The sequence below is a fragment of the Rhodovibrio sodomensis genome (assembly GCF_016583645.1).
In the GTDB taxonomy this organism is placed as follows: Bacteria; Pseudomonadota; Alphaproteobacteria; order Kiloniellales; family Rhodovibrionaceae; genus Rhodovibrio; species Rhodovibrio sodomensis.
The window spans coordinates 1-55,353 of record NZ_NRRL01000015.1; the positions used below are offsets into that span (position 1 = coordinate 1).

Below are 55,353 nucleotides of genomic sequence, written 5' to 3' on the forward strand. Positions count from 1 at the left end.
CGGAGTACGCGACCCGGGTCGTCGTCCAGCTCCCGTCCGCCTATCCGGACCAGGCGATCGCACGACTGCTTGGCGCGAAAATCCCGCAGCTCATCGCGCCGCCGTAGCGGCCCGGGCGATGTGCCCGCCCGCCGCCGACTGACCGTCCACCCCCAGCGCCGCCGTCATCGAGAGTCTCGAAAAATCGCCGATTCCGGCGGCGCTTTCACGTGCCGATACGCCAGCTGGTTGAAAACGCCATCTGCAGCGGGAAATTGAGCGCCCGTTCATGAATAGATCGGGCTAGGTAGGACACCTGCGCGCCGCCCGCGACGACCTGCGCCAGCGCGGCGGCGTCGTAGACCCTGGCGGACAGGTAATCCTCGCCATATACGGCACGGAACCCGTCGGGCAGTTCGCCGGCCTCCCCGGCCGTCATCCGGCGGACAGTATAGCCGCCGACATCGAACCAGAGATCGTCCACATAACGCGAAACCGATAAAGTCGACATCACACACCTCACGAGTTGGTTGAGGGTGTGAGTGTCGCTTTCCTGCCGCCGCGAATCTAATGAAAGTACCTACAACGTAGTAGAACCGCGGTATTTGTCCGCAGTTTTAATTTAATAAATCAAGAGGTGGCGCATATCATTGTGTGCTTTTGTCGCTGGCAGAAGGTATGCGCAAGCCGGGTCCATCAAGTCGCGTATGTTGATGCAGATGCTTGAGGCAAAAGCGTTCCGGTCTCGGCGCGGCCGATCCGGCCTGCTCGGCCGGCGCGGCTCCGGCACACCTACGATCGCGTGCCAACGCCTTTAACTGCACGCCAGGCGACTTTTTGATCGGGATTCATCGCGCAGGGCGTTGGCTCAGACGGATTTGCCCGGCGGCAACCCCAGGGACGGCCTCGGTGGCGGCAGTGGCGGCAGCAGCGGAAGCAGCGGCGCCGACCGGCAGCAGGCTCGAGGTCAGCTGTCCATCTTGAATTCGGCGAACCCCATGATCCGCTGCACCTTGCCGGAATCGCCGAACGGCAGAAGGATCCGGCGGAAGGCGAGTTCGGCGCCCTGGCCGCGCCAGGTCACGGTGCCGTCGTGGTAGGCCGGCCGGCCCTCGCGCAGGCAGGCTTGATATTCGGCGTAGATGTCCGGACGGTCGGCGAACGGGATCAGATCGGCCAGATACTCGCCGGTGACTTCCCGGTTATACAGTTCCCGGTAGAACGTGCCGGCAAGGCGGACCCGCAGCGTCTCCACGGTTTCGCCGTCCAGTAAGAAGATGGTCGGGAGCGCCTTGGGAAAAACCGTCGGGTCGATCGCCGTGATCGGCGGCAAACGCCGGCGGGCGCGCGCACGCTGCCACCAGCGCTCGAAGTATTCGAGCCCGTCCACCTTCAGGTCAGGGATCGTCCGCACGGCATGGACCTCGGCACGTAACACGGTATGACAACCACCCGTGGGCGGCCCTCTTCGGCTCTTATGGGTTAACCGTCCATTGCACAAGATAGTATGTGCTGTTTGAACGTTTAAGTCCGCGAGCCTTCGAAACGGTTAATCAGTGGCGCTCAGGGGTTCAGCCTATCGCGCGAGCGTTGCATGCGGAAGTATGGCGGGCCCTCAGCGATGCCTACAGAAGCTAAGAGCCGGCGCAGTCAAACGCGATTCATTTTCCGGTCACACGCGCATCGCGTGAGACTAGCCCTGCCTATACCTTCGGATAGGAGCCGTCCGAACCGGCCCCGCCGGTCGTGACACAGCGGCCAGCAGCCAACGCTGCCTGGGACAGGATTCTCCCAGGTAGAACCAGCTTTCAGCATCCTGGGCCTAGAGCAAGATGCTGCAAGGTGAAGCCAGCTTTCAGCTGAATCTTGCTCTCTCTTCCAGCAGTTAGAGCAAAATTCACGCTGAAGATCGACGCGACCTTCAGCGATTTTGCTCTAGATCACGATGCCGCGATCGCGGGCGTAGCCGCGCAAGCGTTCGCGCACGCTGTGGTCGTGCGCCTCGGCCAACTGCTGAACCAACCGGGCGAGCGGCGGCAGGTCCAAGCTGCGCACCGTGGCCCGCACCGCCGGAACCGCACGCGGCGCCATCGACAGGTTGCGCAGGCCGCAGCCGACCAGCGCGAGGGCATCGATCGGCTGACCGGCCATTTCGCCGCAGACCGACAGGTCGACGCCGGCGTCGCGCGCCGCCTGCGACAGCTCGAGCAAGAGCCGCAGACCGGGCGGCGACAGCGGGTCGTACCGCCGCGCCAGGCGCGGGTTGCCGCGGTCGCTTGCGAACACGTACTGGAACAGGTCGTTGCTGCCGACCGCGACGAAGTCCGCCGTCTGGAACAGCTGCGGCAGCTGCCACAGCAGGCCGGGCACCTCCATCATCGCGCCCACACGGATCGCGCTCGGCAGGTCCTCGCCGCGTTTCCGGGCCCGGCCGCGCTCCAGTTCGACCAGCGTGCGCGCCCGCGCCAGCTCGGCGACCTCGGTCACCATCGGGAACATGATCCGCAGTTCCCGCCCGGCCGCCGCGCGCAGCAGCGCGCGCAGCTGATGGCGCAGGATGACCGGCCGGTCCAGCCCGATCCGGAGCGCCCGCCAGCCCATGGCGGGGTTCTCTTCCTCGCTGCCGCGCCAGTACGGCAGCGCCTTGTCGCCGCCGACGTCGAGGGTCCGGAACACCACCGGCTTATCCCCGGTCTGCTCCAGCACGCGCCGGTACAGACGGGTCTGCGCGGCGACGTCGGGGAACTCCCGGCGGACCATGAACGGCACCTCGGTCCGGTACAGCCCGATCCCGTCGGCGCCCGACTCGTCGAGCTGTGGCAGGTCGACCAGCAGGCCCGCGTTCATGAACAGGTTGATCCGTGTGCCGTCGCGGGTGACCGGCGGCTGGTCCCGGGTCTCGGCGTAGAGCGCGCTGCGCCGTGCCCGCGCGGCCATGCTTTCGGCGAAGCTGTCGCGCACGCTTTCCGCCGGGCGCAGCAGGAACTGCCCGGTGTCCCCGTCGACCAGCGCCTCGTCGCCGGCGCGCGCTTCCGCGAGCGCGCCGCGGCACCGGCCCAGCACCGGAATGTCGAGCGCGCGCGCCACCACCGCGACGTGGGCGGTCGGCGACCCCTCCTCCAGCACCACCGCACGCAGCCGCTCCCGGTCGTAGTCCAGCAGCTCGGCCGGCCCGAGGGTTCGCGCCAGCAGCACGATGTCGTCCGGCAGCTGGTCGCTGGCGGAGCCGCCGTCGCCGCCGGTCAGATGATGCAGCAGGCGGTTCACCAGGTCGTCCAGATCGCTCAGCCGCTCGCGGATGTAGGGGTCGCGGACTTCCGCCATCCGCGCGCGGGTATCGTTCTGCACCTTCTGCACCGCCGCCTCGGCGGTCAGGCCGCCGTTGACGGCTTCCCGGATCCGGTTCAGCCAGCCCCGGTCCTCGGCGAACATGCGGTAGCTGGCGAGCACCTCCTCGTGCTCCCCGCCGGTCGCGGCGAGGTTCGCCTGGCGCATCAGTTCATCGAGCGCGCTGTGCATTTCCGCGACCGCCGCGCGCAGGCGGTCGTGCTCGGCCTCGGGATCCTCGGCGACCGTCTGGCGGATCACGATGCCGCGCTCGTGGAGGACCACCCGGCCCAGGCCCAGGCCGTCGTTCAGGACGATCGCCGGCAGGCGCACCGGCAGCAGCGCGGCGGTGTCGGACTGCGACTCCTCGGCGGACACCAATTCGCCGGAGGCGACCAGCTCGGCGAGCACCATGGCGACCGTTTCCAGGGTTTCCTGCTCTTCCTCGGCGTAATTGCGCTGGGTCGCGTTCTGGATCACCAGGACGCCGAGCACCCGGCCGTCGCGCAGGATCGGCACGCCCATCAGCGACTGGAACGGATCCTCGCCGGTTTCCGGACGGTAGGCGAAATCGGGATGGTTCTGCGCGTCGGCGAGGCGCAACGGCCGTGCGTTCAGGGCGATGTTGCCGACCAGACCCTCGCCGTTGCGCAGCCGCGTGGTGTGCACCGCCTCCGGCTTCAGGCCCTGGGTGGCGAACAGCTCCAGGACCTCGCCCGCGCGCATCACGTACACCGAACACACCTCGGCCACCATGTCCTGCGCGATCAGCCGGACGATCTGGTCCAGGCGTTCCTGGGCCGTGCCGCCGCCCTTCATAATGTCGCGCAGGACCCGCAGCAGCCGACGGGAGCCGGCCCAGCCGAGGACCTGTTGCGCCATTTCGGACTAGCCCATGAGGCTCGGGTGGTGGGGGAAGCCGGTCATCGGGCGCCAGCCTCCGGCGGTCATTCGGCGTCCAGGCCGTAGGCGGTGTGCAGGGCGCGCAGCGCGAGCTCGGTGTACTCCTCGGCGACCAGCACCGAGACCTTGATCTCGGAGGTCGAGATCACCTGGATGTTGATGCCCTTCTCCGACAGCGCCTCGAACATCGTGCTCGCGACACCGGCGTGGGAGCGCATGCCCACCCCGATCACCGAGATCTTCACCACGTTGGTGTCGGGGACCAGCTCGTCGTAGGCGAAGCCGGCGTCCTTGTCCTGCAGCAGCCTGACCGTGCGGTCGTAGTCGTCCTTGCCGACCGTGAAGGTCAGGTCGGTGTAGCCGCCTTCCGGCGAGACGTTCTGGACGATCATGTCGACGTTGATGTGCTGCTGGGCGAGCGAGCCGAACACCCGTGCCGCCGAGCCCGGCCGGTCGGGGACGCGGGTCAGGGTGATCTTGGATTCGTCCCGGCTGTAGGCGATTCCGCTGACGACTTCCTTTTCCACGATCTCGTCCTCGTCCACGATGAGAGAGCCAGGCTTGTCCTCGAAGCTGGAAAGCACCTGCACGCGCACCCGGTGTTTCATGGCCATCTCGACGGCGCGGGTCTGCAGCACCTTCGCGCCCTGGCTGGCCAGTTCCAGCATTTCCTCGTAGGTGATCCTATCCAGCTTGCGCGCCTTGGTCACGATGCGCGGGTCGGTGGTGTAGATCCCGTCGACGTCGGTGTAGATGTCGCAGCGCTCCGCCTCCAGCGCGGCGGCGATCGCCACGGCCGAGGTGTCGGAGCCGCCGCGGCCCAGGGTGGCGATCCGGCTGGTCGCGTCGACGCCCTGGAAGCCGGCGAACACCGCGACCTGCCCCTCGCCCATCCGGCGGACGATCTCCTCGCCCTCGATGCTCTCGATGCGCGCGCTGCCGTGGGCGTCGTCGGTGCGGATCGGGACCTGCCAGCCGAGCCAGGAGCGCGCGGACACCCCCAGTTCCTGCAGCGCCAGCGCCGCCAGGCCGCAGGTGATCTGCTCGCCGGCGGAGACGACGGTGTCGTATTCGCGGGTGTCGTAGAACTTGGAGGTGTCGCGGACGTAGCCGACCAGTTCGTTGGTCACGCCCGACATCGCGGAGACCACCAGGCCGACCTCGTTGCCCGCGTCGACTTCCGCCTTGACCCGCTCGGCGACCTTCTTGATGCGCTCGACGTTGGCGACGGAGGTGCCGCCGAACTTCATCACGATGCGGGCCATGGGCGCTCCGGGCCGTGGGTGGGCGTTCGGGCCTTGCGTGGGCTTGGGGGCCTTGCGGGCGGCCTTGGGCGAGCCACCCGGCCGGACAGGGCCCGGGGCACGGCGGGCCGGCCGCCCGAGGCTGCGCCCGTGCGTGCTGTTGCCCGTCGGACGGCGGCCACCCATACTCTATACGCGCTTTGCAGCGCAAGAAACCGCACCGGCCGAAGCCACCTCCATGCCACGCCGTCTGGCGTGCGGATCCGAACGACCCCAGGAGCCGTCCCGGCCATGGACCAGCCGCCCACCGCCGCCACGCAGCCCGGCGATCCGTCCGCCGTGGAAGGCGTCAGCGTCGACCCGCAGGAGATCGGCAAGTTCGCCCGGATGGCCGAGACCTGGTGGAATCCCGACGGCGAGATGAAGCCGCTGCACGCGCTCAACCCGGTGCGCGTCGGCTACATCCGCGACCGGCTGGCCGCGCACTTCGCCGGTAAGCCCGCACCGGGCACCTCGTTCGAGCCGCTGCACGGGATAGACCTGCTCGACGTCGGCTGCGGCGCGGGTCTGCTGGCCGAACCGCTGGCCCGCCTGGGCGCGCGCGTTACCGGCATCGACGCCGCGCCCGAGGCGGTCAAGGCCGGCCGCGCGCACGCCGAGCTGCAGGGCCTGGAGATCGACTACCGGGCCGGCACGGTGGAAGCGCTGGCCCGGACCGGCCGGCAGTTCGACGCGGTCACGATCATGGAAGTGATCGAGCACGTCCCCGATGTCGACGCCTTCCTGGCGACCTGCGGCCGGCTGGTCCGGCCCGGCGGCCTCGCCGTGGTGTCGTCCGTCAACCGGACGGCGAAGTCGTTCCTGCTGGCCAAGGTCGGCGCGGAATACGTCCTGGGCTGGCTGCCGCGCGGCACGCACGACTGGCGGCGCTTCGTCAAACCCTCGGAAGCCGCGCGCGGCCTGCGCGCCGGCGGTCTGCGGCTGGCCGAGGTGACCGGGGTCGTGTTCGACCCGCTGAACGGCTGGCAGACCGCCCGCGACAGCGGCGTCAATTACATGATCGCGGCGGAAAAACCCGACAAGGGTTGACGCCGGCGCCGACGGGGCCCTTGGAATCCGCGGCCTGCCGACACAAAGTGTGGGACGATGGCGCGCGCCGCGCGTCGGCCGTTCCCGACCGCGTGGTCGCCGGCGATCGCCGACGCGGCCACCAAGACGCGGCCACCGAGACGCGGCCACGGACCCAGCACCCGGTTTGATCGCCCCGGAGGCGATCAGCCCGACCCGATCACCGCCGGAAGAGACAGCCGAGAAGGAAGACCATGTCGCTGACCAAGACGCTCGCAAGCTGCGCGGCCGCGGTCGCCATCGCCCTCGCCGCACCGACGGGCATCCCGACCGCCAGCGCCCAGGAAGGCGGGCTGGAGACCCAGCTGGACCAGCAGCAGGGCGGCGGGCTGGAGACCCAGCAGAACCAGGGCCAGGGGCAAGGCTTCGGCCAGGGTCAGGGCCAAGCGCAAGGTCAGGGTCAGGGCCAACAGCCCAACATCGAGAGCACCAGCTACGAGGACTGGGTCGTCCAGTGCCGCGTCCAGCCGAACGGCCCGAACGGTCCCTGCCGGATGGGCCAGGGCGTGCGCAACAGCCAGAACCAGCAGGAGATCATGCAGGTGATCGTCGCGCGGACGCCGCAGCAGGGCCCGATCGTCAATTTCATCGTGCCGCTGGGCGTAAACCTGCAAGCACCGCTGACGGTCGCGGTCGACGGCAACCAGCTGGGCCAGGCGGATTACGTGTCCTGCGTCCAGCGCGGCTGCGTGGCGCGCATGCAGGTCTCCGACGGGATGCTGAGCGCGATGAAGCAGGGCCGGCGTCTGCAGGTCACGCTGACCGGGCAGCGCGGCAACACGCGCACCGTGCCGGCCAGTCTGCTGGGCTTCACCGACGCCTATAACGCGCTGACGTCGTAAGCCGTCCCGCCCGGCGCCCCGATCCGCGCAGGCCGGGCCGCCCATGGCGCCGCCGTCCGGCCCCGCGGCGCCGCCGCCGTCCGACTGGATCTGCCGCTTCGCCGGGCATGTGCCGACGGGGCCGGTGCTCGACCTCGCCTGCGGCCGCGCGCGCCACGGGCGGCTTTTTCGCGCCCGCGGCCATCCGGTGACGCTGGTCGACCGCGACCTGTCGGGCGTGGCCGACCTGGCCGGGCGCGACGGGGTCGAGACGCTTCAGGCCGACCTGGAAGACGGCCGGCCGTTCCCGCTCGCCGGCCGCGGTTTCGCCGGCGTGGTCGCGACCAACTACCTGTCCCGCCCGCTGCTGCCCGCCCTGGTGGCGGCGGTGCAGCCGGGCGGCGTGCTGCTGTACGAAACCTTCGCCCGGGGCCAAGCGCGCCTGGGCCGGCCGACCAACCCGGCCTTCCTGCTCGCCCCCGGCGAGCTGCTGGAGGCGGTGCGCGGCGCCCTCACCGTCGTCGCCTACGAAGACCGCACCCTCCACCGCCCCGACCCCGCCTGTGTCCAAAGGATCTGCGCGGTGCGGCCGACCGCGTAAGCCACACCAAAGGCGCGCACTCGGTCGCCGTTTACGTTTTATCTGGCGTATGCCGAAATACGCGCTAAACTTGTCAAATGGTCGTTGAATTCACCCTTGGCGTTGGGCGGATGCCGTGTGGGGGAGGAACGGGTTATGCGTAAACGGATGCTATTCGCCGGCGTCGCGGCGTTGGGACTGACCGGATGCAGCGTCGGGGAAGGCTTTGTGGCGCGCGAGTGGTCGCGCGAAATTCGTCAATTACAGATAGAACCAGTGTTTCCGCCTCGTGAGGATTTTCACGTCGGTGACGTTTACTTACCGGCGCAGAAGTACGGCGACGATGCGGAACCAGCCGACAAGGGCGCCAGGGTTCCGATCGCGACCTGGATGACCACGGTGAATTTACAGAGTGTCGGGAACGACGGTGATATGAAAAATAGCGTTCATGATGATAAAGCCAAAGGAGGTACGAGAATTATTGAAAACGGGTTGTTGAGTAAGTTTTACGGTAACCGCGTGACCTACCCGGCAACTGGGTTCAAGAAAGCAAGCGATGGCAAAAGTTCGAAGGTGGCCGACGTGAGCGTCCTGGATTGCAAGGACGTGGCCCCGCCCGTTGCAAACAGTTCCTGCAACATCTTCACGGACAACGAAAAAACGAAACTTCGCCGGCTGCGCGTGGTTGGTTTCCCGACCTTTCTCTCGACCGAGATCACCGAAGGCTCGTTATCCGCTTTCGTCCCGGCGGAAGCCTTCACCGCCGCCCTTGGGCTGGAATTCGGAGACGTGAGATCGGTATCTGTCAGCGTTCCGGTCGCCGAATCGATCGGCCTACCGGCGACCGATATGCTCTCGGCGCTCAAGACCAGCGTTATTGATGATAAGAAGAAGTGCAGTCCGGGAACGATTAACGCCATCCTGCCACGAGAGCAGCGGGACGCGAACACGGACGCGGCACCAGGTTTTTTTCACATGCTTGTTGTAACCGAGGTTTACTATACGAGAAACATCGATATTTCGATCCGAACCGAGGAAAGTTTCGGGTTGGGCGCAAACGTTAAACCAATCATCCCCGATACGACCTTCGCCAAAAACAACACCTCAGAGAAGCCACAGACCCAGGCTCAAAGCACGCAGAAGCCGGATAACGGCAATTCAGGCCCTGAGAACAAGAAAGGTGAGTCTAGGAATCCCAGCTTGCACGCCGCACAAACCCGGATCGGCGATCTGCAGAAGGCGGTGTCAGATCTGCCGACGACGCCCGGTGTAAACTTGCAGCTGCTCTCCGTAGCGGACGGGCGCGTCGGGATGCGCCGCATGTTCTCGCGCCCCATCGCTATCGGCTACCGCGGGCTATCTCTTAAGGTCAAATTGTCAAACCAGAAGTGCGCGATCCTTGCTGGACGCCCAGCTCAAGACACCGGGCCACTCGGTCAGGCCGGACAGTCAACAAACTAGCTGACGGTCTCGAAAACTTTCACCTCGAACCCCCGGTCGTGGCGCAGCGACGGGATCCAGCCGCGCGCCTGCGCCACCGCCGCGGGATCGACATCGACCGTGACCACGCCCGGCCCGGCGTCGCCGGCGTCGGCGATCACCTCGCCCCAGGGGGCGACCGCCAGCGTGTGGCCGTAGGTGCGCCGGCCCTGGGCGTGTTCGCCGACCTGAGCGGGGGCAAGCACGTAGCTGCCGGTCTCGATCGCCCGGGCGCGCAACAGGGTGTGCCAGTGCGCCCGCCCGGTGACCTGAGTGAACGCCGCCGGCACCGTCAGCACGCCGGCCCCGGCATGCGCCAGTGCGCGGTAGAGCGCGGGGAACCGCACGTCGTAACACACCGTCAGCCCCAGCCGCGCCCACGGCGTCTGCGCCACGACCGCCTGGGCGCCCGGCCGGAACGCGTTGGATTCGCGGTAGGTCTGCCCGTCCGGCACGTCGACGTCGAACATGTGGATCTTGTCGTAGCGCGCCTGGATCCGCCCGTTATCGTCGAACAACAGCGAGCGGTTGGCGAGCCGGCCGTCCGCGCCCGGCGCGTCGGAATCGTCGACCCGCACGGCCGTGGAGCCCAAGAGCAGCCAGACGCCCAGCTCGCGCGCCAGATCGGCGAATGCGCGCACCGCCGGATGCGCGTGTTCGCCCGGCACGGCCGCGCGCAGCTGCGTGTGGTCGGGTTGCAGGATCGGCGTGTTCTCCGGCGTGGCGACGAAGGCCGCCCCGGCGGCCGCGGCCTCGCGGATCAGCCGGTCCGCCGCCGCCAGGTTGGCGTCGAATTCCGGCCCGCTGGTCATCTGGACCAAGCCGGCCCGGAACGCGCGCCCGGCGCCCGGACCGCCGCGGCTCCCCGCCTCGGCCACGGCTTACGCCCGACCGGCCAGGAGGCCGTCCAGCTTGCCCTGACGGTCCATCTCGTAAAGCTCGTCGCAGCCGCCCACGTGGGTCCCGCCGATGAAGATCTGCGGCACGGTGTGCGCGCCGCCGGCACGCTCCATCATCTCCGACCGGCGCTTCGAGCTCATGGTGATGTCGATCTCCTCCATCTGCTCCACGCCCTTCTCCTTCAGCAGCTTCTTCGCCCGGCTGCAGAAGGGGCAGAGCATCTTGGTGTACATCGTGATCTGCGCCATCGGCGTCCTCGCATCTGTCGTGAAAAACGTCGGGCCGGCGTTTCCACCGGCCGCGCGTGCCAGCGCCCGGCGTCGCCCCCGCCGTCCGCTCGCGGACTCTAGCGCCCGCGGGCGGGAAAATCACGGGGGGTCCGCCAAGGCGCGTTCAGTCCGGCGCGTTCAGTCCGGCGCGGCCGGGCGGACCACGCGCGCCAGGGTCAGGACGTCGACCTGCCGGGCGCCCGCCCGCTTGAGCACCCGGGTGCACGCCGCGACGGTCGCGCCGGTGGTCAGGACATCGTCGACCAGCAGCACCGAGCGCCCGCGCACCCGGCCGGCGCGGCCCGGGTGCACGGCGAACGCGCCGGCGACGTTGCGGCCGCGCCCGGCGCGCGACAGATGGCCCTGGCTGGGCGTGTTGCGCCGGCGCAGCAGCAGGTCCGGCACCACCGGCACCGACGCGACCCGGCCCAGCTGGTTGGCGAGCAGCGCCGACTGGTTGTAACGCCGGGCGAGCAGCCGCCAGCGGTGCAGCGGCACCGGCGCGATCACATCGGCGTCGGCCAGCAGCTCGTGGCCGGCCCGCGCCATCCAGTGCGCGAACGCGGGCGCGGCTTCGGTCCGGTCGGCGTGCTTGAAGCCCAGCACCAAGCCGCGGCTGCCGTCGTCGTAGGCCATCACCGCCCGGGCCCGGGCGTACGGCGGCGGGTCGACGTGGCAGGCGCCGCACAGCGTGCCGCCGGCGTCCCCCGCCTCCGGGGCGAGTTCGAACGGGAAGCCGCACGCCGCGCACAACGGCGGCCCCAGGAAGGCCACCCCCTCCCAGCAGGCGGGGCACAGCGTGCCGGGCGCGCCGACCGGCCCGCCGCAGGCGAGGCAACGCGGCGGCAGCAGGGCATCCAGGACCGACCGGCCGGCGGCCCTCACCCAGGCGGCCGGCGCCCGCGTCCCGGTCACCGGCATCGCCGGCGCGCGGGGTTGCGGCGGACGCCAATCGCCCTTTGCCGCGCCGCGGCTGCCAGCCCATATTCGCGGTCATGACCGATCAGCCGCACACCGTGTTCGACCGCGCCACCGTGCGCCGCCACCGCGACCGCGCCGCGCGCACGTTCGCCCGCTACGAATTCCTGACCGCCGAGGTCGCGGACCGGCTGGCCGACCGGCTGGACGACGTCCGCCGGGCGTTCCCGTGCGCCCTCGACCTGGGGGCGCGCGACGGCACGCTGGCGCGCACCCTGCAGGGCCGCGGCGGGATCGAGACGCTGGTCGAAAGCGAGCTGTCGGGCGCGATGGCCAACGCCGCCCGGCGCCGCGACCGTGCGGAGGGCGCGGTCGCGGGCCTGCACCGGCCGCGCGTGATCGCGGACGAGGAGGTGCTGCCGTTCGCCGACAAGACGTTCGACCTGGTGCTCTCGAACGTCTCGCTGCACTGGGCGAACGACCTGCCGGGCGCGCTGCTGCAGATCAACCACGCGCTGAAGCCGGACGGCCTGTTCCTGGCCACCCTGTTCGGCGGTGCGACGCTGTACGAGCTGCGCACCTGCCTGATGCAGGCGGAGGAGGAGATCGAGGGCGGCGCCGGCCCCCGGGTCAGCCCGTTCGCGCAGAACCAGGACGGCGCCGAACTGCTGCAGCGCGCCGGCTTCGCCCTGCCGGTGACCGACATCGACACCCTGAGCGTGACCTACCCGGACGCGCTCAAGCTGATGGACGACCTGCGCGGTATGGGGGAAAGCAACGCCGTGCGCGAGCGGCGCAAGGCCTGGACCCGGCGGGAGACGCTGGTGCATGCCGCGCAGCTGTACGAGGAACAGTTCGGCAATGCCGACGGCACCGTCCCGGCGACCTTCGAGGTGATCTACCTGACCGCCTGGCGCCCGGACGCCAGCCAGCCGCTGCCGCTGCGCCCCGGCGAGGCGCACAACAGCCTGGCCGAGGCCCTGGGTACCGACGAGGTGCCCACCGGCATCAAGGCCCGTCCGGGCTGAGCCGCTAGTCCGCGCTGCCCCGACTGCTCGTAAGCACAGCGCATCGGCGGGTCCCCTCTCCGCCACTGGGGGGAGAGGGACAGGGAGAGGTGGCTCTGCACGGAACCGGAAGCTTGGAACGCCGCGAGCGCTTCGCTGGCGTGCAAACCTCCTCAGCCTAGCCCTCTCCTCCCACGCGGAGGAGAGGGAACCCGCTGCTGCACTGTGCAGACCCGGGGAATGCCTAGGAAAATTGGGCGACGTGCGCACGCAAACGACCCGCGCACACCGGCGGCGCACCCTTGCGTCCCGCCGCCAGTCCATCGCCGGACCGCCTAGCGGTCGTGGTCGAGCGCGCCGTGGCCGGCTTCGGCGTGGCCGGGCTCGGTCGCCGCGCGGCGGTAATATTCCAGAATGTAGACCCGGATGCCGGCGGTCAGGGTCCGTTCCGCGCGGGTCCGGTCGACGTGGGCGCACAAGTCGTGCATCGACAGGCCCTCGCGCAGGCAGATCTCTTCCAGCGCATCCCACATCGCCCGTTCCAGGCGCAGGCTGGTCCGCCGGCCCGACAGCGTCACGTTGCGCGACACCAGCGTGCTCATGGCGCCGTGCTCCGGCGCGGCCGGCTGGCCGGACCCACCGGACGGCGCGCGTCCGCACGGCTCCGGCGGCCGCCATCCGTCCTCAGCTCCGCCCCCGCTCGCTGCGGCCGGCCCGGCCCCGTCCGGCCCGCCGGCCACGTCGCCCCTTCGACGTTCACCTTCGTCACTTCCCCCTTGGGCGAGACCGCCGAAGGCCGTGTCGACCTTCCGCGTGAATTTCCCCTCACCTTCGCCAAGCGCGGGCCGGAAGGCCTCGCCGGACGACCGCGCAAGATAAAAGCACCCTCCGCGATCCCCCTCCGACCCAAAGCTCTAGGCATACGATTGCGTGGGGTATTTAGAGCAACCCTGAGTGGCAACGCAAGCCTAAGGTGGTTGTATATCTTTAGGGTATAAAAACGATAAGGTGAAACAAAACTTAAAATGTATGTTAATAACGAGATGTCAGGCAATCTGCGCTATAAAAGGTCGCGCAGCTGGGCGGTCAGGGGAACGTCCGCCTCCGGCATCGGGTAATCGCGCAGCCGCACCGGCGCCACCCACTTGAGCTCGGCGTGCTCCAGCGGCTGCGGCGTGCCCTGCCAGACCCGGCAGACATACAGCGGCATCAGCAGGTGGAAGTCGTCGTAGCCGTGCGAGGCGAAGGCCACGGGCGCCAGGCAGCTGGCCCGCGTGTCGATCCCGTGTTCTTCCGACAACTCCCGGATCAGCGCGGCCTCCGGCGTCTCGCCGTCCTGCACCTTGCCGCCGGGAAACTCCCACAGGCCGGCCATCGCCTTGCCTTCCGGCCGACGGGCGATCAACACCCGCCCGTCGTCGTCGACCAGCGCGGCCGCCGCGACCAGAACGATCTTGTCCGGTGCAGACGATCGTATGTCGGCCTGCCAGCAGCCGCTCGGGTCTTGGCTCACCGCGCGCACGCTCCGCTCAGCTTCGATAATCCGCGTTGATGTCGATATAGCCGTGGGTCAGGTCGCAGGTCCACACGGTTGCCCGGCCGTCGCCCACGCCGACGTCGACCTCGATCGCGATCTCCCGGCCGCGCATGTGGGCGGCGACCGGCGCCTCGTCGTAATCCGGCACGGCTTCGCCGTCGCGGGCGATCTCGGTGCCGCCGATGGCGACCGACAGCCGGTCGCGGTCGGCGCGCTCGCCGGCCTTGCCGACGGCCATGACGATCCGGCCCCAGTTGGCGTCCGCGCCCGCGATCGCGGTCTTGACCAGCGGCGAGTTGCCGATCGCCAGCCCGATCCGCTTGGCCGCCGGATCGCTGGCGGCGCCGCGCACGCGGATGGTGACGAACTTCTGCGCCCCCTCGCCGTCGCGCACCACCTGCTGGGCGAGGTCGGTCATCACCGCCTCCAGCGCGCGGCGGAAGTCCGCCAGCCGCGGGTCATCCGGATCGGTCACCGCGGCGTTGCCGGCCCGGCCGGTAGCGGCCAGCAGCAGGGTGTCGCTGGTCGAGGTGTCGCCGTCCACCGTGATGCAGTTGAAGGTGCGCTCGTTGACCTCCCGCAGCACCGTCCGCAGCGCCTCCGGGGCGATGTCCGCGTCGGTGAACGCGAAGGCGAGCATGGTCGCCATGTCCGGCTGGATCATGCCGGAACCCTTGGCGATCCCGGCCAGGGTCACGGTGGTGCCGTCGATCCTGGCGGTGGCCGTGGCGCCCTTGGGGAAGGTGTCGGTGGTCATGATCGCGCGGGCGACCGGCTCCCACCCGCCAGGCGCGAGGTCGCCGGCCAGCGCGTCCAGGTGGCCGGTGATCCGCTCGGCCGGCATCGGCTCGCCGATCACCCCGGTGGAAGCGAGCAGCACGTCGTGCGCCCCGCAGTCGAGCGCCCGGGCGGTCGCCTGCACCTCCGCGCTCGCCGTCTCCTGGCCGCGCTTGCCGGTGAAGGCGTTGGCGTTGCCCGCGTTGACCAGGATCGCCCGGCCGTGCCCGCCCGTCTTGGCCAGCGCCGCCCGGCACCAGTCGACCGGCGCGCTCGCGGTCAGCGAGCGGGTGAACACGCCGGCGACGCTGGAATGCGGCGCCAGCTCGATCAGCGCGACGTCCAGCCGGCCGGTCGTGTAGCGCACGCCGCACGCCTTCGCGGCCGCGCGCACACCGGCGATCGGCGGCAGGTCCGGAAAGCGTTCGGGCGCGAGCGGGGAGACCGGGGGCATGGCGCGGAACTCGAAAACTGGGTGTGCAGGGGCGCGGGCCAACCGAAAATCTCCCCTCCCTTGAGGGGAGAGGGAGGGGCCCCGCGCCGCGCAGCGGCGTGGGAGGGTGAGGGTGGGACTCCCCGGCGTACGCCGAGGAGTTCCACCCTCGCCTGTGCTCTCCCCTCACGGGAGAGGGAACCTCCGCGGGCGTTCGTTGGACGCTCAGACGGCGTCCGAAGTACCGGCGACTACTGCCCGCCCGGCATCACGGCGCCGCCGCCGCGCTGACCGCCGCGGCCCTGGCCGCCGCCCAGATCGGGCTTGTCCTCGACCTGCTGGCGGCGCTCGGGAAAGGTCTTGATCTGGGCGCCCGCGCGCAGGTCGGACAGAACCGACTGGACCGCCTGCTGGCGGACCTGCTGGCGCAGCTGATCCCGCATCTCCTCGAAGCTCTTGGGCGCCTGGGTGCGCTTGTCGGTCACCTTGATGACGTGCCAGCCGAACTGCGTCTGCACCGGCTCGTCGACGACCTCGCCGGTATCGAGCTGGAAGGCGGCTTCGGAGAACGGCTGCACCATCTCGCCCTTGCCGAAGAAGCCGAGGTCGCCGCCCTGCTTGCCGGACGGGCCGGTCGAGTGCTCGGCGGCCAGGTCGGCGAACTTCGCCCCCTCGCCCAGCTGAGCGATCAGCTGCTGGGCAAGCTTCTTGTCCTCGACCAGAATGTGGCTCGCCTTGACCTGCTGCTGCGGCGGGTTGTTCTTCTTATACTGCTCGTACGCCGCGCGCAGGCGCTCCTCGGTGATGTAGTCGTCGATCTTCCGGTTCAGCCAGACCTCGCGGGCGACCTGCTCGCGCAGCTCGGCCATCCGGTCCTTGAACGCCTGCGTCTGCTCGACGTCGCTGTCGAGCGCGGCCTCGCCCAGCAGCTCCATGTCGACCATCCGGTCGAGCAGCGCCGGGAAGATCCGGCCGAACTGCTGCTGGTACCGCGCGGGCAGCTGCTTGGCGGACTCGACGACCTGGTCGTAGCGGATCTCCTGGCCGTTCACGACCGCGACGACGGGGTTGGCGTCGGCGCCGTCGCCGGACGCGCTGTCGGTGCCGGACTGCTGCGCGGCGGCCACCCCCGGCAGGGCCAGGGCGGCGACGCACGCAAGCGCGGTCAGGCGGGTGCGCAGCGGGCTCATCACGGGATCGATCCTCCTTCGTAGACGGTTTGCCGATTGGCGGTTTGCCCGGCGCGGCGATCGCCGGGTGTTTCCCTTGCGTGGGCGCCGGCGCACCCGTCGGGCGCGCCCGGAGCCTAGCCGATGCGGGCGGCGCGCGGGCGCGCCGGTGTCGTCAAATCTTCATCTCGCGTCCAAGCGGTCGCGGCCGCATCTCGCATCCGCATCGCGTATCTGGCCGGTCGCGGCCGCGCGCCGCTTGGCCGCAGCGCAACCCCCGTTGTGACGGCCGCATGGGAAGCGTGCCGGCCCGCGACCGCCCGTGTCCGCGCGATACGCCCCAGCGTTGGCGCACCAGCCTGGGACCCATGGCGCGCGGGCATTGATGCACGCCCGCCGGCCCCGGCACAACCCGCCCCCGGCCCCGGGCGAGGGCGGGCGGGGGCGCCGGGCGTGGCGCAAGCGGTCGGCAGGCCTGTGCGACGCCCCGTGCGACCCCCATGCGACCGCCATGCGACCCCCATGCGACCGCCATGCGACCCCCATGCGACCGCCATGCGACCGCCATGCGACCGCCATGCGACCGTGGGCAACGTTGACACTCTATGGCGCCTTCCCTAAGTGTCAGGCGACGCCGCGCGGCCCCGTCTTCCGGGCCGCGAGCGGCTTTTTATTGAGACGTCTCTGTCAAGGACCCACGCATGATCGGCGCGCTCGGCCAAAAGCTGTTCGGCACGGCGAACGACCGCTTCCTCAAAGGGCTGCGCAAGCAGGTCGAGCAGATCAACAAGCTCGAACCCGAAATGGAGAAGCTGTCCGATCAGGACCTGCGCCAGCGCACCGACTGGTTCAAGGAGCGGCTGAACAAGGGCGCGACGCTGGACGACCTGCTGGTCGAGGCGTTCGCCACCGTCCGCGAGGCCGCCAAGCGCACGCTCGGCCAGCGGCACTTCGACGTGCAGCTGCTGGGCGGCATCGTCCTGCACAAGGGGATGATCTCGGAGATGAAGACCGGCGAGGGCAAGACGCTGGTCTCGACCCTCGCCGTCTACCTGAACGCGCTCGCCGGGCATGGCGTCCACGTGGTCACGGTCAACGACTACCTGGCCGAGCGCGACGCCGAGTGGATGGGCGCGATCTACCGCTTCCTCGGTCTCAGCGTCAGCTGCATCAAGAACGGCATGCCGGACGCCGAGCGGCGCAACGCCTATGCGTGCGACGTGACCTACGGCACCAACAACGAGTTCGGCTTCGACTACCTGCGCGACAACATGAAGTTCCAGCTGGAGGACATGGTTCAGCGGGACTTCTTCTTCGCGATCGTCGACGAGGTGGACTCGATCCTGATCGACGAGGCGCGCACGCCATTGATCATCTCCGGCCCGACCGAGACCACCTCCTCGCTGTACGTCTCCGCCAACGAGCTGATCCCGCACCTGAGCGCGGACGACTACGAGACGGACGAGAAGGCGCGCGCGGTCAACCTGACCGAAGACGGCGTGTCCAAGGTCGAGGAGCTGGCCCGCCAGCGCGGGCTGATGGGCGAGGGCTCGCTGTTCGACATCGATAACGTCGGCCTGCTGCACCACGTCAACCAGGCCCTGCGCGCGCACAAGCTGTTCCAGCGCGACCGCGACTACATCGTCAAGGACGGCAAGGTCGTCATCATCGACGAGTTCACCGGCCGGATGATGGAGGGGCGGCGCTTCTCCGAGGGTCTGCACCAGGCGCTGGAAGCCAAGGAAGGCGTGCAGATCCAGAACGAGAACCAGACGCTCGCCTCGATCACCTTCCAGAACTACTTCCGGCTCTACCCCAAGCTCTCCGGCATGACCGGCACGGCGATGACGGAAGCCGGCGAGTTCGCCGAGATCTACGGCCTGGAATGCGCCGAGATCCCGACCAACAAGCCGATGATCCGCAAGGACCTCGACGACGTCGTCTACCGCACGGCGAACGAGAAGTACGACGCGATCGTCGAGCGCATCCGCGAGTGCCACGAGCGCCAGCAGCCGGTCCTGGTCGGCACAGTGTCGATCGAGAAGTCCGAGCAGGTCTCGGAGATGCTCAAGAAAGCCGGGATCGCGCACCGGGTGCTGAACGCCCGCTACCACGAGCAGGAGGCCTACATTATCGGCCAGGCGGGCGCGCCCGGCGCGGTGACGATCGCCACCAACATGGCCGGCCGCGGCACCGACATCCAGCTCGGCGGCAACGTCGACATGCGGATCGAGCAGGAGACCCAGGGCCTGGGCGAGGCCGAAGCCGCCAAGCAGGCCGAGCAGATCCGCCGGGACTGCGCGGAGAACGCCGAGGTGGTGCGCCAGGCCGGCGGGCTGTTCGTGCTGGGCACCGAACGCCACGAGAGCCGCCGGATCGACAACCAGCTGCGCGGCCGCTCCGGCCGGCAGGGCGATCCGGGCGCCTCGCAGTTCTTCCTGTCGCTGGAAGACGACCTGATGCGCATCTTCGGCTCCGAGCGCATGGACAACATGCTGGGCAAGCTCGGGCTCGAGGAAGGCGAGGCGATCACCCACAAGTGGGTCAACAAGGCGCTGGAGAAGGCGCAGTCGAAGGTCGAGGGGCGGAACTTCGAGATCCGCAAGAACCTGCTCAAGTTCGACGACGTGATGAACGACCAGCGCAAGGTCATCTACGAGCAGCGTCGCGAACTGATGCAGGCCGAGGACGTCTCGGAGACGGTCACCGAGATGCGCCACCAGACGATCGAGGACCTGGTCTCCAGGTACGTCCCCGAGAAGGCCTACCCCGAGCAGTGGGAGCTGGACACGCTGGCCGAGGAGTGCCGGCGGGTGCTCGCCCTCGACCTGCCGGTGCAGGACTGGGCGCAGGAAGAAGGCATCGCCGACCGCGAGATCCACGAGCGGATCGTGCGCAAATCGGACGAGCGCATGGCGGAAAAGGCGGCCAACTATGGCCCCGATCTGATGCGCCACGTGGAAAAGCAGATCGTCCTGCACGTGGTCGACAAGAAGTGGAAGGAGCACCTGCTCAACCTGGATCACCTGCGCCACGGCATCGGGCTGCGCGCGTTCGCGCAGCGCAACCCGCTGCACGAGTACAAGCAGGAAGCCTTCGAGATGTTCCAGACCATGCTCGCGGCGGTGCGCGAGGAGGTCACCTTCCTGCTGTCCCACGTCGAACTGCGCGCGCAGGAGCCCGAGCAGGCGACGATCCGGCACGAGCAGCCGCGCACCACCGAAAGCCGGGAAGACCCGGCGATGGCCGAGGCGGGCGCCGAGGCGAGCCAGCCTGAGATGGCGCTGGCGGGCGCCGGCGGCGGTGGGGCGGGCGCGCAGACCGTGCGCCATGCCAGCGGCGCCCAGGCCGACCCGCAGGACCCCAACACCTGGGGCAAGGTCGGCCGCAACCAGCCCTGCCCGTGCGGCAGCGGGGCCAAGTACAAGCACTGCCACGGCAAGATGCAGTAGCGCGCCGGTAGCGCACCGCGACGCTGGGCCGTCCCTGCCGGGGGCGGCCCCGTCGTGTTTCTAGAGCTGCATGCGCGAACAGAGGGCAAGATTCAGCCGAAAGGTGATTTCTCCTTTCAGCATCTTGCCCTAACTCAGCCCGACCCGGCCGATCTCCAGGTATTTGTCGCGGCGCTTGCGCTTCAGCGCGCCGCCGGTAAAGGCGCGCAGGCGGTGCAGTTCGTCTTCCAGGACGTCGCCCACGGCATCGATCGTCGCCGCCTTGTCGCGCTGCGCGCCACCCAGCGGCTCCTCGATCACCCGATCGATCACCTGTAGCTTGTGCAGATCCTGGGCGGTTAGCTTGAGTTGCTCGGCGGCGTCCTTGGTGTGCTCGCCGCTGCGCCACAGGATCGACGCGCAGCCCTCCGGCGAGATCACCGAATAGACCGAGTGCTCCAGCATGTAGACGCTGTTGGCGCTGGCGAGCGCGATCGCCCCGCCGGAGCCGCCCTCCCCGATGATCACCGAGATCAGCGGCACCTTGACCTCCAGGCAGGTCTCGATCGACCGGGCGATCGCCTCCGCCTGGCCGCGCTCCTCCGCGCCCACGCCGGGATAGGCGCCGGGGGTGTCGACCAGGGTGAAGATCGGCACCTGGAAACGCTCGGCCAGGCGCATCAGGCGCTGGGCCTTGCGGTAGCCCTCGGGCCGGGCCATGCCGAAGTTGTGGCGCACGCGCGTGGCGGTATCGTGGCCCTTCTCCTGGCCGATCCAGACGCTGGAAAAGCCGCGGAACCGGGCCAGGCCGCCCTGGATCGCAGGATCCTCGCCGTACGACCGGTCGCCCGCCAGCGGCTGGAAATCGTCGACCAGGCGGCTGATGTAGTCGCCGAAGTGCGGGCGTTCGGGATGCCGGGCGACCTGGGTTTTTTGCCACGGCGTCAGCCGGGCGTAGGTCTGGCGCAGCAGCCGCTCGGCCTTGGCCTGCAGCTTCTGCACCTCCTCCTGGATGTTGACCTCGGAATCGTCGGTCAAATGGCGCAGTTCCTCGATCTTGCCCTCGAGTTCCGCGATCGGTTTTTCGAAATCCAGGAAGTGCATGGGTGCGATGCCGTGGTTTGCCCGGGAAGCGGGGATAAGGGGCGCGCGGAAAGCGCCGCGGGGGCGGTTTGGCGCGCAACCTAGCGGGCGCCGACCGGGCGGACAACCAGCCGGATCGCCCCCGGGCGCGGACGCGGCGCCGCCCAGCCGGCCGGCTTGACCCCGCCGCCGCGCCGGGCCAAGCTTCCGGGCACGAAGCGTTCCGACGGGAGCCCCGCCGCAAAGGGGCTGAGAAACCGTCCGGTGCCGGCCTGGCCCGTTCTAGCGCGGCCCAGCCGGCGGCGGCGGTGACCGTTCGAACCTGATCCGGGTCATGCCGGCGTTAGGGATAAGGAACGCGGACCTGCGGGGCGCCGGGCGGCGGCCGTCAGCCCAGCCGTATCCCCCGCACGTCGGCGTTGCGCCACACGTCTGATCCCGGATCTTCCGTCCCATAACCGGCCGCCGCCGGGGTCCCCGCGCGGGACGCTGCGCGGCGCGCCCGAACGGAGGTCCGAGCCATGCCAAATCTTTTCAACGCGGGCCGCGGCCTTGCCGCGGCGCTGCTGCTCGCCGTCCTCGCCCTGCCCGCCCGCGCAGCCGAGCGGGACCAGCTCACCCTGGTGCTCGACTGGTTCCTGAATCCCGATCACGCGCCCATCGTGATCGCCCAGGAGCGCGGCTATTTCGCCGATAACGGCCTTAAGGTCAGCTGGCAGGAGCCCGCCGATCCGAACAACCCGCCCAAGCTGGTCGCCGCCGGTAAGGCGGACCTGGCCGTCTCCTACCAGCCGAACCTGCACCTGCAGGTCGACCAGGGGCTGCCGCTGGTGCGCGTCGGCACGCTGGTGGCGACCCCGCTCAACACCGTGATCGCGCTGGAGGACGGGCCGATCGACGAGCTGGCCGACCTGAAAGGCAAGACGGTCGGCTACTCGGTCGGCGGCTTCGAGGAGACCATGCTTAAGGTGATGCTGCGCGAGGCGGGCGTCGATCCAAGCACGGTCGAACTGGTCAACGTCAACTTCGCGCTGTCGCAGTCGCTTCTGAGCGGCCGGGTCGACGCGATCGTCGGCGGCTTCCGCAACTTCGAGGTCAACCAGCTCAAGCTGAACGGCGCCCAGGCCCAGGTGTTCTACCCCGAAGCGCACGGCGTGCCGGCCTACGACGAACTGATCTTCATCGCCCACCGCGAGCAGATGGACCGGGACAAGCTGCGCCGCTTCCTGGACGCGGTCGAGCGGGGCACCCAGTATCTGGTGAACCACCCGCAAAAAAGCTGGGAGATCTTCCGCGACGGCCGGCCGGACGTGCAGAACGCGCTCAATAAACGGGCGTTCCCCGACACGATCCCGCGCTTCGCCTTGCGCCCGGCCGCGCTCGGCAGCGCGCGCTACCAGCGCTTCGCCGCGTTCCTGCAGGCGCACGGCATGATCGAGACGGTGCCGCCGGTCGACCAGTACGCGGTCGAGCTGCCGGCCGCCGTGGGGACGGCGAGGCAGTAGTCGCCGGTCACCAAGCCTGGCACACGGAAAAAGCGCCCGCCGGAAGCCGGCGGGCGCTTTTGGCGACGGCGTTCGGCCAGAACAAAAGCGACGCGAGCCGAAGCCGGCCTGCATCGTGCATTTTGCTCTAACTTCCTGACCAGAGGGCAAGCTTCAACTGAAAGGTGGGTCCACCTTGCAAGATCTTGCCCGGGAAAGCCGCGCTTACGCCTCCTTCAGGTTGCCGGCGGCGGTCTTGCCGCGCTCGGTCACCAGCTCGAAGGAGACCTTCTGGCCCTCGCGCAGGCCGTCCAGGCCGGCTGCCTGCACCGCGGTGATGTGGACGAACACATCCTTGCCGCCGTCGTCCGGCTGGATGAAGCCGTAGCCCTTGGTGGTGTTGAAGAACTTCACAGTTCCGGTCGCCATGATGCTTTCCTATCTCTCATATCTAACGTCGGCGCGCCCGGTGTTTGCGGTATCCGGAGGCACCGTTTGCGCGGCGTCGGCCTTCATGGGTCTCCGGAACTCCGGACGGGCGGTACGGAACCGACCGGCAGGCACGCTACGACACGTCAGGCGGACGAGTCCGGTGATACGCCTCTCTCCGGCCTCAGGCCAGCGATAATTTCGTGAAGCTGCGATCGACAGCAACAACCGGCACGGTCCGCGCGCCTGCACGGCGGTCTTGCCCTGGCGGCTCCCGAGGGCCTCGCGGCTTGTGGACCGTTAACGATGCCAGTCGCGCGGGCGGCCGGCGACCGCGCCACACCGGCGGCGACGCCTACCGCTCCCGCCACTTCGCCGTCCGGTGTTAAACCATTGAATAGCAGTCAGAATTCCGCCCGAGCGCTGGGCCCCGACCGGGCATCGTCCGGCACCGACCTTATCCCAAGAAACACCCACAAATTCGGGGGACAACCCTGGGGATAAATCCTGTGATGCGAAGGTACGGGCGCGAGTCCGCGTCCTGCCTATTATGTCATCAAAGCGTCATTGGAAGGGCCGCTCGCAACCGCCGCCCTTCCGCGGCCCGACCGCCTCGCCCAGCGGCTCCGCCAGCGGCGCTCCGGGCGGCGCTCCGGGCGGCTGTTAGGGCGGCTTGACCGTCGCGCGGCGGCTTCTTATCGTCTTGCCCACTATGTGGACGGACCGCCCGCAAGCTTCGGCCATTCGGATTACCGTCCCGGTGCCCGCCGGGGCGCCGGGAGACCGTCGTTGCTCCCCCGAGCAGCGCGACCGCACGTCCGAATGGCCAGCTTTGCAGGGACCGAGAGATGTCCGTCGACCAACTCGCTAAGACTTTCACCACAACCGACCCCGACACGCCCGATGCCAGCACGACCGACCGCGTGGTCTGCTATTCGATCCGCGCGGACGCGGACGCCGGCCTGATGCCGCGCGTGCTGCACCTGCTGGCCAAGCGCGATCTGGTCGCCGAGCGCCTGCACGCCGACCGGGTCGGCGCGGACGGCGAGGACCTGTCGATCGACCTGCAGGTCGCGGGGCTCGACGCGCACACGGGCGGCTTCATCGCCGCCTGCCTGCGCCAGATCGTGGGCGTGCAGACGGTGCTGATGTCCGAGAAGGCGCCGTGAGCTTGCTCGACCGGATCGCGGTCCTGCACGACTGGAACCCGAACGCCTACCGCCCGTTCCGGATCGACGGCGTGCAGGTCGGCCGGATCACCGACACCGGCGCCGGCCTGCTGGCCGGCTTTCCGGACGTGTTCCGGATCACGGCGGCGGCGGTCGACCTGCACCCCGGCCTGGGCGATCTGGACACCCGGTCGGCGGCGGTGCACGACGTGATCGTCCAACTGGCCGAGCGCGGCGACGTGCGCCAGCCGCGCGGCGAGACCTACGGCATCTCCGAGGGCTGGAACGCACCGACCCGCCTACGCCTGGACCGCGGGCTGGTGCCGCTGTTCGGGGTCAAGTCGTACGGCGTGCACGTCAACGGCTTCGTGCGCGGACCCGACGGGCTGAAGATGTGGATCGGCCGCCGCGCCCCCGACAAGCGGGTCGCGCCCGGCAAGCTGGACCACATGGTGGCCGGCGGCCTGGCGCACGGCTACGCGGTCGACGAAACGGTGGTCAAGGAAGCCGCCGAGGAGGCGGACGTGCCCGAGGCGCTGGCCCGCCGGGCCAAGCCCGTGGGCGCGCTGACCTACGTCACCGAGCTCGAGCAGGGCCTGCGCGACGACACGCTGTTCCTGTTCGACCTGGAACTGCCGGCCGACTTCGCGCCGCGGAACACCGACGGCGAGCTGACCGGCTTCGCGCTGTGGACGCTCGACGACGTGATGGCCCGGGTGCGCGAGACCGACGACTTCAAGTTCAACGTCGCGCCCGTCCTGATCGACTTCTTTCTGCGCCACGGCCTGCTCGACCCGGACCGCGAGCCCGACTACCTGTCGATCGTCCGCCGCCTGCACGCCGGGCCGTAAGCCCGGCTCGGCGCCGGATCGTCCGGCCGCGCCCAGGGGCCCGAGCGGGGCGGGACCCGACCTGGGCGAAATCGCGGACCGTCGGGCCGACCTTGCGGCGATCTTGCCCTAAATCACCAGGTGCGTGCCGACCCAGGACACGAGCGCCAGCCCGCCGATCCCGGCCAGCAGGGCGGCGACCACCGACGGCCACGGCAGCGCGGGCGGCTGGGCCGGCGCGGAGTTCTTGGGCTTTGCGGCGGTGGCGTGCATCTCTCTGGACCTTGGTCTCGGGCACGGCGCCGGCGGCGCGGCGGCTTCCGGTCGGGGGACCGATAGGCTTGCAGGCGTCTGTATGACGCACGCACCGGCTTAACGCGGGTGACGGCCGTCACACCGCGCGCGGCCTGACCCGATCAAATCGCCGATTTGCCGCAGAATGAGGGCGCAGCCGCGACACCTAGCGGGCCGACCCTGCCGACCCCCCGGCCTTATCCCGAATCCCTCAGTCCGGCGGAGGCGGGCGGGCCCTTCATCACCTCTTCGGCGGTCTTGCAGATCGCTTTCAGGGTGAACGGCTTGGTGATCACCTCGCAGATCAGCTCGTCGAGGTTGTGCGCCCGCTGGCGTTCGGCGGAATAGCCGGTCATCAACAAGACCGGCAGGTCCGGCACGTCGCGCGCCACCTTGAGCGCGAGCGCGATTCCGTCCAGCCCGGGCATGACGATGTCGGTGATCAACAGGTCGTAGCGCGCCCCGGCGTCGAGCAGCTCGAGTGCTTCCAGCCCGTCCTCCACCTGCTCCACCGTGTGGCCGCGATGCTCCAGCGCGCGCACCACGAAGGTCCGCACGGCCTCGTCATCCTCGGCTACCAGGATCCGTGCCATCGCCGCCACTGTCCTCCACGCCGCACGCATCCGCGGCGCGGGTCCTTCTTGTCCCCGCCGGCCGCGCCGGCAGGGCCGGTGCCGCCCGTCCAAACGCCATAGAGCGCCAGCCGGATTAACTTCCCCTTAACGCCTACGCCGTAGCCGCGCAGACGATCCACCCTATAACACTACGGGCGTGCACGGACAGAGGTTCACGCCGGGGTAAGAGGTTACCGGTCGCCCGGCGCGGCGAACGACAGGGCGAACTCGCGCGCGGTTTCCGGCGGGTTCTCCCGCCGGGTCTCGAACGCGGTCGACTCGCCGGGGCCGAGCCGGCGCGTCTGCGCCTCGACCTGCCAGCGGGCCACCTCGTCGCCGGCGGCGTCGAACAGCGCAACCTCCAGCACCGGCAGCTCGCGGGGGCTTCCGGTGGTGTTGACGACCCGCCCCTCGATCACCAGCAGGCTGCGCCCATCGATCAAACGGCGGGTACGGGTGACGTCGCGCAGCTCCAGGCCCGCCCCCAGGGCCGGCACCTCGACCCCGGCGAGGCGGTAGATCTGCGCGGCCTGCGGCACCTGGGCCACGACCTGCTCGCGGAACGCCCAGCCGCCGGCGACCACGCCCGCGATCGTCAACACCAGCAGCAGCCAGCCCAGCACCAGGCCGCCGCGGGCGCCGCGGGTTTCGATCTCCGGCGCGGGGTCGTAGGGGCGAAAACGGCTTGCGCGCAGGGTCGTCTCGAATTCACCGACGCCGCTGTCGCGCAGGTCCGCCCGGCCGTCGTCCGGCGACGCGTGGGTGCGCAGCACCCGCTCGTTGCCCGGCTCCGGCCCCTCGCCCGTGGCCGGCGGCGGGCCGCCGGCGTTCTCCGTCCGATCTCGCTGCCCAGGGGTGGGCTGCCCGGGCGCCGGCTGCGGACGCTGGGCCCCGGCTCCGGCGGCGGCGTCCTGGCCGTCCTCGGGCGTGGCGTGCCAGGTGTGCTTGCACTTCGAGCAGCGCACCGAGCGGCCGCGCGCGCCCAGTTTGCCCGCGTCGAGTCGAAAGCTGGCGCCGCAGGAGGGGCAGGCGAGGATCATCGTGGACAACAGCTGCGATTCCTTGGAGATGGTCCGTTATAGGCGCGAGACGCCGGGATGCGCAAGCGAGCGGGCTCGGGTCGGGGCGGCCTAGGGTCGCGGGCGTCTCGAACCCCCGAGCGCAGGCTCGCTCCGGGACCGTGAACAGGCGGCTAACGCGCGGCCGCACCAGCCGGCCGGGGGGTACGCGCGCGGCGCGGGCGCTTTACGCCGGTTCGCGCCGTCGTGCATGCTCGCGCGCGAGGTGCCAGGGGGTTGCGCAGCCGCGTCGAGGAGAGCGGGTTGGTCCGGTTCGACCAGGTCAGTTTCAACTACGGGCCGAACGCGCCCGTGCTGCGGGACGTGACCTTTCACCTGCCGCCCGGGTCGTTCCACTTCGTGCTCGGCGCGTCGGGCGCGGGCAAGTCGTCGCTGCTGCAGCTGATGTACCTGTGGCAAAAGCCGACCAGCGGGCGGATCAGCCTGTTCGGCCGCGACGTCGCCCAGCTGACCCGGGCCGACAAGGCGCTGATGCGCCGGCGGATCGGCGTGGTGTTCCAGGACTTCCGCCTGCTCGACCACCTGAGCGCGCGCGAGAACGTGGCCCTGCCGCTGCGGGTCGCCGGGCGCTATACCAGCGGCCTGGACGAGCACGTGCGCGAGCTGCTCGCCTGGGTCGGCCTGGGCGACTACCTGGACGCGCTGCCGCCGACCCTGTCGGGCGGGCAGCAGCAGCGCGTGGCGATCGCACGCGCGGTGATCGCGCGGCCCAGCCTGCTGCTCGCCGACGAGCCGACCGGCAACGTCGACGACCGGATCGCGCTGCGCCTGCTCTACCTGTTCGAGGAACTCAACAAGATGGGCACCACGGTGGTGATCGCGACCCACAACGAGAACCTGATCGAGCGCTTGGGCCATCCCACCATCCGTCTGACGGGCGGCGATTCCCGCCACCCGGCGATCGCCCACCCGCCGGTGCTGCCGGCGGCGGACGCGTGACCCCGCCCCGTGCCAGCGCCCGGCCGCCCCGCCGAACGCCTGCCCGCCATCCGACACCAACCGCCGGTCCGACCCCTTGATCCTCGCCCGCCAACGCGACGTCCCGCTGGACAAGGACGCCAGCGCGCGCTTCCTGCCCTGGCTGATCGCCTTCATGGTGTATCTGGCGACCCTGGCGCTGGCCGCGGCGATCGCGGTCTCCAACGTCGCCCAGGCCTGGGACAGCGGTCTGGCCGGCAAGCTGACCGTGCAGGTCCCGCCGTCGCCCCCCCCATCGGCCGGGGACAGCGGCCGCGGTCAGACCGCGCGGGTCGACGCCGTCCTCGACGCACTGCGCGAGACGCCGGGCGTGCGCAGCGCGGAGCAGCTGAGCCAGCAGGAAATGGCCCGGCTGCTCGAACCCTGGCTGGGCGCGGCCGCGGGCAGCGCCGACTTGCCCTTGCCAGCCCTGATCGCGGTCGAGGTTGTGCCGGCGCGTGCGCCCGAGCTCGCCAGCCTGCAGCGCCGGCTGGATCGGGCCGCCGCCGGCACCCGGGTCGACGACCACCAGCGCACCCTGGGCCGGCTGCTGGAGGTGGCGCGCACGCTGCAGTTGCTGGCCGTGCTGGTGGTCGCGCTGGTCGGCGCCGCGGCGGTGGTGACGGTGGTCTTCGTCACCCGCACCGGCCTGTCGATCCATCGCAACGTGATCGAACTGTTGCACCTGATCGGCGCGCAGGACGCCTACGTCGCCCGGCAGTTCCAGCGCCACGCCCTGCGCCTGGGCCTGACCGGCGGGCTGATCGGGCTGGCCCTGGGCGCGGCCACGCTGTGGGCGCTCGCCCGCTGGGTCGGGCAGGAAGCCGGCGCGGTGGTGCCCGAGCTGACGCTGAGCCAGCCGCAGTGGCTGAGCCTGCTCGCGGTCCCGCTGGCGGCGACCCTGGTCGCCATGCTGACCGCGCGGATCACGGTGCTGCGCACGCTGGCTAGACTCAGTTAAGGGATCGGTGGGTTAGACTGGGTGGACCAGCAGGGAATTCGCGAGTCGCTGACGGATAGACGCTAAGGCCATGGCGGGCACGTTGAACGACAGGCAGCCGGACGACGAGCCGGCCCCGGACCGGGCCGGCGCGAAACGCGCCCGCTGGGGCCGCGGTCGACGGCTGCTGCTGACCGGAGGTCTGCTCGCGGGCTTGCTGCTGATCGCCCTGGCCGCCGGCTTCTTCCACTTTGCCGCCAGCCTCCCCGACAAGGTCGCCGAGCCGGCGCGCCGAACCGACGCGATCGTCGTGCTGACCGGGGGCAGCGGGCGGGTCAGCACCGGCCTGCGCCTGCTCGAGCGGCGCCGGGCCGACAAGCTGTTCGTCTCCGGCGTCTACAAGGGGGTGGACGTCAGCGAACTGCTGCGGGTCTCGCAACAGGCGCCGGGCTGGCTGACCTGCTGCGTCACCCTCGGCTACGAGGCGGAGACGACCTACGGCAACGCGATCGAGACCGCTGCCTGGGTGCAGCGCAACGGGTTCGGCTCGGTCCGGCTGGTCACGGCCGCCTACCACATGCCGCGCAGCCTGCTGGAATTCCGCCGGCGGATGCCCGAGGTGACGATCGTCCCGCACCCGGTGTTCCCGGACCACGTCAAGCAGGACGAGTGGTGGCGCTGGCCCGGCAGCGCGCACCTGCTGCTGGGCGAATACGGCAAATACCTGGTCGCCCGGGTGCGCGCCCTGGTGACCGGGCCCTTGCAGGCCGCCGGCGTCAGCGGCTAGGTGGGGCGGCTATCGACTGTCGCCCCTCCCCGCTCCGAACTCCCCGATCCGACCTCCCCGATTCGCCGGACCCGCTCGATGATCTTCCTGCGCTCGCTGGCGTTCAACGTCGCCTTCTGGATCTGGACGGTCGCGATCCACGTCCCCGGCCTGGTGCTGCTGATCCCGGGCGTGCCGCGGCTGTGGATCATCGCGGCCGGGCGCGTCTGGATCGCCGGGGTGATGGTCCTGCTGCGCGTCGCAGCCGGGATCGACTACGAGATCCGCGGCCGGGAAAACCTGCCGGACGGGCCGTGTCTGGTCGCGTCCAAGCACCAGTCGGCCTGGGATACGCTGATCTTCAACCTGATCCTGGCCGACCCGTCGTTCGTGCTGAAGCGGGAGCTGCTGTTCGTCCCGTTCTTCGGCTGGTACCTGAAGCGCTACGGCATCGTCGCGATCGACCGGTCCGGCGGATCCAAGGCGCTGCGCCGGATGGTCGACGACAGCAAGCGGGTGACCGCGACCGGGCGCAAGCTGATCATCTTCCCCGAAGGCACCCGGGTCGCGCCGGGTGAGAGCAGGCCGTACCACCCGGGCGTGGCCGCGCTGTACCGCGAGCTGCGGCTGCCGGTGGTGCCGGTCGCGCTGACCAGCGGCCGGCACTGGGGCCGCCGGTCGTTCCGCAAGGTGCCCGGCACGATCCGCCTGGAATTCCTGCCGCCGATCCCGCCAGGGATGGACCGCAAGGCGTTCATGCGCCGCCTGGGCGACGACTTGGAGCGTGCCAGCGAGCGGCTGCGCACGCACGAGGACCAGGCCGCACAGCCGCCGCGCGGCGGCCATCGGGTCCCCGCCGGCCGCTGACCGGCGCCGTCGGCCGGGTCACCTGCCGACCAGCTTTTCCCATGGCCGCGTCGGCGCGCCTGTGGACAACTTTGTGGAATCCGCGAAAGAGTCCGTGGACTCAGCGCCTTGAACGGCGCTCTTGAAACGCGCCCGGACGTGAACGTTTAAAGAACACAACTTGACTCCCCCGTGCGGGCGGGTAACTCTCCCCGGGCCGGCGAAAAACCGCGCGAAACGGCGCTTTTGCCGCGAATGCCACCGATCCCCCGCGGGCGTGGAGACGAGCTGGATGGTCGATCTGGCGCCGATTTCCCAGCGCATTTGGGACATGAAGTACCGCCTGAAGCGGGCCGACGGCACGCCTGTGGACAACTCGGTGGACGACACCTGGGCCCGGGTCGCCGGCGCGCTCGCCGCCGCCGAGCCGCCCGACCGGCAGGCCGCCTGGGCCGATACGTTCCACCGGGCGATGCAGGATTTCCGGGTGATGCCGGCCGGCCGGATCGTCGCCGGCGCGGGCGCCGACCGGGACGTCACGCTGTTCAACTGCTTCGTCATGGGCACGGTGCCGGACACCATGGACGGCATCTTCAGCCATCTGCGCGAAGCCGCGCTGACGATGCAGCAGGGCGGCGGCATCGGCTACGACTTCTCCACCCTGCGCCCGCGCGGGGCGCCGGTGCGCGGCGTCGGCTCGGACGCCAGCGGGCCGGTGTCGTTCATGGACGTCTGGGATTCGATGTGCCGGACGATCATGTCCGCGGGCTCGCGGCGCGGGGCGATGATGGGCTGCCTGCGCTGCGACCATCCGGACATCGAGGAGTTCGTCGACGCCAAGCAGGACGCCAGCCGGCTGCGCATGTTCAACGTCTCGGTGCTGGCGAGCGACGCCTTCATGCAGGCGGTGCGCGAGGACGCCGACTGGCCGCTGGCGTTCGGCGGGCGGACCTACCGCACGATCAAGGCGCGCCGGCTGTGGGACCGGATCATGCGCGCCACCTACGACGCCGCCGAGCCGGGCGTGATCTTCATCGACCGGATCAACCAGAAAAACAACCTGTGGTACGCGGAAGAGATCGCGGCCACGAACCCGTGCGGCGAACAGCCGTTGCCGCCCTATGGGGCCTGTCTGCTGGGCTCGATCAACCTGGCGCGGCTGGTGGACAAGCCGTTCACGGATGAGGCGCGGCTGGACACGGACGCCCTGGCGGAGCTGACGCGCACCGCCGTGTGCATGCTCGACAACGCGATCGACGTCTCCCGCTTCCCGCTCGACGCGCAGCGGCGGGAGGCCGCCGACAAGCGCCGGATCGGCCTGGGCGTGACCGGCCTGGCGGACGCCTTGGCCATGGTCGGCCTGACCTACGGCGCGCAGGACGCGGTGGCTGCGACCGAGGGCTGGATGGCGACCCTGCAGCGCCACGCCTACCTCGCCTCCGCCGACCTCGCGCGGGAGAAGGGCGCGTTCCCGCTGTTCGACCCCGAGCAATACCTGGCGGGCGAGACGATCCGCGGCCTGGACCCCGACGTCCGCCGGGCGATCGCGGACAAGGGGATGCGCAACGCCCTGGTCACCTCGGTCGCGCCAACCGGCACGATCTCGCTGTTCGCCGACAACGTCTCCAGCGGGCTGGAGCCGATCTTCTCGTTCGAATACACCCGCAACGTCCTGGAGCCGGACGGCAGCCGGACGCGGGAGACGGTGCAGGACTACGCCGTGCGGCTGTACCGCCGGATGCACGGGGAGGACGCCGAGCTGCCGCCCAGCTTGGTCGACGCGCAGACCCTGTCGCCGTCGGCCCACCTGGTGATGCAGGCGGCCGTGCAGAAGTACGTCGACAGCTCGGTCTCCAAGACCATCAACCTGCCCGAAGAGATCTCCTTCGAGGCGTTCAAGGATGTCTACCTGCAGGCCTACGACATGGGCTGCAAGGGCTGCACCACCTACCGCCCCAACCCGGTGACCGGCGCGGTGCTGGAGACCGGCGACAGCCCGCCCGCGGAAGCCGACGGGCGCGATGCCCGCGATGCCGACGGCGCGCCCGCCCCCGCCGCTGCCGGCCGGAGGTGCTGCCCGGACGCACCTACAAGCTGAAGTGGCCGGAGAGCGACCACGCCCTCTACATCACCGTCAACGACGTGGTGCAGGACGGCCGCCGGCGCCCGTTCGAGATCTTCATCAACTCCAAGAACATGGAGCACTACGCCTGGACGGTCGCGCTGACCCGGATGATCTCCGCGGTGTTCCGGCGCGGCGGCGACGTGTCGTTCGTGGTCGACGAGCTCAAGGCGGTGTTCGACCCGCGCGGCGGCGCCTGGATGGGCGGCAGCTACAAGCCCTCGCTCCTGGCGGCGATCGGCGAGGTGATCGAACAGCACATGATCGACATCGGCTTCCTGCCGGACCGCCAGAACATCGCCGGCGAGAAGGCGCGGGAAGCCCTGCGCCAGGCCGTCGGCGCCGCGCCGCCCCGGCAGTGCCAGCGCTGCGGCCAGGCCGCGGTGGTGCAGCAGGAAGGCTGCGACATCTGCACCGCCTGCGGCCACTCCCGCTGCGCGTAGAGCGCGCGGCTTGCCGCCGCGCCCGGCGCCGACCTGGGGTCGATCGGAAGTCCGGGCGCGACGGCGAGACGCCCGACCAGCAGGCCGGTCGCCGGCATCGCGGCGGTCGGTCATGGACGATCGGCGGCCTACACGCCCGCGGCGTCGGCCAGCGCCGACAGGCTGGGATAGGTCGCGTCGACCTGCGGGCGGTCGGGCACCTCGGGCGTGGCGCCCCACGCGCCGCCTTGGGCAAGCCCCTGCCGGTCGATCCAGCAGCTGGTCATGCCCAGGCGCTTGGCCGGCACGTGGTCGTGATGGTGCGACTGCGCGACATGCAGGATGGCGTCGAAGCCGATGCCGATCTCGTTCAGCCAGGTCAGCGCCATCTCGAACGGGGCGTGGTCGGGCTTGTAGGCGCCGGCGTCCTCGGCCGTGACCTGCAGGTCGAAGTTCACGCCCAGCTTCGCCTGCGACATCACGAACGACGCGCGGTCGACGTTGGAAATCACGCCCAGGCGGTAGCGCGTCTGCAGGCGCCGCAAAGCCTCGGGCGCGTCGTCGAAGGCGGGCCAGTGCTGCACCGATTCGCCGAACGCGTAGGCGTCGGCGCGCGCCGGCCTGACCCCGAAGTCGCGCGCGATGTCCTCGAACACCAGTTCGAGCACTTCGGGATACCGGGTCTCCGGGTTGTCCTGCTGGCGCGTCGTCTCGTGCCGGGCGAAAGCCGCCAGCAGGGCGTCGCGGTCGCCGGCGACCCCGTTGCGCTCCGCCCAGGGCTGAAGCGTGTCGGCGATCCCGGTCTCCCAGTCGATCAGCGTGCCGTAGACGTCGAACGTCAGTGCCTGGTAAGCGCTCAGGTCCATCGCCGGGTCTTAGCTCCCCAAACCGTTCTTGTGCGGCGGCCCCTGCCCCGGCTGCCAGTCCGGCGGCGCCAGGTCGAAGCCATCGAAGCTGAACCCCGGCGCGACCGTGCAGCCGACCAGCGACCAGCCGCCGACCGGCGCGGCGGACTGCCAGGCGCCGGCCGGGACCACGCCCTGCGGCCGCTGCCCGTTCGCCAGATCGCGGCCCAGGGTGATCCGCTCGACCGCGATCCCGTCGACCGAGACCGCGAGGGTCATCGGCGCGCCGGCGTAGTGGTGCCAGACCTCGCTCGCATCGACCGCGTGCCAGTGCGAGCGCTCGCCCTGCTTCAGCAGGTAGTAGATCGCGGTCGAGCGCGGCCGGCCCTCGCGGTCGGCGTGATGGTCGCGGAAGGTCTCGCAGAACGCCCCGCCCTCGCGGTGCTTGTCCATCCCGAGCAGGTCGATCACCTGCTCGGCCGACAGGCCGTCCAGCGTCCGGTCCGGGTTCATCGCGGCGGTCACCCCTTCGGCACCGTTTCCTGCATCGATCGCCGGTCGGCGAAGGCGGCGTACCACTGCGCCAGATCCGGCCGGCTGGCGCGCCAGTCCTCGGCCTGGAACCGGAAGTCGAGATAGCCCAGCGCGCAGGCCGCCGCGATCGCGGCGATGTCCGGCGGGTCGCCCGCCAGCCGGTCGACGTCGAGCGCCAGCGCGTCGAGCGCGCGCTCGATCTTGGCCTTCTGCCGGGCGTCCCAGTCGGCCCAATAGAGCTCCTTGGGCCGGCGCACGTTCTCGATCAGCCGGGTCACCGCGGCGTCCAGGATCCCGTCGGCCAGCGCGTGCGTGCGCTCGGCCCACCAGCCCCGGTCGCCGTCGTGCGGGAACAGCGGCGCGTGGCCGTGCAGCGTGTCGAGGTAGCGGACGATCACCGGGCTGTCGAACAGCACGGTACCGTCGGCAAGCTTGAGCGCCGGCACCTTGCCGAGCGGATTGTCGCCCGGCAGGTCGTCGGCCGGATCCCACGGGTTGGTCGCCTGGAAGGTCAGCCGGTCGGCCAGCCCGCGCTCCGCGGCGGCGACCACCACCTTGCGCACGTAGGGCGAGGTGGGCGAATGGCGCAGGGTCAGGGACATGGGGCGGTCCTCGGGGTCTGAAGCGTTTTGCGGTCCGGGTCCAAGCCTGCGCGCGGGCAAGGCGGTAAAGCAAGCGGGCATCGCGCCCAACTTATCCCCTCTCCTCCACTGGGAGGAGAGGGCGAGGGAGAGGAGGTTGCGCGCGCCCGTGCGGCTCCCGCGGCGTCATAGCGGCGCCCGACCAAGTCGGCCCGCCGTGCAAACCACCTCACCCTGTCCCTCGCCCCCCAGTGGCGGAGAGGGGACCCACCGAGGCGCCCTGCGAACTCGCGAACGGCGGAAACCCCCGCCCTCAGTACCCGTTGCGCTTCTCGCGCACGGCGGCGAACACGTCGACCGGGTCGGCGCCGGCCATGCCGAGCGCCTGCGCGAGCGCGGGGTCGTCGGCGCGCAGGAAGGGGCTGCAGCGCTTTTCCTCGCCCAGGTCGGCGGGGATGGTCGGCTTGCCGGCGCCGCGCAGTTCCTCGACCCGCTGCCTGTAGGCCCGCAGGTCCTGGTTGTCGGGCTCGATGTCGGTGGCGCAGCGGACGTTGGTCATGGTGTACTCGTGGCCGCAGTAGACCTGCACGCTGTCGGGCAGGCGGCGCAGCTTCTGCAGGCTGTCCCACATCTGCTTGGCGTCGCCCTCGAACAGCCGGCCGCAGCCGAGCGCGAACAGCGTGTCCCCGGAGAACAGCACGTCCGCATCCTTGAACCAGAACGAGATGTGGCCGCGGGTGTGGCCGGGGGTGAAGAACACCTCCGCCGTCGCGTTGCCGAGCGAATAGGTATCGCCCTCGCTGAGCGCGATGTCGAGGCCGGGGATCCGCGCCTGGTCGTAGCTGGGACCGACGATCGGCGCGCCGGTCGCGTCCTTGACCGCCTTGTTGCCGCCGGTGTGGTCGCCGTGGTGGTGGGTGTTCAGGATGTGCGTGATCGTCCAGCCCTTGGCCTTGGCGGCGTCCAGCACGGGCTTCGCCTCCGCCGGGTCGATCACGGCGGTCTCGCCGCTCTCGGGCTCGTGGGCGAGGTAGATGTAGTTGTCGCTTAGCGCCGGGATCAGCTCGACCTCGAGCTTGGCCATGACGTCCCCTCCCTTGGGCTTCGAACGGGTGCCGCGGTCGCGGCCGCGTCTGGAAGGTAGTGTTTCGCCCGGACCAGCGAAAGGTGCCCCGGCCCGATCCGCGCGCGCCGCGACCTGCGCGCCCCAACTGCACGGCCGCACTTGCACGGCCGCACCCGTTCACCACTGGCAAGCGCGCCCGACTTGTCATACATAGGGGACTGATCGAGCCGGCGGGGACCTCAAGGCGGGCGATGTTCCAGGACGTGACCGAACTGCAGCGGTTCTACGGGGATCGGCTGGGCCGGGTGGTCCGGCACACGATCCAGCGGGAACTGCGCCAGGTGTGGCCCGACGTGCGCCGGCAGCGCGTGCTCGGCCTGGGCTACTGCACGCCCTACCTGCACCCCTTCCGGGACGAGGCGGAGCGTGTGCTGGCGTTCATGCCCGCCCAGCAGGGCGTGCTGCACTGGCCCGGCCGGGACGCCAACGCGACCACCCTGGTCGACGAGGGCAACCTGCCGCTCAGCGCCTATTCGATCGACCGCGTGCTGCTGGTCCACTCGCTGGAGCACACCGAGCAGCTGCGCCCGCTGCTCTCGGAGATCTGGCGGGTGATGATGGGCGACGCGCGGCTGCTGATCGTGGTGCCCAACCGGCGCAGCCTGTGGTCGCGCCTGGAGCGCACGCCGCTCGGCCACGGCCACCCGTTCAGCCACGGCCAGCTGACCCGCCTGTTGAAGGATCAGAGCTTCGAGCCGCGGCAGGCCCGCCACGCCCTGTTCGTGCCGCCGACCTATTCGCGCAGCCTGCTGGGGGCCGCCCCGGCGTTCGAGCGGATCGGCAAGCGCTGGCTGCCGCAGCTGTCCGGCCTGGTGATGCTGGAGGCGACCAAGCAGGTCTACGCCACCACCCGCCCGCTGGAGACGGAGAAGGTCCGGCGCCCGAAGATCGCACCCGCCCCGGTCGCCACGCCCGCCGGCGTGCGCTGGCGCAGCGACGACGGCTACGACGTCGCGGTCCGAGGGCGCCCTTGACCGCGGGCCCCTGCACCCAAGCTTCTGTTGCGTCGAACCAACGGCCTGGAGGCTTCCCGGCATGAAGCGCGTCGAGCCCGGTCCGGGCCAGGAAAGCGTCTGGGACTACCCGCGCCCGCCGCGCCTGGAGCGCTCGGCCGCGCGGGTGACGGTCGCGTTCGCCGGTCAGACGATCGCCGACAGCACCAAGACCTACCGCGTGCTGGAGACCAGCCACCCGCCGGTGTTCTGCATTCCCGAAGAGCACGTGCGCACCGACCTGCTGGTCGCGGTGCGCGGGCGCACGATGTGCGAGTTCAAGGGTCAGGCGAAATACTTCGACGTCGCGGTCGGCGACCGGCGGGCGGAGCGCGCGGTCTGGACCTACCCCGACCCGACGCTGGCATTCGCCGACATCCAGGACTGCTTTTCCTTCTATCCCAGCAAGATGGACGCCTGCTTCGTCGACGGCGAGCGGGTGCAGCCGCAGGACGGCGACTTCTACGGCGGCTGGATCACCAGCGCCATCGTCGGCCCATTCAAGGGCGGGCCCGGCACCTGGGGGTGGTAGGGCAAGATGCTGAAAGGTGGAAACACCTTCCAGCTGACTCTTACCCTCTCTTCAAGCAGTTAAAGCAAAATTCACGAGCAAGGTCGACCAGGCCTTCATCGATTTTGCTCTAGTCGCTCAGCTTGCGGGCACCGGCACCTCGATCAGGCCCGGCTCGTGCCGGGCGATCGCCGTGAAGTCGCGATTTTGGTGCAACAGTGGGACTTGGTTGACGATGCACCAAGTGGCGATCCACAGGTCGACCGTCTTGCGGATGGTCACGCCGGCAGATCGAAGCCGGCGGTAGAGCGCCGCCGCTTCGACGGCGTTCGCATGACCAACGAAAGACAGGATATGACATTTTTCCAGGAACTGTTGCACATCGCGTGCCGAGCGCTCGTCCTTAAGACCGCGGAGCACCTCCGTCATGACGAGGTCGCCGACCACGATCCCCTCCGACCTCAATAAGCTCTTGAGAACACGTACGTAGGGTCCACCGGCACCGTTGAGGAAGTTGATCCAGACCGACGTGTCGACCGTGATCACTCCTCGCTCCGATCGGTGCGCATGTCATCCAGATCACCGATCCATCGGTATCGGCCTTCCATCTGCAGGATCTCAGCCTGCCGGCGGATCTGAACCAACAGCCGCAAGGCTTCCTGGACGGTTTCGCGCTTGGTCTTCGCCCCGCTCAGCGCCTGGGCTTCGGCCATCAGCTCGTCGTCGATCTCGATGTTGGTCCGCATCACGGCCTCGGATGTGTATCAATTCCCTCCACCATACACATCCGCGGGCACGCCGGTCTACAGCCCCTGCGCGAGGCGGAGCAGGCTGGCGCCCAGGCAGATGATCGCGACCATGGTGAGCGGCCGGCGCAGGCGCGGGTACCAGGCCGGCGTGATCCCCACCCGCGTGGTCTTGGCGTCGACGAAGAAGGTCGCCAGGAAGCAGAGCATCTGCATGATCACGCCGATCACCGGCACGGTGATCAGCGACAGCCAGGCGACCAGCGACGGCGCCACGGAATAGCCCAGCCGCGCCCAGCCGCAGGCGGCAGCGACGTCGCCGCGGGTGCCCTGGCCGGCCAGCGCCAGGCCCCAGTGCGCGGCGCCCAGGAAGCTGATGATGGCGGCGCCGTAGAACAGCTGGATCTCGAGCGCGCGGCCGTCCCAGCCGGCGGGCGCGACCCAGACGGCGATCGCGGTCACGACCAAGGGAATCAGGCCGGTTCCGCCGTAAACGGCGACCGGGAGCGGCACAGGGTTGGCGTCGGCGTGCTGGCTCATCGCCTCTTGATCTTGCTCTTGGTCGTGCGCTGGGCGCGGCGCGCCCGCCCTCGGCGCGCCGGTGGCGGGACGGTCAGGCGCCGGTCAGAGCAAGATGCTGAAAGGCGAAGCCACCTTTCAGCATCTTGCTCTCTCTTCAAGCAGTTAGAGCAAAATTCACGATCAAGGTCGACGCGACCGTCATCGATGTTGCTCTAGCCGGCGTCTTGGTCTTCGACGCGCAGCTGGGCGAGCGCGGCGTGCGCCTGCTTTCGGTGGGCGTCGGTGACGTAGTCGGCGACCTTGCGGTAGGCATAGGTCAGGATCGCCGCGTCGTCGACGAAGCCGAAGGCGGTCAGGATGTCCGGCACCAGATCGGTGGGCAGGATGAAATAGGCGAGCGCGCCGAACAGCACCGCCTTGACCTGGGCCGGCGTTTCGGGGTCGCGCGCGCAGTAGTACGCCGCCACCGCGTCCTCCAGGAACGGGACGCGGCCCAGCACGCGGCGCGCCTTGGACCAGAAGTTGTTCAGGACCTTGTCGCGGTCCCGCTCCAGCTTCTCCGGGTCGTAGCGCGTGACCTGGCGCGCGGTCGTCTCGTAGTCGCGGTCGTCGCGATCGCTCATGCCCGATATATGCGCCGGGGGCGTCGCGCCCGCAACCGGCGCGGCCATTGGATCTCCGCCGGAAAACCGGGCGCGGCTTGCAGTCGCGCGCGCGAGGCGCTACTCCTGGAACGCCTTGGCAAAGCGGTCGGCCTTCTCGGCGAGCTGGATATCGCGCTCGCTGGTGCCGCCCACGTCGTGGCTGGACAGCGTGATGTCGACGCGGTTGTAAACGTTGAACCACTCGGGGTGGTGGTCCATCTTCTCCGCCGCCAGCGCGACCCGCTGCATGAAGCCGAACGCCGCGTTGAAGGACTTGAACTGGAAGGTCTTCTGGATGGCGTCGCGATCCGCGGCGACGGTCCAGCCGTCCAGCTTCTGAACCGCCTGATCGCGCTCCGCCTCGCTCATCTTGCCGGCCATGGGCTGCGTCTCCCTGAACTTGGTTGAACCCTGCCCATAGCTGGCCGCCGCAGCGCACCGGGTCAACCGCACGCGCGATCCGGGGGCCGACGCGCCGACCGCCCCCGGGCGCCGAACGGCCGGCCGGATGCAACCGCACGCAAACGACACGACCGAGACGATGGCCCACTTCCACGACGTCGACCGCTACACCACACCGCCCGAGATCAGCGACATCGAGGCGATGGCGCGCGAGGCGATGGCGACCATCCCGCAGCAGATGCGCAACATGCTGAACAACGTCAGCGTACAGGTGGAAGATTTTCCCGAGGACGAGGTCGTCGAGGAAATGGGCCTGGAATCGCCGTTCGACCTGTTGGGCCTGTACCGCGGCGTCAGCCTGCTGGAAAAGTCGACCGGCGACAGCGCCACCCTGCCCGACACGGTGCACCTGTTCCGCCGGCCGATCCTGGACTACTGGGCGGAAAGCGGCGAGGACCTGCGCGAGGTGGTGGCGCACGTGATCATCCACGAAATCGGCCACCACTTCGGCTTTTCCGACGAGGAAATGGAGCGGATCGAGGAAGGCCGCCCGCCGCGCGGGTGACGGCCCGGCGGTCCGCCGCTCAGTGCCCCGGGCTCGCTTCGACGTAGATCTCGAGTTCGACCGAGCCGCCGGGCTCGAAGGTCACGGTGAGCGGGAACTTGTCGCCGGCCTCAAGGTCCCGGTTCAAACCGTCCAGCCACAGATGCAGGCGCCATTCGGCGAGCGACACCGGCTGGCCGGGGGCGAGCCTCAGGCTGCTGTAGAAGGTCGCCTCACCGTCGTCGGTCTCGCGCAGGCGCACGCGCTGGGCGATCGGGGTGCTGGCGGAAACCAGGCTGACCGCCTCGTCCCGGTCGTTCAGGATCGGCATGTAGACGGCCGTGCCGTCGCCCTTAGCCGGCGGCGCCCAGGCGTGGCCGATCTTGACCCCGGCGACCTCCGCGGAGTGCGCACCGGCCGTGAGCGGCGCGAGCGCGGCCGCGAGCAGGGCGAGGCAAGCGATCAGACGGCGGCGAACGTAGGTCACGGCAAACTCCTCGAATGGGTCGGCGCGTTGGCTCGGCGCGGCGGCGCGTTCCCTCTCCTCCGGCGGGCGGAGAGGGCCAGGGTGAGGTGGTTTGCAGAACGCCGAAGCGCGTCAACGCTGTGCAGACCTACCCCACCCTGACCCTCCCCTTCGAGCGAAGCGGAGGGAACCCGCCGCGAGGCCGTGCCAACTCGCGCGCCTCACAGCAGGGCGTGGACGCGCGCGCGCAGGTCGGGCAGCAGGTCGGTTTCGAACCAGGGGGTCTGGTTCAGCCAGGCGGTGTTGCGCCAGCTGGGATGCGGTAGCGGCAGGTAGCCCGGCAGGTAGTCCCGATAGGCCGTGACCGTCTCCCGCAGGGTGCGCCGGCGCCTGCCACCCAGATAGTATGTCTGCGCGTAGGAGCCGACCAGCAAGGTCAACTCGACGTTCGCCAGCGCGGCCAACAGCCGCGGGTGCCAGATCGGCGCGCACTCCGGCCGGGGCGGCTTGTCGCCGCCGCGCGCGTCGCGGCCGGGGTAGCAGAAGCCCATCGGGACGATCGCGATCCGGTCGGGATCGTAAAAGGTGTCCGGGTCGACGGCGAGCCACTGGCGCAGCCGGTCGCCGGAGGCATCGTTCCACGGCACGCCGCTGTGGTGCACCTTGGTGCCGGGCGCCTGCCCAACGATCAGCAGACGCGCGCCCGCGCCCGCGCGCAGCACCGGGTTCGCGCCCAGCGGCAGCTCGGGCTCGCAATGCCGGCAGGCACGGGCTTCCGCCAGCACCCGGTCGAGCGAATCCGCCACGATGGCCGTCAGAGCTCGATGCGGCCGGCCAGCAGGTCGTCGACGAACGCAGGGACGACCTCGCTCGCCGGGCCGTGGCGGCTCTCGTGGAACAGCACGCTGCCGTCGGACGGCTCCAGGTTCAGTTCCACCGTGCGCGCGCGGCCGCCGCGCAGCACTTCCTGCACGAAGCCGGCGGCCGGGTAGACGCTGCCCGATGTGCCGACCGAGATGAACAGCCCGCAGCGCTGCAGCGCGTCGAAGATCCGCTCCATCTGGAACGGCATCTCGCCGAACCAGACCACGTGCGGGCGCAGCGTGCCGGTGTCGCAGTGCGGGCAGCCGGTGGCGGGCGCCAGGTCGTCGTCCCAGGCGACCACGGCCGCGCAGTCGGTGCAGCGCGCCTTGCGCAGCTCGCCGTGCATGTGGATCAGGTTGTCCTGGCCGGCGCGTTCGTGCAGGTCGTCGATGTTCTGGGTCACCACCAGCACCTCGCCGGGCCACTCCCGGGCCAGCCGGGCGAGCGCTGTGTGGCCGGCGTTCGGCTCCGGCCGGTCCTGGGTCAGCTGGCGCCGGCGGTCGTTGTAGAACTGCTGGACGCGTTCCGGGTTGGCCTGGAACGCTTCCGGCGTGGCGACCTCCTCGATCGACACCTTTTCCCAGATGCCGCCCTTGTCACGGAAAGTATCCAGGCCGGATTCCTTGGAGATCCCCGCCCCGGTCAGGACGACGATCGGGCCGTTTGCGCCTGTGCCGTGTGCTTCCGACATGGCCCCTCGGATGCTAGAGGACGGATGGGGTGCGGCTCGCGCCTCTAGCTAAGCCAAGGCAGCGGCCCATCTCAACCCCGTTCGGGCCCGCGCCGCAGCATGGCCGCGCGCCGGCCCCGTCCGGCCGCATCACGCAGCCACACCACGCAGCCGAACCAGGCAGCCAACAGGAGGTCCGTCGAGGTGGCAGCACCCCAGGAAAGCACGTCCAACCCCCGGGCCGGGACGCCGGTCAGCGTGCTGTTCGTCTGCACCGGGAACATCTGCCGCTCGCCCAGCGCGGAGGCGATCCTGCGCCACAAGGCGCACCACGCCGGGCTCGCCGACCGGCTGAAGATCGACAGCGCCGGGCTGGGCGAATGGCATCTGGGCCACCCGCCCGACCCGCGCGCGGTCGACGCGGTCGCGGCGCACGGTTATTCCATGGGCGGACAGACCGCGCGTCTGGTCGACCCGCGCGACTTCGAGCGGTTCGACTACGTGATCGCGATGGACGAGGGCCACCATGCCCAGCTCAACGAAATTTGCCCGCGCGCGCGCAAGGACCGGGTGCGGCTGTTCCTGGAGTTCGCCCCGCAGACCGGCCGCAAAAGCGTGCCCGACCCCTACTACGGCGACACCAGCGGGTTCGACGCGATGGTCGGGCTGATCGAGGCCGGCACCGACGGGATCCTGGCCGAGATCGCCGAACGGGCCGGATAGCGTGGGTCAAGACGGGGAGCCAGCAGCTTGAGCCGGATCGACGCGGAGCTGAGCCAGCGGATCGAGCAGGCGCTGGGCCGCACGCCGACCGGCGCGGCGCCGCTGCCGGGCGGCTGCATCGGCGAGGTGGTCAAGCTCGCCTTCGCCGACGGCGGCGCGCCGGCGGTCGCCAAGTGCGCCCGCGGCGGCGGGCTGGCGCTGGAAGGCTACATGCTGCAGGTCTTGAATGACCGATCCGAGTTGCCGGTGCCGCAGGTGCTGTACGGCGACGACACGCTGCTGCTGATGACCTTCATCGACGGCCACGGCCCCCTGAACGCCGCCGCCCAGCGCGACGCGGCGGACCATGTCGCCCGCCTGCACGCCGTCCGCGGCGTGGCGTTCGGGCTGGAGCGGGACACCCTGATCGGCCCGCTGCACCAGCCGAACCCGCAAACCGAGCGCTGGCTCGACTTCTTTCGCGACCACCGGCTGCGCTACATGGCCGACGTCGCCCTGGACCGCGGCAGCCTGACGAGCCAGCAGCGCGACCGGATCGAGCGGTTCGCCGGCAAGCTGGGGCGGTATCTGGACGAACCGGCCCATCCGGCCCTGCTGCACGGCGACATGTGGGGCGGCAACGTGCTGCCCAAGGGCGACCGGATCGCCGGCTTCATCGATCCGGCCGTGTACTATGGCCATCCGGAGATCGAGCTCGCCTTCGCCACCCTGTTCGGCACCTTCGGCCAGCCGTTTTTCGAGCGCTACGCCGAGCGCGCGCCATTCGAGCCCGGGGGCTTCTTCGAGGCGCGCCGGGACGTCTACAACCTTTATCCCCTGCTGGTGCACGCGGCCGCGTTCGGGCCCGGCTGGGCCGAGCAGGCGATGCAGACGATCGACCGGTTGCTATGAGCGCGCCCCACCGGGCGTCCGGCAGCGCGCGCACCCGCACGCCGGACGCCGGCGGCGGCAACCTGGCCGGGATCGCGACCATGGTGGCCGGGGTGTTCTGCCTGGCGACGATGGACGCGCTGGCGAAGTTCCTGGGCGCGAGTTATCCCGTGCTACAGTTGGTTTTCCTGCGCTCGGCGATCGCGCTGCCGCTGCTGCTCGCGATCGCTTGGTTCAGCCACGGCGGGCTCGCTAGCCTGCGCACGCGCCGGCCGTGGGTGCACGCCGCCCGCGCGGTGATCACCGCGCTCGCGATCTTCAGCTTCTATACCGCGCTGACCTTCCTGCCGCTCGCCGAGGTCACCGCGATCGCGTTCGCGGCCCCGCTGATCATGACCGCGCTGGCGCGCCCGCTGCTGGGCGAGCAGGTCGGCTGGCGGCGCTGGTCGGCCGTGCTGGTCGGCTTCCTGGGCGTGCTGATCGTGGTCAAACCGGGCACCGCGGCGTTCCAGCCGGCCGCGCTGATCGCCCTCGCCGCCGCCTTGTTCTACGCCCTGATGCTGATGACCGCGCGCAAGTTCGCCGCCAGCGAAAGCGCGATCTCGCTGGTCGTCTGGTCGACCGCCGGCGCGGGCGTGATCGCGGCCGCGACGATGCCGTTCGCCTGGACGCCGGTCGCCGCGGCCGACGGCGGCTGGTTCCTGGCGCTGGGCGGGCTGGGGGCGGTCACCATGCTGCTGCTGACCCGCGCCTTCCACCTCGCCCCCGCGGCCGTGATCGCGCCGTTCGACTATACGGCGCTGATCTGGGCGCTCGGCTATGGCTGGCTGATCTGGGCGGAGGTCCCCGGCCCGACCACCTGGGCCGGCGCCGCCGTGATCGCCGGCGCGGGCCTCTACGTCACCCACCGCGAAAGCCGGCGGAAGGCGCGCGGGTAGTGCGGGGGTATCCACGCCCCCAACACTAAACGGATCCTCCTCCTCCACTGGGAGGAGGGGCGAGGGGAGGAGGGACCACGGGCCTCCGCGCCGCCGGCAACCTCCTCTCCCTAGCCCTCTCCTCCCACTGGAGGCGAGGGGACTTAGGTGGGGCGGAGAGGCCGACCCGCCGTACGCCCCGGCGACCCGTTTACGGCGTCAGCCAGCTCGCCGTGTACGCGCCGTCGCCGAGCTGAAAGAGCGCCCGCCGGTGGCCCTGGCCGGCGAGGTAGAGCCATTCGATCTCCCGAACGTGCGCGCGCACCACGCGGAAGGTCTCGAAGCCGACGTCGGGGTCCTCGGGCGCCGGCTCGGCGTAGCCGTCGGGGGCGGCGACCGGGGTGCCGGGGGCGGGATCGATGCGGTAGCAGACGCGGCTGAACGCGCGGGTCTTGTCCCAGGCCGCGCGGGCCACCGCGTCCTCGCCATGAACCTGGGCGCGGGCGCGCACGCGCAGCTGCAGCTTGGCCGCGCGGTCGTAGAAGTGCAGCGCAAGGCGCGGCTCCGCCTCGATCTCCGCCACCTTGGGCGACCGGCGGTCGGTGTGGAACTGCAGCCAGGCCGCCGCGCGGTCGCTGGCGCGCAGCACCACGGTGCGCACCCGCGGATCGCCGCCGCGGCCGATCGTGGCGACGGCGGGCAGGTGGAACGGGGCCTTGGCGTTGGTCACGCCGTCGTCAAGCAGCCGCCAGGCTTCGGCGTAGGCGGCGTCGAGGTCGTTGTAGAAGGCGGGTGTCTCGTCGGTCATGGCCGCGAGGCTAATGCGCGCCCGCGGCTTGGGAAAGCGGCGCGCGGTCGCCCGGACGCGTCTCGTCCGGGCCGCCGTCGGCCAGCCGGCGCTTGATCCGCTCCTGCTCCGCGGCGTCGATCGGGTAGCCGCGCAGCAGCCAGATCGACAGCAGCTTGATCGCGCACGGCAACAGCGCGTAGAGCGCGGCGAGCGCGAACAGCGCGCCGGCGGACTGGCGCGCCGCCTCCGCGTCGAATCCGGCGAGCGCCAGCGCCGGAAAGGCGATGCCGACCGCGAGCGCGAGCGGCACCTTGGTCGCCACGCCCCAGGCGGCGAAGAACAGCCCGGACCGCCGGCGGCCGGAGCGCAGCGTGTCCAGGTCGATCACGTCCGCCTGCATCGACGGCGGCAGCGCCAGCTCCCCGCCCAGCGGCAGGCCGGTCAGCACGCACACCAGCAGGAACCACCAGATGTCGCCGGGGCCCAGCAGCACGGCGATCCAGAAGGTGGCGGCCGCCATCCCCATCGCCGCCATCCAGACCCGGTGCTTGCCGAACCGCCGCGACAGCCGCAGCCAGATCGGCACGCCCGCGACCGCGCACAGGAAGTAGACGCCCAACAGCGGCCAGGCCCACGCCGCCGCCTGCAGGACGTGCTCGACGTACAGCAGGAACAGGGTCGCCGGCAGGCCGTAGGCGATCCCGTTCAGGAAATACGCCACGATCAGCTTGCGGAACGGCCGGTTGCCGGTGATCACCGACCAGGAAAAGCGATGGCTGCTGCCCGCGACCCGGGCCCGGGCGTCGTCCGGCAGGGCGAAGACGCAGGCGATCACGCCGATCGGCAGCAGGATCGTCAGGCCCCACGCGAAGCCCGCCATGATCGTCGTGCGCTCCAGCGACAGCAGCGCCGGCCCGGCCATCGCGCCCACCGTGCCGACGACGATCGCGACCTCGCGCGCGGCGGCGACCCGGCTGCGCTCGTGGTAGTCGTCGGTCATCTCCGCGGCCCAGGCGTTGTAGGGCAGCATGATCATGGTGCCGCCGGTGTAGAGCAGCACCGTCCAGAGCAGCAGATGCGGCCAGCCGACCAGGCCGTCGGCGACGAACGCGCGCGGGGTGAACAGGAACCAGACCGACAGCACGGCGAGCGGCAGGCCCGCCAGCATCCACGGCTTGCGTCGGCCGAGCCGTCCGGGCGTCCGGTCCGACAGCACGCCGATCAGGGGATCGGTGACCACGTCCCACAGCCGCGCCAGCAGCAGCACCGCGCCCACGGCCGTCAGGCCGACGCCCAGGTCCTCGGCGTAGTAGGTCGGCAGGGTGACGTAGAGCGGCAGCAGCAGCGCCGCGAGCGGTATTCCGGGCAGGGCGTAGGCGCTCAGCTGCCACCAGGCGAACGTGCGCCCGCTGGCCGGGGGGATCTCGGGAGCGGCGGCGTCGGTCATACGGGGTCTCGGCGCGCCTGGGTCGGGAGGTGGCATGGGCCGGAGGCCGGGATGGCCCCCGCGGGGCAGCGGCGGGTTAGAGCAAAATCGATGAGGGTCGGGTCGACCTTGATCGTGAATTTTGCTCTAACTGCTTGAAGAGAGAGCAAGATTCAGCTGAAAGGTGACGTCACCTTCCAGCATCTTGCTCTAGCTCTGGCTCGCGGTCGGCGGCTGGGTCGGCAGGTAGCCGGTGTGCTTCGTCAGGTGGTAGGTCACACGCTCCCCGCGGGCGTCGAACGCAAGGCCGACCCAGCGGTTCATGTCGCGATACCAGATGTGGGTGTCGATGCCACCGTGAATGACGTAGCGCTGCGCCTGTACCGGCCCGTCGGCGGTCTGCACGGTGTCCTGGCCGCGCGCCTCGACGGTGATCTCCTCGACCGTCCCGGTCTGAGTGTTGAGCAGCTTGTCCGCTTCAATCGTGGCCGCGATCCAGTAGGTCGAGGGCAGGATCGTGCCGGCGACCGTCTTGCTGCCGTCCTTGGTCCGGACCTTTAGGCTGCCGTCGTCCAGCCGCCTGGCGTCGACCCGGTACTCGGTGCCGTCGTCGTTGGTCCGCGTCTTCATCGCCACGATCCGCCCGTTGTCCCAGGTGGTGGTGTTTTCGTGGGTGTAGCGGAAGAACGTGATCGGGCCGATGCCGACCGACAGCTCGATGTCGACCTTGACGGTCAGGCGGTCGCCCTGCCGGCGGAAGGTCAGCTGGTGGGTGCCGATCTTGTCGCCGCCGCGCTTGACGTCGAAGCGCAGCCGACCGGTTTGCTCGGCCTGGTCAACCGTGACCGGCGCGAAGCTGGCCGGGGCGGCGCTGCCGCCGGCGGGCGCCAGCAGGGCGCCGGCGAACAGGCCGGCGGTCAGGGTACGGGCGAGGCGCATGGTACACCCTCTCGGGCTGATGGATGTAGGAGACCCACGGGCGGCCGTCCCGCGATATCGGGATGCCGCCAGTGCCTGTCCATACGCACGCGCACGCTCATTGGATGTCGAAAAGATGGCAGCCGGCGGTTCGGGGGATCCCGGTGCACGGGCGCTCACGTACCCGCCAGAGAGCTTTCGAGATGGCCATCCGTCGACCGGCTCAGGATGGGCTCCGAGAGCGAAACGCTTGGAGCCCCAAACCGGCTTAATCGGTTGTGCGCTAGCCAGGATCAGTTGCCGAGCAGGTTCTTGAGCGCGTCCTTGGCCTTGTCCTCGACCGAGCCGCTGCCTGAGGCGCCGCCGTCGGCGGCGCCGGTTCCGTCGCTGCTGCCCGAGCCGCCATTACCGCCGCCGGAGCTGCCGCCGCCGGTCAAGCTTTCCAGTATCTTGCGCGGGTCGGCGCCGCCCTCGACGCCTTGCTTCACCTTGTCGAACGTCTGCTTAAGCTTCTGGGGATCCTGCACGGCGTCCTGGATCACGCTCTTCAGGTCCGGGCGGTAGCTGAGGTTGTGCCAGGGGCCCTCGACGATCACCGGCACGGCGATCCCCTCTTCCTGGACCTCGCCGCCCTGGCCCTCGGTCGTCGCCACGGCCTTGGGCGTCAGGCGGTAGTCCACCGTCCGCGCGCCGATGTCGACCTGGCCCTCGCCGCGCACCCGCAGCAGCGGGTTGAGCAGCAGCAGGTCATCGTTCCGCAGCACGCCGTCGGTGATGTTGAAGCTGGCGGACAGTTCGGCGAAGTCGGTCTTCTGCGTCTCGCCGGCGTTTTGGAAGGCCGACTTCACGTTGCGCACCATCTGGGCGAGGTTGATCCCGGTGATCGCGCCGTCCTGGAAGTCGACCGCGCCGGTGCCGTTCAGGTTTTCGACCAGCGCCTTCTGCGACTTGCCGGTGGCCTGCACGTCGATCTGGAAGGCGCCGGTGCCCGCCAGCCGCTCGAAGCCGGCGACGTCGGTCAGGAACGGCTGGGCGTTCAAGCTTATAAGCTGGAATTGCAGCGCGAGCGACGGCGTGTCCTGCCGGGCGTTGACCACCACGCGGCCGGTGCCGTTGCCCTGATACAGGTTGAGCTCGCTCAGATCGGCCTGCAGGCGGCCGTCCTGCAACTGCATCTGCATCGCCGTTCGGCCAACCGTGACCTCACGTGCCTGGATGCCCTCGACCGACAGGTCGAAGTCGACGTTGAGCGTGTGCAGGGCCGACAGGTCGATCGGATCGTCGTTCCACTGCGTCGGGCCGCCGTCGGCGCCACCGCTGCCGCTGCCCGATCCGTCGCCGCCGCCGGCGGCCTGCGCGTCCTCGGTCGGGGCCGGCAGATAGGGGGTCAGGTTCATCTGCGCCAGCGCCAGCTTGCCCGACAGGCGCGGCTTGCTGCCGGTCAGGTCGACGGCGAACCGGCCCTCGCCGGTGATCTCGTCGAACACGATCCGGTTCGCCGAAAAGCCGTAGGTCTGACCGCGGGCGTCGACCGTGCCGGCGAGCTGGAAGGTTTCCAGCGTGCCCTCGGGCGCCTCGATCGGACCGGCGCCGACCCAGGCGGCGAGCCGCTTGATCGACGGCACCTCGAGGTCAAGCTCGCCCTGGATCCGGCGCGGCTGGGCGTTCACCAGGTCGCCGTCGAAGCTCAGGTCGACCGGGTCGGAGGCCACGGTCGCGACGATGTCCGTCTGTTCGCCCGCCATCAGCAGGCGCGGCGTGGCGACCTTAAGGTCCAGGTTGATCGTCTCGCCGTTCCAGGTCAGCGCGCCGTCCGCCGTCATCGGGGCGTCCAGCGAGGCCAGGTTGACGGTCATGTTGACGCCGGTGATCTTGGTCGTCTGACCGCTCTGGGCGTCGCGGTAGGTGACCGTCCCGTCGACCAGGCGCACGTCGTTCAGGCTGATGTCCTGCAGCGGGCCGGTCCCGGTTCCGCCGCCGGCGCCGCCGCCAGCGGTGTCGCCGGCCGGCTGACCGCCTGCCTGGCCGCCGCCCTGCATGCCGGCGAACTGCCAGTTGCCCTGCCCCTGGGCGTTCTTGGCCAGGTGGATCACCGGCTGCCGCAGCACGAAGCTCTCGACCTGCAGCTCGCCGGACAGCAGGGCGAACGGGTTCACGCGCACCTGCATCCGCTCGAACTGCGCCATCTGCGGGGTCTCGGCCCAGTCGGCGTTAGCGAAGCGCACCTGGTTCGCGGTCAGCTGGGTGCGCGGCAGGATCGACAGCGACAGGTCGCCCGCGATCGTCAGCGACCGGCCGGTGGCCGATTCCACCTGCCGGGCGATCTGCTGCTTGTAGGTCTCCACCGGGATCAGGAACGGCGCGATCAACACGATCGCGACCAACAACACCACGATGGCGGCGACGATCAGCAAGAGCTTCTTCATAACCGGGTCGGTCCTTGGCGGCCTGGGTCGGCGGCGGGCGGCACGTCTGAGACGCGGCGGCCATCCGGGCGGAACGGGAATTTTAACATAGGCAACGCTGGTTCGCCCCGACGGTCAAGCGGCAAAGTGGTGGCGCGACGCTCGCAGCGCTGGCCGGTCCGGGCGCGGGGTTGTGCTCCGGGCGCGGGGTTGCAGGGCGACCGGCGCAAGGCTCACCTGGGGGGTGGACGACGCAGACCCCACAATCGCGAACGAGGAGACCCCGAATGCGCCGTCGATCCCGTCCCCAGCCGCTGGCGGCCGCCGCGGGCGGTCTGGCCGTCCTGCTGCTGACCGCCGCGGGCAGCGCGCACGCGGCGGAGGTGCGCTTCCTCGGCCACAGCGCGCTCGAGATCCGCGCGCAGGAGCGCACCATCCTGGTCGACCCCTACCTGAGCGACAATCCGGTCGCCCCGGCCGCGGCGAAGCAGCCGGGCGCGTTCGAGGGCCTCGACCTGATCCTGCTGACCCACGGCCACGCCGACCATCTGGGCGACACCGCGGCCCTGGTGCGGCGCACCGACGCCCAAGTGGCGCTGAACGCCGACCTCGGGCGGACGCTGGCCGCGCTCGGAATCGTGCCGGCGGACCGGCAGGTGCGCTTCAACTTCGGCGGCACGGTGAGGCCGCTGGGCGAGCGGATCCGGATCACCATGGTGCAGGCGGTGCACAGCTCGAGCGTGACGGTCCCGGGCGGCGACGGCGCTCCGGCGAAAGTGCGCGGCGGCGGTGCGGCCGTCGGCTACATCATCGAGACCGCCGACGGGTCCAGCCTGTACCACGCCGGCGACACGTCGGTGTTCCGGGGCATGTCCTACGTCACCGAGTACTACGAGCCGGAGCTCGCCTTCATCCCCGCCGGCGGGCGCGAGACGATGGGCCCGGACCAGGCCGCGCACGCGCTGATGAACTACCTGAACGTCCGCCGCGCGGTGCCGATGCACTACCGCGTCACCGGCCAGCGCGACGTCCCCGGCCGGATCCGCGACCGGCTGGGCGACTACCCGGTCGAGGTGCTGACGGTCGAGCCTGGCGAGACGGTGGATTTCTAGCGCCGCCTCTCACCAACCCAACTGATCCCCCTTGTCCACTGGGAGGAGGGGCTAGGGGAGCAGGGTGCCCGCGGCGCAGGCCGTGCTTACCTCCTCTCCCCGGCCCTCTCCTCCCAGTGGAGGAGCGGGCGAAAGACCGTCGGACGGGAAGGCGCCGCCCTAGACGTCCAGATTCGACACTTCCAGCGCGTGCGACTGGATGAACTCGCGGCGCGGGTCGACGACGTCGCCCATCAGGGTGGAGAACAGGCTCTGCGCCTCGTCCTGGTGCGCCACGCCGACCTGCAGCAGCGAGCGGTTGGACGGGTCGAGCGTGGTCTCCCACAGCTGGTCCGGGTTCATCTCGCCCAGGCCCTTGTAGCGGGAGATCGTCAGGCCCTTCTTGCCGTGCTCCATCACCTGGACGGCGAGTTCGAGCGGGCCCCACAGCGGGATCGTGTGATCCTTGGTCCGCAGTTCCGCGGGCTCGCCGAACAGCGCCTGCAGCTCGCTGCGCATCTCCGCCAGACGGCGGGTTTCCGCGGTGCGCAGCAGCGCCTGGTCGATCCGGTAGCTCTCGTCGACCCCGCGCACCGTGCGGGAGACGCGCAGGCTGCCGTCGTCCTCGATCGTGCCGTGCCAGCTGCTTTCCTTGTCCGGCACGATCCGGTTCAGGCGCTGGGCCAGCGTGTCGACCGCATCGCGCGCGCGGGCGTCGTCGTCGAGCGCTTCCGGCGCCAGCGCGCCCGAGATCGCCGCCTGCTCGACCACCTGCGGCGCGCCGACCCGGCGGATCGGGGTCTGCATCAGCTGCCGGGCCTTGAGCGCCAGTTGGACCCGGGCGCGGAAGTCTTCCTTGGCGATGTACTGCCCGTCGGCGGTCTTGAGCACGCTGTCGCTGACCGCCTGTTCGACCAGGTATTCCTCCATCTCCCGGTCGCCCTTGATGTAGGTCAGCGACTGGCCGCGCTTGACCCGGAACAGCGGCGGCTGGGCGATGTAGAGGTGGCCGTCCTGAATCAGCTGCGGCATTTGCCGGTAGAAGAAGGTCAAGAGCAGGGTGCGGATGTGGCTGCCGTCCACGTCCGCGTCGGTCATGATGATGATCTTGTGATAGCGCAGCTTGTCGATGTTGAATTCGTCCGCGCCGATGCCGGTGCCGAGCGCGGTGATCAGCGTGCCGATCTCCTGGCTTGACAGCATCTTGTCGAACCGCGCGCGCTCGACGTTCAGGATCTTGCCCTTCAGCGGCAGGATCGCCTGGGTCCGGCGGTCGCGCCCCTGCTTGGCGGAACCGCCGGCGCTGTCGCCCTCGACGATGAACAGTTCGGACTTCGCCGGGTCGCGCTCCTGGCAGTCGGCCAGCTTGCCCGGCAGGTTGGCGACGTCGAGCGCGCCCTTGCGCCGGGTCAGCTCGCGCGCCTTGCGCGCCGCCTCCCGGGCGGCCGCGGCCTCGGCGACCTTGGAGACGATCTTCTTGGCCTCGTTCGGGTGCTCGTCGAACCACTGCGCCAGCGCCTCGTTGACCACGCCCTCGACCGCCGGGCGGACCTCGCTGCTGACCAGCTTGTCCTTGGTCTGGCTGGAGAACTTGGGGTCCGGTACCTTGACCGAGAGCACGCAGGTCAGGCCCTCGCGCGCGTCCTCGCCGGTCAGCGTGACCTTTTCCTTCTTCAGGATGCCGCTCGACTGGGCGTAGGCGTTGATCTGGCGGGTCAGCGCGGCGCGCAGACCGGCCAAGTGGGTGCCGCCGTCCTGCTGGGGGATGTTGTTGGTAAAGCAGAGCACGGACTCGTGATAGGCGTCGGTCCACTCCATCGCCGCCTCGACCACGATGCCGTTGCGCTCGTCCTTCATCTGCATCGGGGTGTCGAGCAGCGACTGCTTGGAGCGGTCGAGGTACTGCACGAACGCGCGCACGCCGCCGTCGTAGTGCAGCTCGACCTCGCGCGGCTCGGCGTCGCGGTCGTCGACCAGCTTCAGCGTCACCCCGGAGTTCAGGAACGCGAGTTCGCGCAGGCGGTGCTCCAGCCGGTCGAAGTCGAAGTCGCGCTCGGCGAAGATGTCGGGCGACGGCCAGAACACGATCGCCGTGCCGCTGCCGGTCGCCTCGCCGATGTCATGCAGGGGCTCGGTCGGCTCGCCGTCGGTAAAGCCCGCCTTGTAGCGCCGGCCGCCGCGGTGGATGTCCAGCTCCAGGCGCTCCGACAAGGCATTCACCACCGACACGCCGACGCCGTGCAGGCCGCCGGAGACCTTGTAGGAGTTCTGGTCGAACTTCCCGCCGGCGTGCAGCTGGGTCATGATCACCTCGGCGGCGGAGATGCCCTCCTCCGGGTGCATGTCGACCGGGATGCCGCGGCCGTTGTCGGCCACGCGGACGCTGCCGTCGGGCAGCAGGCGGACCTCGATCCAGTCGCAGTAGCCGCCCAGCGCCTCGTCGATCGAGTTGTCGACGACCTCCCAGACCATGTGGTGCAGGCCGGAGCCGTCGTCGGTGTCGCCGATGTACATGCCCGGGCGCATGCGCACGGCTTCCAGCCCGCGCAGCACGCGGATCGAATCGGCGCCGTAGGCCTCCGACGCCGCGGAACGGCGGGCCTCCTCCTGGGCGCTGCTCGCCGCCTTGCTTTCGGGGGGGACCTCGGGGCTCTGGCGTTCGGGATTCTGGGTCATCGGCTTCTATGTGGTGATTGCCTTGGGGGATGTCGCCGTCCAGCCGGCCGGCGGTCCGGGGGCCGGGACCGCCCGGCCGGACGCCCGCGTCGCGGCGCTGGGCCGGCCGCCGTCAGGTCGCCGGCGTGACCGGCTTGATCCGGGCGGCCTGCACCTCGAAGAACTGCGCGCGGCCCTGGAGGCCGGCGAACAGCTCCGGATCGGTGCCGGTCAGCCACGGCTGGGCGCCCAGCGCGACCAGCTCGTCGAACAGCGCCGCGCGCCGTTCGGCGTCCAGGTGGGCCGCCACCTCGTCGAGCAGCACGAGCGGCGCGAAGCCCCGTTCGGCGGTCAGCAGCCGGGCGTGCGCCAGCACGATCGAGATCAACAGCGCCTTCTGCTCGCCCGTCGAGCAGAGCTCGGCCGGCAGATCGCGGGCGACGTGCCGGGCCACCAAGTCGGCGCGGTGCGGGCCGTACGCCGCCCCGCCGGTGTCCGCGTCGCGGCCGCGCGCCTGCTGCAGCGCGGCCGTCATCTTCTCCTCCGCGTCGAGCGCGGAGAGTTCGTCGAACCAGGTCTCCAGGTCGCCCGCCAGCCCCAGGTCGGCCTTCGGGAACGGGCCGCCGCCGCTCGCGGACGCGCTGGCCAGCCGGTCGATCAGCTGGCGCCGGGCGGCGGCGATCGCCACGCCGCGCTCGGCCATCCGCTGCTCCAGCACCCCGAGCCAGGCGGGATCCGGCGCCCGGTCGCCGCGCAGCAGGCGGGCGCGCTCGCGCAGCGCATGCTCGTAGGCGTTGACCCGGCCGGCGTGCGCGGGATCGATGCCGTAGACCAGCCGGTCGACGAACCGCCGGCGCCCGCCGGGGCTGTCCTGGAACAGCCGGTCCATCTGCGGGGTCAGCCAGGTCACCGCGACGATCTCGCCCAGCGCCTGCTGGCTGCCGGCGAAGTCGCCGTCGATCTTGACCGCCCGGCGTTCGCGGCCGTCGGCGGTCGGGTCGCGCCCGGTGCCGAGGTCGCGCGGCCCGTCCGGCGTGATCACCCGGGCGGCGACCGCCCAGGGCTGCTGCGCGGGAACCGGCGCGTCGGCTTGCGCGTCCGCCCCCTGGCCCCGACCCTGGGCGCCCGGATGGCGCTCCACCTCGCTCAGCCCGGCGCGGCGCAGGCCGCGGCC

The 55,353-nt window shown here is 70.2% G+C and carries 56 protein-coding genes (1 of these 56 only partly in view); 22 read left to right on the plus strand and 34 right to left on the minus strand.

Features of this window, described 5'->3' with window-relative positions:
• Positions 1–205: 205 nt before the first annotated feature.
• The 4 genes from CKO28_RS08145 to CKO28_RS08160 all read right to left on the minus strand — a co-directional run bounded on the left by CKO28_RS08145 (position 206) and on the right by CKO28_RS08160 (position 5,474).
• On the minus strand, positions 206–490 hold the full coding sequence (locus CKO28_RS08145) for a hypothetical protein (protein WP_200340141.1): 285 nt from the start codon (positions 488–490) through the stop codon (positions 206–208).
• A 456-nt stretch (positions 491–946) separates the two neighbouring features.
• A complete protein-coding gene (locus CKO28_RS08150) occupies positions 947–1,393 on the minus strand; it encodes a PAS domain-containing protein (RefSeq protein WP_200340142.1) in 447 nt (148 codons plus the stop codon).
• A gap of 521 nt (positions 1,394–1,914) precedes the next feature.
• Complete coding sequence (gene ptsP / locus CKO28_RS08155) at positions 1,915–4,188, minus strand: phosphoenolpyruvate--protein phosphotransferase (protein WP_200340143.1); 2,274 nt, start codon at positions 4,186–4,188, stop codon at positions 1,915–1,917.
• 65 nt (positions 4,189–4,253) lie between these two features.
• A complete protein-coding gene (locus CKO28_RS08160; protein ID WP_200340144.1) occupies positions 4,254–5,474 on the minus strand; it encodes an aspartate kinase in 1,221 nt (406 codons plus the stop codon).
• A gap of 270 nt (positions 5,475–5,744) precedes the next feature.
• Between CKO28_RS08160 and ubiG the strand changes: the two genes are divergently transcribed.
• The 4 genes from ubiG (at position 5,745) to CKO28_RS08180 (ending at position 9,443) form a co-directional block, all read left to right on the plus strand.
• Positions 5,745–6,542, plus strand: coding sequence for a bifunctional 2-polyprenyl-6-hydroxyphenol methylase/3-demethylubiquinol 3-O-methyltransferase UbiG (gene ubiG, locus CKO28_RS08165; RefSeq protein ID WP_200340145.1), 798 nt, complete (start codon positions 5,745–5,747; stop codon positions 6,540–6,542).
• A 233-nt stretch (positions 6,543–6,775) separates the two neighbouring features.
• Positions 6,776–7,423 (plus strand): invasion associated locus B family protein, encoded by a 648-nt coding sequence (locus CKO28_RS08170; RefSeq protein WP_200340146.1) that lies wholly within the window; start codon positions 6,776–6,778, stop codon positions 7,421–7,423.
• 43 nt (positions 7,424–7,466) lie between these two features.
• Positions 7,467–8,003 (plus strand): class I SAM-dependent methyltransferase, encoded by a 537-nt coding sequence (locus CKO28_RS08175; RefSeq protein WP_200340147.1) that lies wholly within the window; start codon positions 7,467–7,469, stop codon positions 8,001–8,003.
• A gap of 135 nt (positions 8,004–8,138) precedes the next feature.
• Positions 8,139–9,443 (plus strand): hypothetical protein, encoded by a 1,305-nt coding sequence (locus tag CKO28_RS08180; RefSeq protein ID WP_200340148.1) that lies wholly within the window; start codon positions 8,139–8,141, stop codon positions 9,441–9,443.
• Here CKO28_RS08180 and CKO28_RS08185 read toward each other — a convergent pair.
• From CKO28_RS08185 to CKO28_RS08195, 3 genes are all read right to left on the minus strand, one after another.
• Positions 9,440–10,339 (minus strand): carbon-nitrogen hydrolase family protein, encoded by a 900-nt coding sequence (locus tag CKO28_RS08185; protein WP_338050079.1) that lies wholly within the window; start codon positions 10,337–10,339, stop codon positions 9,440–9,442. The genes CKO28_RS08180 and CKO28_RS08185 overlap by 4 nt on opposite strands.
• Before the next feature lie 3 nt (positions 10,340–10,342).
• Complete coding sequence (grxC, locus tag CKO28_RS08190; RefSeq protein WP_200340149.1) at positions 10,343–10,609, minus strand: glutaredoxin 3; 267 nt, start codon at positions 10,607–10,609, stop codon at positions 10,343–10,345.
• A 159-nt stretch (positions 10,610–10,768) separates the two neighbouring features.
• Positions 10,769–11,551: a double zinc ribbon domain-containing protein gene (locus CKO28_RS08195; RefSeq protein WP_200340150.1), complete on the minus strand. Its 783-nt coding sequence runs from the start codon at positions 11,549–11,551 to the stop codon at positions 10,769–10,771.
• A 74-nt stretch (positions 11,552–11,625) separates the two neighbouring features.
• Here CKO28_RS08195 and CKO28_RS08200 point away from each other — a divergent pair, with 74 nt between their 5' ends.
• Positions 11,626–12,576 (plus strand): methyltransferase domain-containing protein, encoded by a 951-nt coding sequence (locus tag CKO28_RS08200; RefSeq protein WP_200340151.1) that lies wholly within the window; start codon positions 11,626–11,628, stop codon positions 12,574–12,576.
• 314 nt (positions 12,577–12,890) lie between these two features.
• On the opposite strand, the gene CKO28_RS08205 is transcribed toward CKO28_RS08200, so the two are convergent.
• The 4 genes from CKO28_RS08205 to CKO28_RS08220 all read right to left on the minus strand — a co-directional run bounded on the left by CKO28_RS08205 (position 12,891) and on the right by CKO28_RS08220 (position 16,492).
• Positions 12,891–13,157: a ribbon-helix-helix domain-containing protein gene (locus CKO28_RS08205; RefSeq protein ID WP_200340152.1), complete on the minus strand. Its 267-nt coding sequence runs from the start codon at positions 13,155–13,157 to the stop codon at positions 12,891–12,893.
• A gap of 458 nt (positions 13,158–13,615) precedes the next feature.
• Positions 13,616–14,068, minus strand: coding sequence for an NUDIX domain-containing protein (locus CKO28_RS08210; RefSeq protein ID WP_200340153.1), 453 nt, complete (start codon positions 14,066–14,068; stop codon positions 13,616–13,618).
• Positions 14,069–14,084: 16 nt separating this feature from the next.
• Entirely contained in the window at positions 14,085–15,323 is a 1,239-nt protein-coding gene (gene argJ, locus CKO28_RS08215; protein ID WP_200340154.1) for a bifunctional glutamate N-acetyltransferase/amino-acid acetyltransferase ArgJ, read from the minus strand.
• 230 nt (positions 15,324–15,553) lie between these two features.
• Positions 15,554–16,492 carry a peptidylprolyl isomerase gene (locus CKO28_RS08220; protein WP_200340155.1) on the minus strand — a complete coding sequence of 313 codons (939 nt, stop codon included), beginning with the start codon at positions 16,490–16,492 and terminating at the stop codon, positions 15,554–15,556.
• A gap of 680 nt (positions 16,493–17,172) precedes the next feature.
• On the opposite strand from CKO28_RS08220, the gene secA reads away from it, so the two are divergent.
• On the plus strand, positions 17,173–19,923 hold the full coding sequence (gene secA, locus CKO28_RS08225) for a preprotein translocase subunit SecA (protein ID WP_200340156.1): 2,751 nt from the start codon (positions 17,173–17,175) through the stop codon (positions 19,921–19,923).
• Positions 19,924–20,052: 129 nt separating this feature from the next.
• On the opposite strand, the gene CKO28_RS08230 is transcribed toward secA, so the two are convergent.
• Entirely contained in the window at positions 20,053–21,006 is a 954-nt protein-coding gene (locus CKO28_RS08230; protein ID WP_200340157.1) for an acetyl-CoA carboxylase carboxyltransferase subunit alpha, read from the minus strand.
• A 500-nt stretch (positions 21,007–21,506) separates the two neighbouring features.
• On the opposite strand from CKO28_RS08230, the gene CKO28_RS08235 reads away from it, so the two are divergent.
• Positions 21,507–22,490: an ABC transporter substrate-binding protein gene (locus CKO28_RS08235; RefSeq protein WP_200340158.1), complete on the plus strand. Its 984-nt coding sequence runs from the start codon at positions 21,507–21,509 to the stop codon at positions 22,488–22,490.
• Between the two features lie 204 nt (positions 22,491–22,694).
• Here CKO28_RS08235 and CKO28_RS08240 read toward each other — a convergent pair whose 3' ends face one another.
• Positions 22,695–22,898 carry a cold-shock protein gene (locus CKO28_RS08240; RefSeq protein ID WP_200340159.1) on the minus strand — a complete coding sequence of 68 codons (204 nt, stop codon included), beginning with the start codon at positions 22,896–22,898 and terminating at the stop codon, positions 22,695–22,697.
• An 848-nt stretch (positions 22,899–23,746) separates the two neighbouring features.
• Here CKO28_RS08240 and CKO28_RS08245 point away from each other — a divergent pair.
• Positions 23,747–24,067 carry an ACT-like domain-containing protein gene (locus CKO28_RS08245; protein ID WP_200340160.1) on the plus strand — a complete coding sequence of 107 codons (321 nt, stop codon included), beginning with the start codon at positions 23,747–23,749 and terminating at the stop codon, positions 24,065–24,067.
• A complete protein-coding gene (locus CKO28_RS08250; RefSeq protein WP_200340161.1) occupies positions 24,064–24,918 on the plus strand; it encodes a DUF4743 domain-containing protein in 855 nt (284 codons plus the stop codon). The genes CKO28_RS08245 and CKO28_RS08250 overlap by 4 nt, the downstream gene beginning before the upstream one ends.
• A gap of 108 nt (positions 24,919–25,026) precedes the next feature.
• On the opposite strand, the gene CKO28_RS08255 is transcribed toward CKO28_RS08250, so the two are convergent.
• The 3 genes from CKO28_RS08255 to CKO28_RS08265 form a co-directional block, all read right to left on the minus strand.
• Positions 25,027–25,170: a hypothetical protein gene (locus tag CKO28_RS08255; protein WP_200340162.1), complete on the minus strand. Its 144-nt coding sequence runs from the start codon at positions 25,168–25,170 to the stop codon at positions 25,027–25,029.
• A 218-nt stretch (positions 25,171–25,388) separates the two neighbouring features.
• Complete coding sequence (locus CKO28_RS08260; protein WP_200340163.1) at positions 25,389–25,784, minus strand: response regulator; 396 nt, start codon at positions 25,782–25,784, stop codon at positions 25,389–25,391.
• Positions 25,785–25,996: 212 nt separating this feature from the next.
• Positions 25,997–26,845, minus strand: coding sequence for a DUF3426 domain-containing protein (locus tag CKO28_RS08265; protein ID WP_242480433.1), 849 nt, complete (start codon positions 26,843–26,845; stop codon positions 25,997–25,999).
• 282 nt (positions 26,846–27,127) lie between these two features.
• Here CKO28_RS08265 and ftsE point away from each other — a divergent pair, with 282 nt between their 5' ends.
• From ftsE to CKO28_RS28365, 6 genes are all read left to right on the plus strand, one after another.
• Positions 27,128–27,823 carry a cell division ATP-binding protein FtsE gene (gene ftsE / locus CKO28_RS08270; protein WP_200340165.1) on the plus strand — a complete coding sequence of 232 codons (696 nt, stop codon included), beginning with the start codon at positions 27,128–27,130 and terminating at the stop codon, positions 27,821–27,823.
• Positions 27,824–27,899: 76 nt separating this feature from the next.
• Positions 27,900–28,802, plus strand: a complete 903-nt coding sequence (locus CKO28_RS08275) for a cell division protein FtsX (RefSeq protein ID WP_242480426.1) — start codon at positions 27,900–27,902, stop codon at positions 28,800–28,802.
• A gap of 70 nt (positions 28,803–28,872) precedes the next feature.
• On the plus strand, positions 28,873–29,568 hold the full coding sequence (locus CKO28_RS08280) for a YdcF family protein (protein WP_200340166.1): 696 nt from the start codon (positions 28,873–28,875) through the stop codon (positions 29,566–29,568).
• Positions 29,569–29,646: 78 nt separating this feature from the next.
• Positions 29,647–30,414: a lysophospholipid acyltransferase family protein gene (locus tag CKO28_RS08285; RefSeq protein WP_200340167.1), complete on the plus strand. Its 768-nt coding sequence runs from the start codon at positions 29,647–29,649 to the stop codon at positions 30,412–30,414.
• 271 nt (positions 30,415–30,685) lie between these two features.
• Positions 30,686–32,491: an adenosylcobalamin-dependent ribonucleoside-diphosphate reductase gene (locus tag CKO28_RS08290; protein ID WP_242480427.1), complete on the plus strand. Its 1,806-nt coding sequence runs from the start codon at positions 30,686–30,688 to the stop codon at positions 32,489–32,491.
• Positions 32,464–32,958, plus strand: a complete 495-nt coding sequence (locus CKO28_RS28365; protein WP_242480428.1) for a TSCPD domain-containing protein — start codon at positions 32,464–32,466, stop codon at positions 32,956–32,958. Before CKO28_RS08290 ends, CKO28_RS28365 begins: the two co-directional genes overlap by 28 nt.
• Positions 32,959–33,086: 128 nt before the next feature.
• On the opposite strand, the gene CKO28_RS08295 is transcribed toward CKO28_RS28365, so the two are convergent.
• The 4 genes from CKO28_RS08295 to gloB all read right to left on the minus strand — a co-directional run bounded on the left by CKO28_RS08295 (position 33,087) and on the right by gloB (position 35,981).
• The gene (locus CKO28_RS08295) at positions 33,087–33,803 is read right to left on the minus strand and encodes an HAD-IA family hydrolase (RefSeq protein WP_200340168.1); all 717 of its coding nucleotides are present in this window, start codon (positions 33,801–33,803) and stop codon (positions 33,087–33,089) included.
• 9 nt (positions 33,804–33,812) lie between these two features.
• Entirely contained in the window at positions 33,813–34,307 is a 495-nt protein-coding gene (locus tag CKO28_RS08300; RefSeq protein ID WP_437127618.1) for a cupin domain-containing protein, read from the minus strand.
• Complete coding sequence (locus CKO28_RS08305; RefSeq protein WP_242480429.1) at positions 34,304–34,918, minus strand: glutathione S-transferase N-terminal domain-containing protein; 615 nt, start codon at positions 34,916–34,918, stop codon at positions 34,304–34,306. Before CKO28_RS08305 ends, CKO28_RS08300 begins: the two co-directional genes overlap by 4 nt.
• A 292-nt stretch (positions 34,919–35,210) precedes the next feature.
• Positions 35,211–35,981: a hydroxyacylglutathione hydrolase gene (gene gloB, locus CKO28_RS08310; protein ID WP_200340169.1), complete on the minus strand. Its 771-nt coding sequence runs from the start codon at positions 35,979–35,981 to the stop codon at positions 35,211–35,213.
• Between the two features lie 233 nt (positions 35,982–36,214).
• Here gloB and CKO28_RS08315 point away from each other — a divergent pair, with 233 nt between their 5' ends.
• Positions 36,215–36,997: a class I SAM-dependent methyltransferase gene (locus tag CKO28_RS08315; RefSeq protein ID WP_200340170.1), complete on the plus strand. Its 783-nt coding sequence runs from the start codon at positions 36,215–36,217 to the stop codon at positions 36,995–36,997.
• A gap of 61 nt (positions 36,998–37,058) precedes the next feature.
• Positions 37,059–37,547, plus strand: coding sequence for a DUF427 domain-containing protein (locus CKO28_RS08320; RefSeq protein ID WP_200340171.1), 489 nt, complete (start codon positions 37,059–37,061; stop codon positions 37,545–37,547).
• A gap of 117 nt (positions 37,548–37,664) precedes the next feature.
• On the opposite strand, the gene vapC is transcribed toward CKO28_RS08320, so the two are convergent.
• The 5 genes from vapC to CKO28_RS08345 all read right to left on the minus strand — a co-directional run bounded on the left by vapC (position 37,665) and on the right by CKO28_RS08345 (position 39,969).
• Positions 37,665–38,072 (minus strand): type II toxin-antitoxin system VapC family toxin, encoded by a 408-nt coding sequence (gene vapC, locus CKO28_RS08325; protein ID WP_200340172.1) that lies wholly within the window; start codon positions 38,070–38,072, stop codon positions 37,665–37,667.
• Positions 38,069–38,272 carry a type II toxin-antitoxin system VapB family antitoxin gene (locus tag CKO28_RS08330; protein ID WP_200340173.1) on the minus strand — a complete coding sequence of 68 codons (204 nt, stop codon included), beginning with the start codon at positions 38,270–38,272 and terminating at the stop codon, positions 38,069–38,071. The genes vapC and CKO28_RS08330 overlap by 4 nt, the downstream gene beginning before the upstream one ends.
• A gap of 57 nt (positions 38,273–38,329) precedes the next feature.
• A complete protein-coding gene (locus CKO28_RS08335) occupies positions 38,330–38,812 on the minus strand; it encodes a DUF3429 domain-containing protein (RefSeq protein ID WP_200340174.1) in 483 nt (160 codons plus the stop codon).
• Positions 38,813–39,006: 194 nt separating this feature from the next.
• The gene (locus CKO28_RS08340) at positions 39,007–39,417 is read right to left on the minus strand and encodes a YkvA family protein (RefSeq protein WP_200340175.1); all 411 of its coding nucleotides are present in this window, start codon (positions 39,415–39,417) and stop codon (positions 39,007–39,009) included.
• Between the two features lie 99 nt (positions 39,418–39,516).
• Positions 39,517–39,969 carry a 4a-hydroxytetrahydrobiopterin dehydratase gene (locus CKO28_RS08345; RefSeq protein ID WP_338050081.1) on the minus strand — a complete coding sequence of 151 codons (453 nt, stop codon included), beginning with the start codon at positions 39,967–39,969 and terminating at the stop codon, positions 39,517–39,519.
• Between CKO28_RS08345 and CKO28_RS08350 the strand changes: the two genes are divergently transcribed.
• Positions 39,947–40,405, plus strand: coding sequence for a metallopeptidase family protein (locus CKO28_RS08350; RefSeq protein WP_437127619.1), 459 nt, complete (start codon positions 39,947–39,949; stop codon positions 40,403–40,405). The genes CKO28_RS08345 and CKO28_RS08350 overlap by 23 nt on opposite strands.
• A 19-nt stretch (positions 40,406–40,424) precedes the next feature.
• Here the strand turns inward: CKO28_RS08350 and CKO28_RS08355 are convergent, their stop codons facing one another.
• The 3 genes from CKO28_RS08355 to CKO28_RS08365 all read right to left on the minus strand — a co-directional run bounded on the left by CKO28_RS08355 (position 40,425) and on the right by CKO28_RS08365 (position 42,405).
• Entirely contained in the window at positions 40,425–40,871 is a 447-nt protein-coding gene (locus tag CKO28_RS08355; protein ID WP_200340177.1) for a copper chaperone PCu(A)C domain-containing protein, read from the minus strand.
• A gap of 200 nt (positions 40,872–41,071) precedes the next feature.
• A complete protein-coding gene (locus CKO28_RS08360) occupies positions 41,072–41,656 on the minus strand; it encodes a uracil-DNA glycosylase family protein (RefSeq protein WP_200340178.1) in 585 nt (194 codons plus the stop codon).
• 8 nt (positions 41,657–41,664) lie between these two features.
• A complete protein-coding gene (locus CKO28_RS08365) occupies positions 41,665–42,405 on the minus strand; it encodes an NAD-dependent deacylase (RefSeq protein WP_200340179.1) in 741 nt (246 codons plus the stop codon).
• Between the two features lie 183 nt (positions 42,406–42,588).
• On the opposite strand from CKO28_RS08365, the gene CKO28_RS08370 reads away from it, so the two are divergent.
• Genes CKO28_RS08370 through CKO28_RS08380 form a run of 3 tightly spaced genes read left to right on the plus strand, consistent with a single transcriptional unit; the run spans position 42,589 to position 44,915 of the window.
• Positions 42,589–43,107, plus strand: a complete 519-nt coding sequence (locus tag CKO28_RS08370) for a low molecular weight protein-tyrosine-phosphatase (protein ID WP_338050082.1) — start codon at positions 42,589–42,591, stop codon at positions 43,105–43,107.
• A gap of 27 nt (positions 43,108–43,134) precedes the next feature.
• A complete protein-coding gene (locus tag CKO28_RS08375) occupies positions 43,135–43,998 on the plus strand; it encodes a fructosamine kinase family protein (RefSeq protein WP_200340181.1) in 864 nt (287 codons plus the stop codon).
• Positions 43,995–44,915 (plus strand): DMT family transporter, encoded by a 921-nt coding sequence (locus CKO28_RS08380; protein ID WP_200340182.1) that lies wholly within the window; start codon positions 43,995–43,997, stop codon positions 44,913–44,915. Before CKO28_RS08375 ends, CKO28_RS08380 begins: the two co-directional genes overlap by 4 nt.
• 190 nt (positions 44,916–45,105) lie before the next feature.
• Here the strand turns inward: CKO28_RS08380 and CKO28_RS08385 are convergent, their stop codons facing one another.
• The 4 genes from CKO28_RS08385 to CKO28_RS08400 form a co-directional block, all read right to left on the minus strand.
• Entirely contained in the window at positions 45,106–45,702 is a 597-nt protein-coding gene (locus tag CKO28_RS08385; protein ID WP_200340183.1) for a pyridoxamine 5'-phosphate oxidase family protein, read from the minus strand.
• 10 nt (positions 45,703–45,712) lie between these two features.
• Positions 45,713–47,131, minus strand: a complete 1,419-nt coding sequence (locus CKO28_RS08390; RefSeq protein WP_200340184.1) for an MFS transporter — start codon at positions 47,129–47,131, stop codon at positions 45,713–45,715.
• Between the two features lie 189 nt (positions 47,132–47,320).
• Complete coding sequence (locus tag CKO28_RS08395; protein ID WP_200340185.1) at positions 47,321–48,049, minus strand: DUF6134 family protein; 729 nt, start codon at positions 48,047–48,049, stop codon at positions 47,321–47,323.
• 272 nt (positions 48,050–48,321) lie between these two features.
• The gene (locus CKO28_RS08400; protein ID WP_200340186.1) at positions 48,322–50,454 is read right to left on the minus strand and encodes an AsmA family protein; all 2,133 of its coding nucleotides are present in this window, start codon (positions 50,452–50,454) and stop codon (positions 48,322–48,324) included.
• A 266-nt stretch (positions 50,455–50,720) separates the two neighbouring features.
• Here CKO28_RS08400 and CKO28_RS08405 point away from each other — a divergent pair, with 266 nt between their 5' ends.
• Positions 50,721–51,545, plus strand: coding sequence for a metal-dependent hydrolase (locus CKO28_RS08405; RefSeq protein WP_200340187.1), 825 nt, complete (start codon positions 50,721–50,723; stop codon positions 51,543–51,545).
• A gap of 159 nt (positions 51,546–51,704) precedes the next feature.
• Here the strand turns inward: CKO28_RS08405 and gyrB are convergent, their stop codons facing one another.
• Entirely contained in the window at positions 51,705–54,200 is a 2,496-nt protein-coding gene (gene gyrB / locus CKO28_RS08410; RefSeq protein WP_200340188.1) for a DNA topoisomerase (ATP-hydrolyzing) subunit B, read from the minus strand.
• Between the two features lie 112 nt (positions 54,201–54,312).
• On the minus strand, positions 54,313–55,353 hold the 3' portion of the coding sequence (recF, locus tag CKO28_RS08415; protein ID WP_338050084.1) for a DNA replication/repair protein RecF. The gene runs 264 nt beyond the window's last position; 1,041 of the gene's 1,305 nt are visible here — the last part of the coding sequence; its start codon lies off the right edge, out of view; the stop codon is at positions 54,313–54,315.

Bases quoted from the DNA above. Each gene is read 5' to 3' on its own strand.
- CKO28_RS08200 (WP_200340151.1), top strand. From the start codon at position 11,626: ATGACCGATCAGCCGCACACCGTGTTCGACCGCGCCACCGTGCGCCGC.
- ubiG (WP_200340145.1), top strand. From the start codon at position 5,745: ATGGACCAGCCGCCCACCGCCGCCACGCAGCCCGGCGATCCGTCCGCC.
- secA (WP_200340156.1), top strand. From the start codon at position 17,173: ATGATCGGCGCGCTCGGCCAAAAGCTGTTCGGCACGGCGAACGACCGC.
- CKO28_RS08245 (WP_200340160.1), top strand. From the start codon at position 23,747: ATGTCCGTCGACCAACTCGCTAAGACTTTCACCACAACCGACCCCGAC.
- CKO28_RS08335 (WP_200340174.1), bottom strand. From the start codon at position 38,812: ATGAGCCAGCACGCCGACGCCAACCCTGTGCCGCTCCCGGTCGCCGTT.
- CKO28_RS08170 (WP_200340146.1), top strand. From the start codon at position 6,776: ATGTCGCTGACCAAGACGCTCGCAAGCTGCGCGGCCGCGGTCGCCATC.
- gloB (WP_200340169.1), bottom strand. From the start codon at position 35,981: ATGGCCAAGCTCGAGGTCGAGCTGATCCCGGCGCTAAGCGACAACTAC.
- CKO28_RS08385 (WP_200340183.1), bottom strand. From the start codon at position 45,702: ATGACCGACGAGACACCCGCCTTCTACAACGACCTCGACGCCGCCTAC.
- CKO28_RS08240 (WP_200340159.1), bottom strand. From the start codon at position 22,898: ATGGCGACCGGAACTGTGAAGTTCTTCAACACCACCAAGGGCTACGGC.
- CKO28_RS08395 (WP_200340185.1), bottom strand. From the start codon at position 48,049: ATGCGCCTCGCCCGTACCCTGACCGCCGGCCTGTTCGCCGGCGCCCTG.
- CKO28_RS08340 (WP_200340175.1), bottom strand. From the start codon at position 39,417: ATGAGCGATCGCGACGACCGCGACTACGAGACGACCGCGCGCCAGGTC.
- gyrB (WP_200340188.1), bottom strand. From the start codon at position 54,200: ATGACCCAGAATCCCGAACGCCAGAGCCCCGAGGTCCCCCCCGAAAGC.
- CKO28_RS08235 (WP_200340158.1), top strand. From the start codon at position 21,507: ATGCCAAATCTTTTCAACGCGGGCCGCGGCCTTGCCGCGGCGCTGCTG.
- CKO28_RS08400 (WP_200340186.1), bottom strand. From the start codon at position 50,454: ATGAAGAAGCTCTTGCTGATCGTCGCCGCCATCGTGGTGTTGTTGGTC.
- CKO28_RS08220 (WP_200340155.1), bottom strand. From the start codon at position 16,492: ATGAGCCCGCTGCGCACCCGCCTGACCGCGCTTGCGTGCGTCGCCGCC.
- CKO28_RS08280 (WP_200340166.1), top strand. From the start codon at position 28,873: ATGGCGGGCACGTTGAACGACAGGCAGCCGGACGACGAGCCGGCCCCG.
- CKO28_RS08265 (WP_242480433.1), bottom strand. From the start codon at position 26,845: ATGATCCTCGCCTGCCCCTCCTGCGGCGCCAGCTTTCGACTCGACGCG.
- CKO28_RS08380 (WP_200340182.1), top strand. From the start codon at position 43,995: ATGAGCGCGCCCCACCGGGCGTCCGGCAGCGCGCGCACCCGCACGCCG.
- ptsP (WP_200340143.1), bottom strand. From the start codon at position 4,188: ATGGCGCAACAGGTCCTCGGCTGGGCCGGCTCCCGTCGGCTGCTGCGG.
- CKO28_RS08365 (WP_200340179.1), bottom strand. From the start codon at position 42,405: ATGTCGGAAGCACACGGCACAGGCGCAAACGGCCCGATCGTCGTCCTG.
- CKO28_RS08330 (WP_200340173.1), bottom strand. From the start codon at position 38,272: ATGCGGACCAACATCGAGATCGACGACGAGCTGATGGCCGAAGCCCAG.
- CKO28_RS08350 (WP_437127619.1), top strand. From the start codon at position 39,947: ATGCAACCGCACGCAAACGACACGACCGAGACGATGGCCCACTTCCAC.
- CKO28_RS08320 (WP_200340171.1), top strand. From the start codon at position 37,059: ATGAAGCGCGTCGAGCCCGGTCCGGGCCAGGAAAGCGTCTGGGACTAC.
- CKO28_RS08405 (WP_200340187.1), top strand. From the start codon at position 50,721: ATGCGCCGTCGATCCCGTCCCCAGCCGCTGGCGGCCGCCGCGGGCGGT.
- CKO28_RS08205 (WP_200340152.1), bottom strand. From the start codon at position 13,157: ATGAGCACGCTGGTGTCGCGCAACGTGACGCTGTCGGGCCGGCGGACC.
- CKO28_RS08390 (WP_200340184.1), bottom strand. From the start codon at position 47,131: ATGACCGACGCCGCCGCTCCCGAGATCCCCCCGGCCAGCGGGCGCACG.
- CKO28_RS08230 (WP_200340157.1), bottom strand. From the start codon at position 21,006: ATGCACTTCCTGGATTTCGAAAAACCGATCGCGGAACTCGAGGGCAAG.
- CKO28_RS08175 (WP_200340147.1), top strand. From the start codon at position 7,467: ATGGCGCCGCCGTCCGGCCCCGCGGCGCCGCCGCCGTCCGACTGGATC.
- CKO28_RS08255 (WP_200340162.1), bottom strand. From the start codon at position 25,170: ATGCACGCCACCGCCGCAAAGCCCAAGAACTCCGCGCCGGCCCAGCCG.
- CKO28_RS08260 (WP_200340163.1), bottom strand. From the start codon at position 25,784: ATGGCACGGATCCTGGTAGCCGAGGATGACGAGGCCGTGCGGACCTTC.
- argJ (WP_200340154.1), bottom strand. From the start codon at position 15,323: ATGCCCCCGGTCTCCCCGCTCGCGCCCGAACGCTTTCCGGACCTGCCG.
- CKO28_RS08145 (WP_200340141.1), bottom strand. From the start codon at position 490: ATGTCGACTTTATCGGTTTCGCGTTATGTGGACGATCTCTGGTTCGAT.
- grxC (WP_200340149.1), bottom strand. From the start codon at position 10,609: ATGGCGCAGATCACGATGTACACCAAGATGCTCTGCCCCTTCTGCAGC.
- CKO28_RS08290 (WP_242480427.1), top strand. From the start codon at position 30,686: ATGGTCGATCTGGCGCCGATTTCCCAGCGCATTTGGGACATGAAGTAC.
- CKO28_RS08305 (WP_242480429.1), bottom strand. From the start codon at position 34,918: ATGTCCCTGACCCTGCGCCATTCGCCCACCTCGCCCTACGTGCGCAAG.
- CKO28_RS08315 (WP_200340170.1), top strand. From the start codon at position 36,215: ATGTTCCAGGACGTGACCGAACTGCAGCGGTTCTACGGGGATCGGCTG.
- CKO28_RS08180 (WP_200340148.1), top strand. From the start codon at position 8,139: ATGCGTAAACGGATGCTATTCGCCGGCGTCGCGGCGTTGGGACTGACC.
- CKO28_RS08295 (WP_200340168.1), bottom strand. From the start codon at position 33,803: ATGGACCTGAGCGCTTACCAGGCACTGACGTTCGACGTCTACGGCACG.
- CKO28_RS08195 (WP_200340150.1), bottom strand. From the start codon at position 11,551: ATGCCGGTGACCGGGACGCGGGCGCCGGCCGCCTGGGTGAGGGCCGCC.
- CKO28_RS08285 (WP_200340167.1), top strand. From the start codon at position 29,647: ATGATCTTCCTGCGCTCGCTGGCGTTCAACGTCGCCTTCTGGATCTGG.
- CKO28_RS08160 (WP_200340144.1), bottom strand. From the start codon at position 5,474: ATGGCCCGCATCGTGATGAAGTTCGGCGGCACCTCCGTCGCCAACGTC.